We start from the raw sequence: 56,847 nt of genomic DNA on the forward strand, positions 1-56,847 counted from the left end.
GCGCAGGTCGACGGAAAGAGCTTTCGCCATACAGGCTGGCCTCCTTCTCCAGCCTCTATCTTGAATCACAACTGACGGCTGAGGGGAATCCCCTGATTCCTATGCTGGGTAATTTGCTCTAGAGTTCATGCAACTGGTTGCATAAAAGCCGGAGCGCGCCGAGGATGACCGACGACCTGCCCACTCCCACCCCACTCTCCCCTGCCCACCTCTCCCCTGCCCCGCCCTCCCCTCCCCTCTCATCCGCTTTCCCGGCCCTCACCCGGCCGCTGGATCTGGGCTTCATGACCCTGCCCAACCGGGTGCTGATGGGCTCGATGCATCTGGGCCTGGAAGAGGCGCCGCAGGGGTTCGAGCGGATGGCCGCCTTCTATGCCGAACGGGCGCGCGGCGAAGTGGGGCTGATCGTGACCGGCGGCATCGCGCCCAATGAACGGGGCCGGCCGCTGCCCGGGGGTGCGATGCTGACCACCACCGACGAGGCCCGCCGCCACCGGATCGTGACCCACGCGGTGCATGCCGAAGGCGGCCGCATCGCCATGCAGATCCTGCATTTCGGCCGCTATGCCTATCATCCGGATCTGGTGGCGCCGAGTGCGGTGCGCGCGCCGATCAACCCTGCCCGCCCCCATGCGCTGACCGGTGCCGAGGTCGAGGAGACGATCGCGGATTTCGTGCGCTGCGCCGCCCTCGCCCGCGAGGCCGGCTATGACGGCGTCGAGATCATGGGATCGGAAGGCTATCTGATCAACGAGTTCATCGCCGCGCGCACCAACCACCGCGACGACGAGTGGGGCGGGCCCTACGAGAACCGGATCCGCTTCCCGGTCGAGATCGTCAGGCGGGTGCGGGAAAAGCTCGGCCCCGACTTCATCATCATCTACCGTCTGTCGATGCTGGATCTGGTAGAGGGCGGATCGACCTTCGAGGAGGTGGCGATCCTGGCCCGCGCCATCGAGGCGGCCGGAGCCACCATCATCAACACCGGCATCGGCTGGCACGAAGCGCGGGTGCCGACCATCGCGACCCGGGTGCCGCGCGGCGCCTTCGCCTGGGTGACGCAGCGGCTGAAGGGCATGGTCGGCCTGCCCCTGGTGGCGACCAACCGAATCAACACGCCGGAGCTGGCCGAACGGCTGCTGGCAGAGGGGGCCTGCGACATGGTGTCGATGGCCCGCCCCTTCCTGGCCGATGCCGATTTCGTGCGCAAGGCCCGCACCGGCCGCGCCGATGAGATCAACACCTGCATCGGCTGCAACCAGGCCTGCCTGGACCATACTTTCGGTGGCAAGATCACCTCCTGCCTGGTCAATCCGCGGGCCTGCAACGAGACTGAGCTGGTGATTGCGCCGACCGCGGCGCCGAAGCGGCTGGCCGTGGTCGGTGCCGGCCCGGCCGGGCTCGCCTTCGCCACCACCGCCGCCGAGCGTGGCCATCAGGTGACGCTGTTCGAGGCCGACGACCAGATCGGCGGCCAGTTCAACCTGGCCAAGACCATCCCGGGCAAGGAGGAGTTCCACGAGACGCTGCGCTATTTCCGCAAGCGGATCGAGGTGACGGGGGTGGCGCTGCGGACCGGCCACCGGGTGACGGCGGAGGAGCTGGCCACCGGCGGTTTCGACGCCGTGATCCTGGCGACCGGCGTGGTGCCGCGCGAGCCCGAGATTGCCGGGCGCGACCATCCGAAGGTGCTGGGCTATCTGGATGTGCTGCGCGACCGCAAGCCGGTGGGGGATCGGGTGGCGATCATCGGCGCCGGCGGCATCGGCTTCGACGTCGCCGAGCTGCTGACCCATGGCGAAACCCACGGACCCGATAGTATTAAAGATTTTTCCCGTGACTGGGGCGTGGACACCAACCCCGCGACGCCGGGCGGGCTGGGCAAGCCGGCCCCCCGCCCCGCCGCACGCCAGGTGCAGCTGCTCCAGCGCAAGGCCGGCCGGCCGGGCGCCGGGCTCGGCAAGACCACCGGCTGGATCCACCGCGCGGCCCTGCAGGCCCGGGGCGTGACCATGACCGGCGGCGTCACCTATGAGCGGATCGACGATGACGGGCTGGTGGTGACAGCGGGCGGCGAGACCCGGGTCATCCCCGCGGACAGCGTGGTGATCTGCGCCGGGCAGGAGCCGGAGCGCAGCCTGGCCGCGGCGCTGGAGGCGGCCGGCTGCACGGTTCATCTGATCGGCGGTGCCGATCTGGCCCTGGAACTCGACGCCAAGCGCGCCATCGACCAGGGCACACGCCTCGCCGCGACATTCTGACGTCAGAACTTCCCCAACAAGACCGATACGAGGAAACGCGCCATGACCGCTCTGCACATCCCCGAAGCCGCCGCCCCCGCCGTCAAAGCCTCGCTTCAGCTCTGGCACCAGATGATGGAGGCCCATGATCTCGGCCGCCTGCGCGAGATCGCCCATCCGGAGGCGGTGTTCCGCTCCCCCATGGCCCATAACGCCTATGCCTCTGCCGATGCGCTGGTGCTGGCGCTGAGCAATGTCATCGAGGTCTTCGAGGATTTTACCTATCACCGCAGCTTCGTGTCGGATGACGGGCTGGATGTGGTGCTGGAATTTTCGGCCACGGTCGACGGCCGCAGCCTGAAGGGCATCGACATGATCCGTTTCGATGCCGACGGGCTGATCCGGGATTTCGAGGTCATGGTCCGGCCGATGAGCGGGTTGCAGGCGCTGGGCGCCCGCATGGCGGCGCGGGTGGGCGGCAGCCTGCCGGCATTCAAGGCCAAGGCCTGATCCGCGGCCCAAACCTGATTCACGGCCCAAACCTGATCCACGGCCTTCCTCGGAGCCACGCATGCCCCCCTTTCATCCTGATTCCAGCGCCTGGCCCCGCCCGTGGTCGGCGCTGGAACCCGCATCCTTGCGCGATTTCCGGCCCGATCCGTCGCCGCCGGGCCTGGATGCCCTGTCGCGCGAGGCCGCGGCGCGCTTCGGCGATACCCAAGCCTTCGCCTTTCCGACCCCTGATGGCCGGCTCCAGAACCTGAGCTTCGCCGAGGTCGATGCCCTCACCGACCGGCTCGCCATGGGGTTCATGCACGTTCTCGGCGTCGCACCCGGTACCGTGGTTGCGATCAGACTGCCCAACTGCCTGCACTATCCGCTGGCGGTGCTTGCCGCCTGGAAGGCCGGTGCCATCGTCTCGAACGTCAATCCGCTCTACACCGCCCGGGAGCTCAATCATCAGCTGGAGGATTGCGGCGCCAGGGTACTGATCACGGCCCCGATCGGCCTGGACCAGCTTGAACAGGCCCTTGCGGATCCGAACCTCAGGGTGGTGATGATCACACCGGGCGAGGCCCTGCCCTTTGCAGAGCTTCTGGCGGGTGATGCCCCACCCTCCCCTCTCCGCCTGCCGCCTCGTACCCGTGATGCCGTGGCCCTCTACCAGTATACCGGCGGCACCACGGGGCGGTCGAAAGGCGCGATCCTGACCGATCGCAATCTGCGCGCGGTGCTGGGCCAGACATGGGCGCATCTGCCGGCCGAAGACGGTGCGCCGCAGCCGGGGGAGACCATCCTGACCCTGCTGCCGATGTACCATATCTTCGCTTTCACCCTGAATTTCCTGCTGTTTTTCCAGGCCGGCGCCCGCAACCTGCTGATCGCCAATCCGCGCCCGCTGGCCACACTGGAGCCGGTGTTCAGGGACCATCGCATCGACTGGACCACCGGGGTCGACACGCTTTTCGCCGGCCTGCTGGCGGAACCGTGGTTCATTGCCAACCCGCCACGGCTGCGCTTCGCCATCTCGGGCGGCACCGCCCTCCGGCCTGGCACCCATACCGCCTGGAGCAGCCGGGTCGGGCCGGTGCTGGAAGGCTATGGGATGACGGAAACCTGCTGCATCATCGCCTGCAACCAGGCCAATCCGGCCCTGGTCCGGCCGGGCACGGTCGGCATCCCGATCCCCGGCTGCGAGGTGCGCCTGGTCGATGACGACGGTCGTCCTACGGCCCCCGGGGTACCGGGGGAGATCCTGGTGGCCGGCGCGCATGTCGTCTCAGGCTATCTCAACGCACCAGCGCAGACCGCAGAGGCCTTCATCGATGGCTGGCTGCGCACCGGCGATATCGGCGTCTGGGAGGACGGGCGGCTCAAAATCGTCGACCGCAAGAAGGACATGATCCTGGTCTCAGGCTTCAATGTCTATCCGAACGAGGTCGAAGCGGTGATCGCCGAGCACCCGGCGGTTGTCGATGTGGCGGTCATCGGCGTCCCCGACGACACCACCGGCGAAGCCCTGCGCGCCTTCGTCTCCGTCAGCCGGGAGATTGAGGCGGCAGAGCTGATCGCCCATTGCCGCAAGGCACTCACCGCCTACAAAGTGCCGAAACAGGTGGTGTTCAGAGAGGCCCTGCCTAAATCCCCGGTGGGCAAAATCCTGCGGGCGGCCCTGCGTTAGAGCCATTTTCCGACACGCCGGCGCCCGGAAACCGGCGGGACGCGCGCTGTCGGCGGGTCAGTCCGCCAACAGAATCTCCAGAGCATCGACACAGAGATCAATCCAGTTGCTCTCGTGCCGGATGCCCGCCTTCAGCACCAGATGGCGAAGGCGGGCATCCCGCGTGGCCGGCGGCGGCGTGAAGTCCCGGGCCTCGATCTCGCGATAGCGGGCCAGCATGTCGCGGTGCCGCTGCAACCGGCTCCGGAGGTCCTCCGCCAGGCTGGTGGTGCCCAGAACCGCGGCAGCGCGCAGCCGCACCATCAACTCATCCCTCAGCGGCCGGGGCTCCGACACCTCATCCACCCAGCGTGCAAGCTCGGCGCGCCCGGCCGGCAGCACCCGGTAGGCCCGCGGCCGGCCGCGGCTCGCCTCGGGTTCCAGCGCCTCGATCAATCCCCCCGCCTCCAGCCGCGAGAGTTCCCGGTAGATCTGCTGATGGCTCGCCTGCCAGAAATAGCCGATCGAGCGGTCGAACCGGCCGGCCAGTTCCGACCCGGAACAGGGCCGCTCCAGCAGCGAGGTAAGCAGGGCATGGGGCAGGGACATCAAGGGCTCGGCTTTTGATGGGCAGCAGGCGCCGCCACTCTCCGGCTCCCGGCCGTCGACGTCAAGACCCGCGACCCTTAACGACGCTCTTCGGCAGCGCTGAACTCGTAACGCCAGGCGCTGAGTTTGATACGGCAGACCGCGGCCTCGATCATTATCGGGCCCTGATGTCCTGTTTCAGGGCGCGGAGATGCCTGGGGCGCACCCCACAGCTCTGTTCGTAAACACGCTTTCAGGCCTTACAGCCCTCTTTCCAACGCTGAACTCGTAACGCCACGCCTCATCGGATGCCATCGGTCATGGTCTGCCCTCGCGGTTCCCTCAGCGCCCCATTCTGACATCAGAACACAGTGCCGCCGTATCGTCTTCAGCGAAGCCCGCGACCATGTGGAAGGGGTCGCTGAAGCTGATACGCCCGGCCCGGTCGTTTATCGGCCCCGCGTTACAAATTCAGCGTGGTCCGCCTCTGCCGCTGATCCCCAGGCAGTTTGACGCAGGAAGCCCAGCCCCGGATGGTTCTATGATGACGGAACGGCCGGGCGATGGCATCGCCCGCCCCTGCCCGGCTTTCAAGATCAGGACGGCGCTGCCGAGGACGGACATGATGACCATCGACCTGCCGGACGGCACCGGGGCCGGCCCCCGGGTGCCGTGCCACCAGCCACCAGCGCCGGCGCTCCGCCGGGCGACGCTTCACGACGCCGCAGCGATCATCGATATCACGACGGCCGCCTACGCCCCCTGGATCCCGGTGATCGGGCGAGAGCCCGGGCCGATGGGTGACGATGTCCCTGCCCTGCTCGCCGATCCCGATGTCGAGGTCTGGCTGGCAGACGCTACCGGTCCGGCGGTCGGAACCGCGTCGGCTCCTGGCGGTCTGGTGATCCTGATGCCGGACACCGACCATCTCCTCTTGCACAGCATCGCAGTGGCGCCCTCGGCCCAGGGCACCGGTCTCGGCGGCCAGCTGCTCGCCTTCACCGAAGCCCGGGCGGCCGAACTGAAGCTCCCGGAGGTCCGGCTCTACACCCATGTGCTGATGGCACGGAATGTCGCGATCTATGCGCGCCACGGCTATGTCGAGACCGGGCGCCGGATCGATAACGGGTTCTCGCGGGTCTTCATGACCAAGCGCATCGGCTGACACAAGGGAGGCATCCACGCGGCCGGTCCAGCCTGATATGAGATCCGGAAGCGCGACACCGGAACGACAAACGGCAGGGCGCGAAGGCCCTGCCGTTTCAACTTCAGCGTCGCCGTTCTGCGTCAGCTTCCGCTGAGCAGGGCCTCGATATGATGCCGGACGATTTCGAGACGCTCACGCTCGGCGGCGCTCAGGGGCGTGCCACGATGGGCGGCGGCTTCAAGCGCAAGCGCCAGACGATCGAGCTGCCGCAGCGACAGCTTGCCCGGCGCCGTGCGCGTGGCAGCCGTTTCAACTTCAGCGTCGTGCTCGGGCAGCCTCGGGGGTTTGCCACTATCCTCGGCCCGAGCGGCGCGGAGGGCGCGGACCGTCAGCTTGCCCTCGAAGGCGAGGGCGACCAGGCGGTCGCGAACGGCCGGGGTCTCGATGCGGGCCAGCTCGACCAGCACATTCTTGGGCAGGGTCAGTTCTGACGTCAGAACCGCATCAAGCAGATCATCCGGCAAGGTGAGGATCCGGAGCACGCCGCTGATCTCGCTCTTGGCCTTGCCCAGAACGCCGGCGGCCTCGGCCTGGCTCCAGCCGCGGCCTTCGATCAGGCGGGCGAGCCCGCGTGCCTCGTCCACCGGCGACAGGTCAACGCGCTGCAGGTTTTCGATCAGCGCCGCGATCTCGGGATCGGCATCGTGCTCGATGGCAAGCAGCGTGGGCCATCCGTTCAGCCGTGCAGCACGGTAGCGCCGCTCACCGGCGACGATGACGTAGTGGCGCCGGTCGGCCGGATCGCGCCGCACCAGGATCGGCTGCAGCTGGCCGTGCTCTTCCATGGTGCGGGCCAGCTCGGCGATCGCCTCGTCGTCGATATGCTTGCGCGGCTGATCCGGGTCGGGGCTGATCTTGTCGATCGCCACTTCGAACGTGTGCTTGAACCGGCTGTTCTCGGTAACCAGCGTATCGGAGGCATCGGCGATCATCTCGCGCACGGCGCCGAGAATGGGGGAGGGGGCCTTGCGTCGCGGAGCCATCAGACCTCGTCCTCATCAATGCCGGCATAGCTGACATCGACATCAGCGCGGGGCAGGGGGGTGTCGCCGATGATGCCGGCGGCCAGTCGCAGATAGACCGAAGGTGCGGCACTCGACGGCGAGGCTTCAAGGGCGATGCGGCCATTGCGGGCGGCATGGCCAAAGACGGCGCTGTTCGGCACCGGCTCCAGCACCGGCGCGATATCGCCCATCGCCTGGACCAGATGGGCCAGCACTTCGCGGTCGACCGATTTCCGCCGCCCATACTGGGTGGGCAGGATACCGGCCAGCCGGAGGGCCGGGTTCAGTCGCCGCTGCACCTTGTTGATGGTGCCGAGAATAAGGCCCACACCCATGGTGTCGTAGGGTTCGGTGCGCACCGGGATCATCACGTCGTCGGCGGCCGCCAGCGACATCCAGGTCAGCATGCCCAGATTGGGCGGGGCATCGATGACGATGAAGTCATAGCGGTCGCGCACCTGCTCCAGCGCTTCGCGCAGGGTGATGTCGAAGCCGGGTTCGCGCCGGCCATCGGTCTCGGCCAGATCGATATGGCTGGCGGCAAGATCACAGAGCGGCGCCCGGTCGGGTATGATCTCTTCGCCGGCTTTGATGATGACCTCGGCGATCGGCACATCGCCCAGGATCACCTGCGCCATGGTCCGGCGCTGGCGATAGGCTTCGACGGCACCATCAGCCAGAAGGGCAACGGTGGCGGTGGCCTGGGGGTCCATATCGACCAGCAGCACCCGGTGATCCCCCCGGCTGAGGGCATAGGCCAGGTTCAGCGCGCTGGTGGTCTTGCCCACCCCGCCCTTCTGATTGGCGAAAACAATCGTCCGCGCCTCGCGCCCCTTGCCTTCGACCAGGCGGTTCAGCGCCATCGAGACATCCGCCGGGATCGGATCGCGGCCGTTTTCCCAGCGCGAAATCTTGGGCTTGTCATAGCTGCGGCCAAGCATCTGGTTCAGGGCTTCCTTCAGGTCGGCCTGGCTGAAGCGCAGCTGCTGGCGAAGTTCGCGCATACGTTCGCCGTTCATCGGGACAGCCTCATAAGGGGAGCCTTTCCGGATCGGATGATGGCCAGCCGGCGGGCGGCTGGAGCGTGACGGGATGGAAGCCGGTCTCGAGGGGGCGCGGTCCCCGTTACCGTTCGGCTGACAGCATCGCACGCCGCCATCAACGCATCAATCACGAAGTTGATGGTTGACCTGATTCCTGATGTGGCCGCGCACATCGGTCGCAGGCCGGGCGTTACCAATTCAGCGTCGGACTCCGACAATCTGGCCGTTGCCTGAAGATCGGGCGGCGGGCGTTTCAAAATCAGCGAGAGCTGTGCCAAAAGAGCCGGAGTCCCGCAGAATTCCGTGACTCCGGACGCTGAACTCGTAACGCTTCGGCTGCCGGCAGCAGGGGAGGGGAGGGGACCGGGCGTTACCAATTCAGCGTGAAGATGACGGCGTCACGACCTGATACCGCGTATCGACTTCAGCGTCGAAATCGGCGACCGGCTGTGGACGAAACCCGGTACCCGACTGCCGGGTGATGCCTTGAAGGGGGAGGGGAGGGGTTGATGCAGGTCTCCCGTTTTGGCCGGCATCACAGACCCTTGTCCCAGGTCGTTGAGATGGGGCGGGAGGCGCCTGGACGCTGATGGCATGTACCATGCTGTGTCACCCTATCGGTAAGAAAGATCTATAGGGGACTCTCTATAGGAAGGGGTATCGAGTTCAGCGTGGATAACCGGGGCAGGTGATTCGAGTTCAGCGCGGAGCGGGGCCCGCGACGTATCGAGATCAGCGCCGATGCGTTGCGTTTTCAGCGAAAGCCGGCCAACAGACCCCCGAACGTTACGAGTTCAGCGTGGAAAACCGAGGATATCCGCCATCTGTGGGGTAGCGACTGGCCGGGAACGGCAGGTGGGGCGGCGATGCGGCAACAACGCTGAACTTGAAACGGCGGTCATCCCCGCGTCATCATCCGACGGCAGGGCGCGGCAGCATCGCTGAACTTGTAACGGATTCGTGGTGCGGCGCCGTTGCGGGGGCCTGACGGACTTCCGTCCGGCGGCCCGTCCTGTGTAAAGTCGGATCGTGACGGATCAGGCATGAACGGGTCGCCCCTTCGGCAGGGGCCGGCCGAAACCATGCGCGGGGCACGACCATGTGAGGAGCATGGCGCCCGGCGCGTGAGCCCGGAGGTCGATATGGCGGACGTGCATCAGCAGCTCATGCTTCACGGCCTTGAACAGGTCATGGCGACGGCGGATTCTGCCGCCGAGCGGCGGCGGGTGCGCTGGGCCCACGAGATGATGTCGCTCGAGAACGAGACGATCAATTATCTCCATTCGGGTTTCGCCCAGGCGGCGCTGCCGCATCGTGAGCCGAAGAATCCGCTGGAGCCCTGGGTCCGCCGCAACGGCGCCTATCAGCTGATCATCCGCCCCGGCATCCTGCCGCTCAAGGACAAGATCGTCGACATCGGGGTGCCCTATGGCACCAAGGCGCGGCTGATCATGATCTATTTCCAGACCGAGGCGGTGCGCAGCCAGAGCCAGGTGGTCGATCTGGGGCCGACCATGGCCAGCTGGCTGCGCAAGATGGGTCTGTCGACCTCGGGCGGTCCGCGCGGTTCCTATGCGCCGGTTCGCGAGCAGGCGCTGCGCATCGCCCGGTGTGAGTTCACCATGCGCTTCGAACGCGGCAGCGCCGAGGCGCGGCTGGCCGATCAGCGCATCGTCGACGGCATGGATCTGTGGCGCGACGACAGCGATGCCGAGGACCTGTTCCGCACCGGCGGTGAATGGGTGCGGCATGTGAAGCTCTCCGAAGCCTTTTTCGAGCATCTGATGGAACACTCGGTGCCGCTGTCGGAAGAGGCGATCGCCCGGCTGAAGCATTCGAGCCTCGCCCTCGATCTCTATGTCTGGCTGACCTATCGGCTGCATGCGCTGAAGCGCGAGATCACCGTGCCCTGGCATGCGCTGTCGGATCATTTCGGCAGCGAGAGCGGCCACCGGGTTCTGGCCTTCCGCCTGAAGGAAGTGCTGAAGGACGTGCTCGCCGTCTATCCGGAAGCCAATGTGGAGGCGTCCGGCCGCGGCCTGGTGCTGAAGCCTTCGAAGCCGTCGGTGGCGGTGTCGAGCGTGGCGGTCAAACTGCCGAGCCGCCTGAAGCGCGCCTGAACTGGCGCCACCGATCCACGCGGCGCCAAAGATCCCGCAGCCTGCGTCACCACGCGCCGCGACGGTTCTGACATCTGAACATCACCGCCGCCCGGCTGCTCAGGTCTCGAGGCCGGGCAGGGCAATCTGAATCCGGGTGAGCATGTCGCCGGGGCTGACGGTCATCCGGCCGCCATGCCGCTCGATCGCTTCCGCCACCAGCGGCAGATTGACCCCCGTGCTGTCCGCCTGACGGATCGAGGGATCGACGTCATGGGCATCGGCCGTCGCCATGGTGTCGGCGCGGAGCATGACCGTAAGCCGTCCATCGGTTTCCACGTCGATATGCCCGGATCCGTCCTCTCGGGTTTTCGCCCGCAGCCGGATACCGCCGCCGGCGCGGCAGGCATGCAGGGCGTCGTCGAGCAGGCGCAGCATGGCCTGTTTCAGAATTGCGCCATCGGCGCGCAGGGGCGGCATGCCGGCGGGCATATCCACCTGCAGGGACAGACCGGCCCGTTCGGCGCGCTGACGAATGATGTCGAGCGGGGCATGGAGCAGGGCGGCCAGGTCCTGCAGGGCAGGCGCGATGGGCTGGGCATGGCCTTCGACCCGGGCGAGGTCGAGCAGGTCGTCGACCAGCCGTAACATCTCGCGGCCGCTGATATGAATGTCGTCGACATAGCGAAGATAGTGATCCATCGCCTGCGGCCCCAGGGCGCGCGTCCGGATCAGCTCTGAGAAGCCGATGATCGCGTTGAGCGGCGTGCGCAATTCATGGCTCATCCGCGCCAGGAACAGACGCCTTGCCGCCGCCACCGTCTCGGCCAGACGGTCGACATCGGCATCGATATGCGCCATGGCCGCGCGCCGGACCATTTCGGCGTCATGGCGGCGATACTGGCCGACAACATCGTCCAGCGCCGGGGCGATGTCCGACCAGGCGGTCAGGGCCCGGGTGCGGCCGGCGGCATCAGGCATGCCCGACCAGCCGAGCACGACGCGCAGATCACCGGAATCAAGCACCAGAACCACGTCGACCATGGCGGCCGGCAGGCCCAGCGCCGCCGGGCGGATATTGGTGCCGATCGCCACCGGTCGGGCGCCGGCATTGGGCGCCACCCAGTCCGGCAGCTGAAAGATCGGCGCCGGGATGCCCGGGATCGGCACCGCCTTGCCCAGCCGCCGGACCGACCCATCGGCCTGCATCAGCAGAAGGACGGCCTGTTCCGCACCCGACAGGGCGGCAAGGCTTCGCAAAAGACCGTTCACGGCATGAGCCGTCGGCCTTCCCATCGGCAGGGCCGGATCCGGGCTATCGCGGTCGGTGGCTGCGTCGGTCATGGTCGTGGTCATCTGGCTGCTTCATCATTTATCTAAAATACACCCGAAACACAGTATACATTTAGGGTGTATTCAAGTAATTGCCGATTTGCGACAGAAATCGCGCATGCGTGCAAAATACGCCGAAAGTCTGCTCTTGTCTTCCTTCAAGTTGTCGACACCCTTCTCCGGCGGACCCGGCGGGTTCGCGCGCGGCTTGGCGTGGTTCCGGCCTGCCGCTATGATGTCCGCATCCGTTCCACGTCTGCTTCCGGTGCCCCGTCCGCATGACCACAGAGCCCGCCGCCCCGGCCGCCCCGGCCACCCGACCGCCGCGGCCCCGCGGAGATATCTGGATCCAGCGTCTGCTGTTGATCGAAGCGGCCTTTTGCCTGGCGCTGGCGGTGACGTCGGTGAAGCTGATCCCGTTTCGCCGGCTGGCGGCCTGGTCGTCGCGCCGGCCCGAGGGCGCCCGGCTGATGCCGCCCGACACCACCGATCTGGAGGTGCTGCGGGCGGATGCGGACTGGCGCCAGTCCTGGCGCATCGGCCGGCTGGTGGCGGTCGCGGCGCGCAAGGTGCCGTTCAAGGCGGTCTGCCTGCCTCAGGCGCTTGCCGGGCAGAGCATGCTCAGGCGTCGCGGCGTGCCGGTGGAGATCGTCTACGGTGTGAAGCGTGATACCGAAACCGGCGGCATCGCCGCCCATGCCTGGCTGGAATATCGCGGCCGGGGGTTTCTGGGCCACGAGGTGGCGCCGGATCACACGGAAATCGCCCGCTTTCCCTCAGACCGCGCCCGAGGCCCGGAATGACCACGGCCGCCTTTCGTCAGGGGCATTGACGGATGACTTGACATGCGGTTGCACCGGCGGCCATGCTGCACAGATGACGACCGCATCCTTCGCAGCCCTGCTGCCGGCCAACCTGCTTCGACTTCGCCGCCCGGCCTCCTGAGAGGTCGGGTGATCCGGCATGTCTGCCGGCCGAAGTGATCCAGCATCTGTCCGTCGTCTGAAGTCATCTCCCCCATGTGTACCGCCATATCCAGACCACCGGCCCGTGCCGGTGGCGCCTTGCGACCTCGTCTCCACTCTCTGCATGTCAATGTCCGGGACTATCTGGCCCGGTTCGATCTCGCACGTCGACTTAGCGCCGGCGGCCGGCGCAGCTGACGCCGATCGCCCGCATCCGAATGACGGCTGTCTCCGGCGGCCCAGGGCCCGCCGTACCCATATGTCGTGCAGAGACGAGAGCTTTCTTCATGTTGACCGCCCCGCAGACGAAATACCGCCCCGCCGCCACCATGCCCGACATGGCCGATCGGCAATGGCCCTCGCGCAGCATCACCCAGGCGCCGCGCTGGCTGTCCACCGACCTCCGCGACGGCAATCAGGCGCTGATGAACCCCATGGACGTCCCGGCGAAGCTGAAGCTGTTCCGGCATCTGGTCGCGATCGGCTTCAAGGAGATCGAGGTGGCGTTTCCGGCGGCCTCGGACACCGATTTCCGCTTCGTCCGGACGCTGATCGACGAGCGGCTGATCCCCGACGACGTCACCATTCAGGTGCTGACCCAGTCGCGCCCCGATCTGATCGCCCGCAGCTTCGACGCGCTGGAGGGCGTACCGCGGGCCTGCGTGCATCTCTACAACGCCATCGCGCCGGAATTCCGGCGGATGGTGTTCAATGGCGGCCGGGCCGAGGTCAAGGCGCTGGCGGTGGAAGGCACGCGGCAGATCCTGGCCGAAATGGCGCGCCGGCCGGGCACGCGGTGGACATATCAGTACTCGCCCGAAACCTTCAGTGCCACCGAGCCCGATTTCGCGATCGAGGTCTGTGCCGCGGTGATCGATCTGGTCCGGCCGACGCCCGAGGCAAAGATGATCATCAACCTGCCGGCCACGGTCGAGGTCTCGACCCCCAATATCTATGCCGACCGGATCGAGCATGTCTGCCGCACCATCCCCCGGCGGGATGCGGTGGTGATCAGCGTGCATCCGCATAACGATCGCGGCACCGGCGTCGCCGCGGCCGAACTGGCGGTGATGGCCGGCGCGGAGCGGGTGGAGGGCTGCCTGTTCGGCAATGGCGAACGCACCGGCAATGTCGATCTGGTGACGCTCGCGCTCAACCTCTACACCCAGGGCGTGGCGCCGGGGCTGGATTTCTCGGACATCGATGCCAGCGTGCGTGCGGCGACCGAGGCGACCGGCCTGCCGGTCCATCCTCGCCACCCCTATGCCGGCGACCTGGTCTTCACCGCCTTTTCGGGCTCGCATCAGGATGCCATCCGCAAGGGCTTCGCCGATTGGGAGCGGCGCAATACCGGCATCTGGGATCTGCCCTATCTGCCGATCGACCCGGCGGATCTGGGCCGGTCTTACGAGGCGGTGATCCGGGTGAACGGCCAGTCGGGCAAGGCCGGCGCCAGCTGGGTGCTGCAGCACACCCAGGGGCTGGAGCTGCCGCGCTTCGTGCAGATCGATTTCGCCCGCCGCCTGCAGCAGCTGGCCGACGAGACCGGCCGCGAACTCGCCGCCGCCGAAATCTGGGCCGCCTTCACGGATGCCTATATGGCGGGTGCCGGCCGTGCCATGCCCGACCGGCCCGATGCCGCCTGGACGGTGATGCGCGGCGAGGCCCATACCCGGCGCATCGACGGTGCGGCGGCGGGGGTCGCCGCCTATGTCGAAATCGGTGACGAGGCGGGGGCGAGGGCGATCGGGGTCGGCTTCGGCCGCGATCGCAGCGAGGCTGAAGCCCGGGCGGAATGTGCCGCGGCGGCGAAGGCCCGCATGGTCTGCTGAGCGGGTCGCCAGAGGTGCCGGACTGTGGCAGGATGCGGCACCTCTGGTTACTCGGGAGAGTGGAAATGCGCGTCATGATCATGGGGGCCGGCGGACTCGGCGGCTATCTCGCCGCCTGCCTTGCCCGGGCGGGGGCCGATGTCTCGGTTGTCGGGCGCGGCGCCCATCTCCAGGCCATGGCGCGCGACGGCCTGACCCTGGTCTCGGGCGGTGGAAAGGAAAGGGTCGCGGTGCGCGCCGCTGCCGATCCGCAGGCGGCGGGGCCGGCCGATCTGATCATCCTGGCGGTGAAGCTGTATGACGTGGAAGCGGCGGTTGCGGCCGTAGCACCCATGCTGGCCGAGGGCGGCGTGCTGGTGACGGTTCAGAACGGTGTCGACGCCCCGGCGATGGCGGCCCGGATCCTGGGGCCGGAGCGGGTGGCGGCGGCTGCCGCCTATGTCTCGGCCCGGATCGAGACGCCCGGGGTCGTGCTGCACACCGGCGCACATGCACGGCTGGATCTGGGCAGCCGGGCCGCACCGCCGGCGGTGATGGCGGCCATTGCCGATCTCGGCCGCCGCGCCGGGCTCGACGTGGTGGAGGCCCCGGATATCGAGACGGCACTCTGGGAGAAATTCACCTTCTTCTCGGCATCGAGCGGGGTGACCGCACTGACCCGCCTGCCGCTGGGGCCGCTGCGCGACGACCCGCTGACCGCCGGCCTGCTGACCCGGGCGATCGCCGAGGCGGCGGCGGTGGCGCGCGCATTGGGGGTGGCGGTGCCGGATGATCTGGAGGCCCGTACCGCCGCGGTCATGGCCGGCAAGTCACCGGCGCTGAAGCCGTCGCTGCTGGTGGATCTGGAGCGCGGCCGCCGGCTGGAAGTGGACTGGATTGCGGGCACCATCCACCGCGCCGGCCTTGCGACCGGCATCGATACCCCCGTCCAGTCCTGCATCTATGCCGCGCTTAAGCCTTTTTCTGGTGGTGGGCTGCCCGGCGAAAAAGCGCCGCCGGCGTCCAGTTGAGGCTGGTGCCCGGAAAATGGCCGTCCCCGGCCAGGCCGCTTTCGATCCGGTCCAGGGCGCCGGAAACGGCGCGATCGAGAATGGCCAGGCCGCGGCGCAGCCCGTCTTCCACGATGGTCAGTGGTGCCACAAGATGTTTTGCCGGTTCAGGCGTTGTATCCGCCGTCCACCGTCATGGCCGAGCCGGTCATGAAGCCGGCCGACGGTCCGGCCAGGAAGGTGACCGCGGCGGCGATGTCTTCCGGCCGGCCATAGCGGCCGAGCGGCGTGTGCGGGATGATCATCTGCGCCATCTCGCCATCGGCGGGGTTCATGTCGGTATCGATCGGGCCCGGCTGGACCAGATTGACGGTGATGCCCTGTGGCCCCGGCCTCAACGCCCTGTGTTGTCGGCGCTTTTCATCACATCGATAAACGCCCGAAGCGTCGCCGGCATGTGCCGGTTGCGGGGGTAGTAGAGCGCGAGACCGGGTATCGGTGGGCACCAGGGGTCGAGGACGGTCACCAGCTGCCCCGACGCCAGACGGGCCCGGGCGACGGGTTCCGGGACATAGGCAATGCCGTGTCCGGCCGCCGCGGCCTGTACCAGAAGATCGTTGTCGTCGAGGGTGAGGGTGCCCGGGACGTCGATGGTGACCTCGGCTCCGTGTCTTGAGAACTCCCACCGATAGCGCTTTCCGCTCGGCAGGCGCTGGCGGATGCAGGCATGGGCCTGAAGGTCGTCGGGGGTTTGGGGCGGTTCGCAGTTCTGGAGATAGGACGGGGCTGCAACCGCGATGAAGCGGATGTCGCCGCCGAATTTCACCGCGACCATGTCCCGCGGCACGGCTTCGAAAAGGCGCACGCCGGCATCGAACCCGTGCTCGACGATGTCGATCAGCCGGCCCTCGGAGACCAGATCAAGCTCGACCTCGGGATGCAGATCGAGGAAACGCGGGACGACCTGGTTCAGAAGGAATTCAGCGCCGCTCTTGTTGGCATTGATCCGCAGCAGGCCCCGCGGCGCCCCGCGCGCATCCGAGAGGGCATCGAGGGCCTGGTCGAGATCCTGAAGAACCGGATCGAGCCGTTCGAGGAGCTGCGCGCCGGCCGGGGTCAGCGACACGCTGCGCGTGGTGCGGTTGAGCAGGCGGATGCCCAGCTTCCGCTCCAGCCCGGTGATGGTGTGGCTGAGCGCCGAACGCGACACCCCCATGGCGTCGGCGGCCTTGCGAAAGCTGTGGTGGCCGGCCACGGCCGCGAAGGCGGCGAGGTCGTTCAGGCTGGGGCGCGTCATATGTGAAATTTCCTCACCAGGTCATCCCATCCTGGAAATCTTATCTCACCAATAAGCCCGATCTACCTTGGAGATGACCACCAGAAAGGTAATCCTCATGACGAAAACATGGGTCATCACCGGGGCATCCTCAGGGCTCGGCCTCGACATGGCGCGGCAGCTTCTTGCAAAAGGCGACAGTGTCGTCGCCACCACGCGCCGGGCGGATCCGCTGTCGGATTTGCAGCGGCAGTATGGGGACCGTCTCGACGTCGTTCGGCTCGATCTGACCGAGGTGTCGGAGATCTACGGCACCATCGACGATGCGTTCCGCCGGCATCCGCGGATCGATGTCGTCGTCAGCAATGCGGCCTATGGTCTGTTCGGCGCCGCCGAAGAGCTGACGACCGCGCAGATCGACCTGCAGATCGCCACCAACCTCGCCGGATCGATCCACCTGATCCGCGCCGCCCTGCCGCATCTCCGTCGCCAGGGCGGCGGGCGCATCCTGCGGGTCTCGTCTGAAGGCGGGCAGATCGCCTATCCCTGCTTCAGCCTCTATCACGCCACCAAATGGGGTATCGAAGGGTTCATCGAATCGGTCGCCCAGGAAGTGAAGCCCTTCGGGATCGATGTCATCATCGCGGAACCCGGCCCCACGGCGACGAATTTCGGGGCGAACCTCGTGCGCGCCGATGCACTGGATGTCTATGAGCAGACATCCGCCGGCGATGTGCGGCGCGCGATCGGCGATGGCAGTTTCGTGGTGAAGGGCGATGCGGCCCGAACCGTGGCTGCGATGATCGCTGCGGCCGAAAGTGCCGCCCCGCCGCTGCGGCTGACCCTGGGCAGCACGGCCTATGCCTCGGTCTCGGCGGCGCTTTCGGCGCGCCTGGCCGCTCTTGCCGCCCAGAAGGAGGTGGCGGAGTCGGCCGATCGTCCGGATCTCTGACGGGTGGCGGCGGCGGCCCGATCCCTCGCCGTCACCGGCTGCTCGCCTTCCTCATCTTTTCATAGCGCTTGTGCAGCCGGTCGCGGCGGAGCCTGGACAGGCGGCGGGTCCAGAAGATGCCGTCCAGCTGGTCGATTTCGTGCTGCAGGCAGATGGCGAGCAGGCCATCGGCCTCGGCCTCGTGTGCAGCACCTGTCAGGTCCTGCCAGGTGAGGCGGATGCGCGCCGGGCGTTCCACCTCTTCGCTGACGCCGGGCATGGAGATGCTGCCTTCTTCGTGGATCACGGTGTCGTCCGACGACCAGGTGATGCGCGGGTTGACATAGATGCGCACGTCTTCCGGGTGGTCGGCTGCCGGATCGCCGGCTTCCGCGTCCCCGGCTTCCGTGTCATTGGGCAATTCGATCACCACCAGGCGGTGCGGAAGGCCCAGATGCGGCGCGGTGATGCCGATGCCGGGGGCGTCGCGCATCGTGTCCAGCAGGTCGTCGGCCAGTGCGGCGAGGGCGGCATCGAAGCTGGTGACCTCGGCCGCGGGCGAGGTGAGGCGCGGGTCGGGAAACATCACGATCGGGCGGACAGGCATCGGGGGCTCCTGAGACCGGAAGGGCGGACGGCGTGGCCAGGATGTGCCACGATGGCGGCCGCATCGCAAGCCGGCATCCCCGCAGCCTGCCCCCGCTTCGGGCCCCGGTGCAACCATATGGGAGGGTCGCCGATGTTGAATGCCGTGCTCTGCCATGATCGAGGTATATCGGCAGGATCCCGGCCGACGCCGGGCGTGCTGCCATGATCGCGGGCGATCGCCCCCGCATCATCGGCTGGACGGTGGTGGCGATGATCGCCTTCGCGGCCAATTCGGTACTGTGCCGCTGGGCGCTGGACCGGACCGCGATCGATCCCGCCGCCTTCACCGGCATCCGGCTGGCCGCGGGCGCGGTGATGCTGTGGCTTTGTCTCCGAGCAGGCCGGCGGACCGGCGGGGGCGTCTGGCGCGGATCCTGGCCCGGATCCTGGTCAGGATCCTGGGCAGGGGCCGCGGCGCTGTCGGCCTATGCGGCGGCCTTCTCTTTCGCCTATGTCGGCCTGCCCGCCGCTTCAGGCGCGCTGCTGCTGTTCGGGGCGGTGCAGGTGACGATGATCGCGGCCGGGCTGATCCGCGGCGAGCGGCTGCGGCCGCTGCAATGGCTGGGGATCGCGCTGGCCGCGGGCGGGCTGGTGGCGCTGCTTGCCCCCGGGGCGCAGATATCGCAGGCGCCCGATCCGATTGCGGCGGTGCTGATGCTGGCGAGCGGCGCCGCCTGGGGCGCCTATTCGCTGATCGGCCGGCGGAGCCGCGATCCGCTGGCGACCACCGCCGGCAATTTCATGCGCAGCCTGCCGCTGGCGGTGCTGCTGCTGGTGCCGGCGCTGCTGCGGATGGAGATCGATCTGCAGGGCGTGGCGCTTGCGGTCGCCTCGGGTGCCGTTGCCTCGGGCCTCGGCTATGCCGTCTGGTATGCGGTGCTGCCGGCGCTGGGCGCCGCACAAGCGGCCTCGGTCCAGCTGTCGGTGCCGGTGATCGCGGCGCTCGGCGGCACGGTGCTGCTGGGCGAGGCGATCACCTGGCATCTGGTCGTGGTGTCGGTCGCGGTGCTGGGGGGGATCGCGCTGGTGATCAGGCCTGCTGCACGCGGCTGAGGAAGTCGCCCACCGCCCGTTGCAGCACCTCCTGTTCGTGGACCACCTCTTCGACCGAGCCGGTGACCTCGGTCGCGGCCCGGCCGGTTTCGCCGCTCGACCGGGCGACCTCGGCGATGATGTCCTGAACCTCGCCGGTGGCGGTCGCCACCTGCTGGACCGAGCCCGAGATTTCGCCGGTGGCGGCACCCTGTTCCTCCACCGCGGCGGCGATGGCGGCACTGTCCTGGTTGACCCTGCGGATCGCGGCCTGGACCTGATCCATCGACCCGGCGGCCTCGCCGGTGCGGCGCTGGATGTCGGCAACCAGCGCCGTGATTTCCTCGGTCGCCTTCGATGTCTGGTTGGCGAGGTTCTTCACCTCCGAGGCGACGACCGCGAAGCCCTTGCCGGCCTCTCCGGCACGGGCCGCCTCGATCGTGGCGTTGAGCGCCAGAAGATTGGTCTGGGCGGCGATGTCGGTGATCAGCCCGACGACGTCGCCGATCCGCCGCGCCGCTTCGACCAGCGCATCGAAGCTGCGACCGGTGGCCGCCACCTGATCCACCGCCTCTCGTGCACCGGTGGCGCTGGCCTGGACGCGGGCGCTGATTTCCGAGATCGAGGCCGCGAGTTCCTCGGTGGCCGCCGCCACGGTCTGCACGCTGGAGGCCGCCTCGGCGGTGGCCCCGGCGCCGGTGGTGGCACGTTCGCTGGCGGCATCGGCCAGCGCACGCATATGGCTGGCGGTGTTCCTGAGCGTGCGGCCGGCATGGCTGATGCCGGCGAGTGCCGCGGTCACCTCTCCCTCGAAACTGCGGCTGAGATCGCGGATGGTTTCGGCGCGGGCGATATCGCGGGCCCGGGCGGCGGCGGCTTCGGCTTCCAGCCGCTCGGCCTCGCGGGCGCTGACCCGCAGATCTTCGAGCGCGATGGCGAGCCGGCCGATTTCGTCGGGATGGCGCGGCGCGGGGACCGGGGTTTCGAAATCGCGCCCGCCCAGCCGGCCGACCGCGGTCATCAGGGTCGACATCGGCCGACGGAAGCGGCGGGCGATCACCACCAGGCCCAGAACCGACAGCGCGAGCGCGAGCGCCAGCCCGGCCAGGGTGAGGCCGAGATTACGGGTGGCGACCGACTGCCGGTCTTCCGCCAGCCGGACCGCTTCGTCGAGGGCTGCGGTGCTGATCGCCAGAATGGCGTCGAAGGGGCCGTTGCACATCGCCGTGTAGGCCCGTGCCTCCATGGCCGCCGTGCCGCTGCCGTCGAGGCCGGCGATCAGGGCATCCATGCGCGCCTGGGTGTCGGTCACCTGGCCGCGCGCGGTCCCCACCCGGGCGACGACCGCCGCGGGGGCGCCGGGGCGGGCGATCAGGGCATCGATGCCGGCAAGTGCGGCCCGCCAGCCGCCGATGCCGGCGGCCCAGGTGGTGCGGGTTTCGGGCGGGATCGGCGTGCTGGTGGCGACCAGCGGGCGGAGGAGAGAGCATTGGCCGCCGAACTGGTCACGCAGCTGCCAGGCGAAGCGGCGGATCTGGACCAGCTCGGCGATCGCCGGATCGGTCATGCGCAGCTCGTCGCCGATCAGGTCGGACAGGGCGAGCATGGCATTGACGCTGGCATAGACGCTCTCGCGCCAGGGGGAGCTGTCCGACAGCTGGCGCTGATCCCGCGGCCGGGCGGCAAGGGTATCGATGGTGGTCCGCTTCGCCTGCATCGCGGCAATGGCGGCGGTGACGGCCTCGGTGCCGCGGCGGGCCTCGTCCCCGGTCATCCGCCGGGCGAAATCGACGGCGCCGGCCGCCGCGGCATCGGCCTTGTCGCGGACCCGGGAGATCGTGGTCTGGGGGGCGTCTTCGGTGAGCAGGGCGGTCTGGACGGCGGCGATCTGTGCGCGGGTGTCGATCACGCCGGCGAACAGTGCCCGGTCGGTGCGGGCGGCATCCACCACCCGTTCGGCCGCGGCCCGATCCCACCAGGCATTGGTTGCCAGGATCAAGGCGGCCGCCAGCAGGCCGGCCAGCATGGCGAGCTGGATGGTGGTCAACAGCCCCGAAATCGATGTCTTGAACATCCCGCATCCCCCGCCCGGCGCCGCCTGGTTGTGTTTCTGCGGCCGTAGCTGAGTTTAGGAAGCAGGTGGTTACGTGGGTGTTAATGGTGTCGTGCCATGAAACCCTGACGGAAAGGCAGCCCGGGCGGCGGCGCGACGCTCTCAACACGCCGCCGTCCGGGCTGTAACACGCAGCCGGACCCGGACCGGCTGCGCGCGACCGGGGCCGGTCAGCGCGGGGGGAGGGGCTCCCGCGCCGGGACCCTGGTGTCGATACGGCCGGGCTCGTCCAGGAAGCGGATCGGCGTGCCGACATGGAGATTGCCCTCGGCATCGCGGATCAGCATCTCGCGGGCCTGAACCTGCGGTCGGGCGAAGGCCTCGGCCAGGTCGAGCAGGGGGGCGAAACACACGTCGCGGCCTTCGAACCAGGCCTCCCAATCGGCCCGGCTGCGGGTGCGGAAAACACCGCGCAGGAATGCCGTGGTCTCGGCATGGGCGGGGCCGGGCGGGCTGGAGGCGGCGGGGATCAGATCCTCGCGGCCGAGCGCCTTGAGCAGGGTTTCGACGAATTTATGCTCGCTGCCGCCCAGCACGATATGGTGACCGTCGGCGGTCTCGTAGATCTGATAGAACGAGCCGCCGCCCCATTGGCGCTGCTCCTTCACCACCGGCGGCCGACCGGTGGCGAACAGATCGCCGGTGGCATTGGGCAGCCAGGCCATGGTCGCATCCAGCATCGCGATATCGATATAGTCGCCGCGCCCGGTGGTCGTCCGCCGTAGCAGCGCCATCAGCACGCCGGCCAGGCCCAGCAGGGCCGCATTGGCATCGGCGACGGGGATATGCGGATGGGTGGGCTTGCCGTCCTGACCCAGATTGAGGCTGAGCACGCCGGCCAGCGCCTCGACCGCGATGTCATGGGCCGGGCGGTCGCGATCGGGCCCGGTCTGGCCGAAGGCCGAGATCGCGCAATAGACGATGCGCGGGTTGATCGCCCTCACCGTCTCGTAATCGATGCCGAGACGGGCGGCGACGCCGGGGCGGAAGGCCTCGACCATCACATCGGCCTCGGCCAGCATTTCGAACAGCCGCGCCTTGTCGTCGGGATGTTTGAGGTCGAGCGTGACGCAGCGCTTGCCGCGATGGGTGTTGCGGAACCAGACGCTGGTGCCGCCGGCCTTGGCGCCGATGTCGCGGGTCGGCTCCCCCGACGGCGGCTCGACCTTGATCACCTCGGCACCGTGATCGGCCATCACCATGGTGAGATACGGGCCGGGCAGGAACAGCGACAGGTCGACGACCTTAATGCCCTGAAGCTTCATGCCACGGCCCCTTCGGCACGCAGGGCGGCGATCGCGGCCGGATCGTAGCCAAGTTCGCCCAGCAGCGCATCGGTATCGGCACCGAGCCCGGGGCCGGGCTTTGCCTTCATCACCGCCCCATCCAGCCGGATGGGGTTGGAGAGCACCCGCATGCCCGGCTTTGCCGGATGGTCGACATTCTGGATGCCGCCGCGTTCGGCCAGGAACGGGTTGTCCAGCGCCTGGGCGAGGGAGAGCACCGGTGCCGCCGGCAGCCGGCCCGCGAAGGCGGCCACCCAGTCGGCCATGGTCCGGGTGGCGAAAACCGGATCCAGGATGGCGGCGAGGGCATCGCGGTTGCGGAAACGCGACGGCACGTCGGCGAAGCGCGGATCGGCGGCAAGATCGGGCAGGCCTGTGATCTCGCAGAGTGCGCGCCAGAATTTGGGCAGCATGCACATCACATAGATCGCCCCATCTGCCACCGGGAACTGCTCGCAGGGCACGACCGCGGGATGGCCGCCGCGCGGCCGCCGTTCGGTGGTGGTGCCCTCGTTCAGATACCAGATCGCCGGATAGGTCAGCTGGTGCACCGCGACATCGTAGAGGGTGACGTCGACATCGCGGCCGCGGCCGGTGCGCATGGCACCGAACAGGGCCGAGGTCAGCGCGAAGGCGGTGGTCAGCCCGGTCAGATAGTCGACCACCGACAGCCCCATCCGCGTGCCGCCGCCGTCCGGGTCGCCGGTCAGCGCAATGAAGCCGGCTTCGGCCTGCATCAGATAGTCATAGGCCGGCCAGGCCGCGCGCGGGCCGCTGCGGCCATAGCCCGACAGATGGGCGCAGACGATCGACGGCTTGACCGCCTTCAGCGCCTGATGGGTGATGCCGAGCTTGTCGGGCTGGTCGCCACGCAGATTGTTCATCACCGCATCGGCGGTTCCGACCAGCTTTTCGAACACCGCGCGGCCGGCGGGCGATTTGAGGTCGAGCGCGATGCTGCGCTTGCCCAGGTTGAAGGTCTGAAAGAACTGGCTGTCGTTCTCGCCCAGGAAATGCGGGCCGCTCTGGCGGGCGCTGTCGCCGCCCTTCTGCGTGCCTGAAGGCGTGGGCTCGATCTTGATGACCTCGGCGCCCATGTCGGAAAGATAGAGGCTGGCGAAGGGGCCGGCCCCGTACTGCTCGATCGCCAGCACCCGGATGCCGGCCAGCGGACGATCATCGTCCGCGGCCGGGCCGGTCGGGGTGGCGGCGGTGGGGATGTCGCCGCCGATGGTCATGCCGGGTTCCGCGCGATCAGCTGCTTGGCGATGATCATGCGCTGGATCTCGTTGGTGCCCTCGCCGATGCACATCAGCGGCGCGTCGCGGAAATAACGCTCGACGTCGTATTCCTTGGAATAGCCATAGCCGCCATGGATGCGCATCGCTTCCAGGCTGTTGGCGACCGCGGCCTCCGAGGCGAAATATTTGGCCATGCCGGCTTCCATGTCGCAGCGCTCGCCGCGGTCATAGGCGCGGGCGGCGTCATAGGTCAGCAGCCGTGCCGCCTGCAGACGGGTCGCCATCTCGCCCAGCTTCAGCTGGATTGCCTGATGCTCGGCGATCGGCTTGCCGAAGGTCTTGCGGATCTGGGCATAGCGCACCGAATCCTTCAGCGAGGCCGAGGCGAGGCCGCAGCCGCGGGCGGCGATGTTGATCCGGCCAAGCTCCAGCCCGCCCAGCGCCGCCTGCATGCCCTGGCCTTCCACACCGCCGATCAGCCGGTCGGCCGGGATGCGGTAGTCCTCGAAGACCAGTTCGGCCGAATCGATGCCCTTGTAGCCCAGCTTTTCCAGCTTCTTCGACACCGTGAAGCCGGGGCCCTTCTCGGCGATGAACATCGACATGCCCTTGTGGCGCGGGTTCGCCTCGGGGTCGGTCTTGACCAGCAGCGCGAAGCATGAACCTTCGATGCCGTTGGTGATCCAGGTCTTGGTACCGTTGACGATATAGTGGTCGCCATCGCGCCGCGCCCGGGTGCGGATGCCCTGAAGATCGGTGCCGGCATCGGGCTCGGTGAGCGCCAGGCCGCCGCGCAGGTCGCCGGTGGCGAATTTCGGCAGGTAATACGCCTTCTGTTCGGGCGTGCCCTGGCGGGCGACGCAGGCCGACATGATCAGATGGCTGTTGATGATGCCCGACAGCGACATCCAGGTCTCGGCGATGGTCTCGACGATCTTCGCATAGGTCGTCGCGTTCAGGCCCAGCCCGCCATATTCGACCGGAATGGTGGCGCCGAACAGGCCCAGCTCCTTCATCTGGGCGACGATTTCGTGCGGGTACTCATCGGCATGATCGAGCTTCAGCACATGGGGCCGCACATCGCGGGCGAGCCACTTGTCGATCGTGGCGAGGATCTCGCCGTCCTCGGTGTCGGCGGCAGCGGCGGTGGTCTGGTCAACCATGTCTCGGGTCTTTCGAAGGGCGCCTGAAGCGGCAGGGGGGTGGCGCCGGAGGAGGCGCCAAGGGTGCAACCTTAAATGTCCGGACAAATTATGGTCCGAAAAACGGCGCCGTCAATGCCCGACCGCAGCATGCGGTACAAAGCCCTGCCGGCGCCGCGGGAGAGGCGGTGGTCAGCCGTCCGAAACCATCAGCTTCGCGATCTGGCCGACATCGGTGACGTCTTCGATCTCGTCGACCATGCGCTCGATTTCGGCGCGGCGGGCATCCGGCACCGGCGGCACCGCCCAGCCGCAGCAGCGGGCGAATTTGGCGCGGTTCTCGGCATCGGTCAGCGGGGCCTCGGGATGGCCATAGACCTCCGGCAGGTCGATCACCCTGGCGCGGCCCGATGTCAGGCGGACGATCACCCGCTGCGGGGCCAGCGCGTTCTGATCGGGATTGCCGTCGTCGACCACGCTGATCCGCCTGGCATAGGCATGGATTTCGGGGTCGTTCAGCACGGTGTCGCCGGCGAATTCGGGCACGTCGACCCGGCCGCGCAGCAGCAGGGTGGCGGCCACGAAAGACAGGCAGAGCTTGGCGTAATTGGCCGGCGGATTGTCCAGATCGGGCCGGCCGACCAGCCGCTTCACCAGCGGCGGCGCCTGGATCTCGACCGAGGCGATGTCGGCGGCGGTGATCCCCTCGGCCATCACCTGACGCAGCCCGTCGAGCGCGCCATGGGTCAGCCGGCCGCTGGGGAAGGGCTTGTGCGACAGCCGGGCGATCTGCCAGACCCGGCCCAGTTCGTCGGGGATGACCTCGGGCGAATACTGGCCGAGTTCGAACAGGTTGTAATAGCCGTACTGGCCGGTGAGCACGTCATGCGGCCCGTCGAATCCCGCCTCGACCAGATCGGCCGAGGTGATGGCGGCACGGGCGTTGAAGCCGATCTGCAGCGGCAGCAGGCCCGAGCCTTCGGCATGGGGTTGCAGCGTGCCGGCGCATTGCCCGTACTGGATGCCATAGGCATCGGCCATCTGGGCGGCGGTAAAGCCCGCGGCACTGCCGATGGCCGAAACCGCGCCGAAGCCGCCGGCCACCGCCGGGCGGAAGAAGCGGATCGGCGCCGTGGTGGCGGACCCCAACAGGCCCGACATGTCGACGCCGACCGCAAGCGAGGTCAGCAGCTGGCGACCGTCGACCGGCCGGCCGCGACCGCCGGATCGCTCCGCCCAGGCGAAGAAGGCCGACAGAATGGTCGCCATCGGGTGGACGACGGCGCGTTCATGCACGCAGTCATATTCCAGGCAATGGATCAGATAGGCGTTCACCATCGCGGCCGAAGGGGCGGGCAGTTTCAGCCCGCTGCCCCAGACCGTCGCCTCTTCGCCCCGGCCCCAGGCCTCTGCCGCCCTGGAAATGCGGGCGAAATGGGGGCCCGAGGTGCCGGCCAGCCCGACCCCGATGGTGTCGAGCAGGAAGGTCTTGGCCTTGGCCACGGCAAGCGGCGGCAGATGTTCGTAACGGGTGCGCGCCACATGTGTCGCGAAGGCGTCGACGATACCGGTCGGCAGGGCGGGCGGGGAGGCGACGGTCATGAGGGGCTCCGCTGATTACTTGATCTGCATGTCGACGACCTTGCCGACGGTGGCGTTCCAGTCCGCCACGCAGTCGGCACCGCAGCGCGCGGCCCATTTGGGCAGCACCGCCTCGACCAGCGCCTTGCGGCGCAGGGCCTCGTCTTCAGGCCCCGGGTCGACGCGGGTCATGCCGGCCGGCTCTCCCAGCGGGCAGGGGCCGGTGGTGTTGCAGGCGATGCCCATGGCGTCTTCGTCCATGTTCAGCTGCCACATCCGCTCGTTGGCCTTGGCGAGTTCGGTTGTGATGAAGGTCTGAACGCTGTCGGGCAGCTTCTTCCAGCCGCCGATATTGGCGGCGGTGACACCGGCGCCGTAATTGATCGGCAGGGTGTAGAGATAGCGCGCGCCCTCGTTCCACTTGGCGCTGTAGCCGCCCAGCGTGCCGGTGATCGCGCAATCGATCGTGCCCTGGGCCAGCGCCTGCTGCACCTCGCCGAAGGCCATGTCGACCGGAGAGCCGCCGAAATAGCTGACGAAATCGCCCTGCGAGGCGCCCGAGGTGCGGATGCGCTTGCCCTTCAGATCCGCCAGGCCCTTGATCTCGCTCCGGCAATAGAGGATCTGGCTCTGGAAGGACTGCATGGTCAGGATTTCGATGCCGAACTTCTTGTTCAGGGCATCGTTCAGCGCCGGGCGGAAGGCTTCGGAAACCTTGCGGAAGGTCGCCATGTCGGGCGACAGGCCGGCGAGGTCGGTGCCGTCGTTGATCGGCGCGTCACCGGCATGATGGCCGAGCTGCGCGGTGGCGATCAGCGCCTGGCCGCGGCTCAGGATCCGGAAGACCTCGGGCCCCTTCAGGCCAAGCTCGTTCCAGGGCTTGAAGTTGACCGAGATCGCCCCGCCCGAGGCCTCGGGCAGTTCCTTCGTCCAGAACGGCGCCTCGATCTGGCGGCTCTGGGTGGTGATGCCCAGATTGCCGATCACGGTGATGTCGGTCTTGGGCAGATCCCGGGCGACGGCCGCCCCGGCGGCCAGCACGAGGCAGAGCCCCGCGCCGGCGGCAATGGCTTTCCCTGTCATGGTGTCGGTTTCCGTTGTTCTTGATGGGCCTGATGCTTGACGAGAGTCGACGGCCGGGCGGATGGTCACCCGCCCTTGAAGGCCGCCGGCAGCCAGAGGGCGAGATCGGGCCAGACGATCAGCAGCACGATCATCGCCATCATGACGAAGAGGAAGGGCAGGGAGCCTGCGACCACGTCGCGGAACGGCCCGCCGCCGCGCACCGCCTGGACGATGAACAGGTTCATGCCGACGGGGGGTGTGATCAGGGCCGCTTCGATCAGGATCACGAAGACGACGCCGAACCACAGCGGATCGAACCCGGCCTGAACCACGATCGGCACGATGATCGGCGTGGTCGCGATCATCATCGACAGCGTGTCCATGAAGCAGCCGAGGATCAGATAGAGCAGCACGATCGCGCCCAGGATCATCAACGGCGACAGGTCGAGATCGGCGATCAGGCCGGTGACGGCCGTGGTCAGCCCGATATTGACCATGACGAAGTTGAGGAAATAGGCCGCGAGCACGATGAACATGACCATGGCCGTGGTGCGCGCGGTGCCTTCGAAGGCGGCGAGCAGGGTGGCGCGGTCCAGCCTGCGACGGGCAGCGGCGATGGCGAAGGCACCGAGCAGGCCCAGCGCCGCGGCTTCGGTGGGGGTGGCGAGCCCGGCATAGATCGAGCCCACGACCAGGGCGAACAGCACCAGGATCGGCAGCAGCCCCAGCAGCCCCTTGAGCGTGGGGCGGTTGCCGGTCGACCGGCCGGCGAGGGCGGGGTTGATCAGGCAGGAGACGGCGATGATGCCGGAAAACAGCGCCGCCATCAGCAGCCCCGGCAGCATGCCCGCGGCATAAAGATCGCCCACCGAGACATCGGCCAGCACGCCGTAGAGGATCATGTTGATCGAGGGCGGGATCAGGATGCCCAGCGTGCCGCCGGCCGCGAGCGAGCCCAGGAACAGCGGCGGGTTGTAGCCCAGCCGGTTCATGTTGGGCACAGCCAGCGTGCTGATCGTCGCCGCGGTCGCGACCGACGAGCCGGAGGTGGCGGCGAACAGCGCGCAGGAGGCGATGTTGGTGTGCATGATGCCGCCGGGCACGCGGCTGACATAGGGGTCGATGCCGTCATAGGTTTCGGCCGCCACGCCCGAGCGCAGCAGCAGTTCACCCATCAGGATGAACATCGGCACCGAGGTCAGCAGAAAATCGGTCGAGGCCCCCCACATGATGTCGCCGAGCGCCGGCAGCGGCGACAGGAAGCCGTAGAGATCGCCCAGGATCACCGCCAGGATGCCGAGCGCCACGCCGACCGGCAGGCCCAGCGCCAGAAGGATCAGAAGGGAACCGCCTGCGACGCCGATCATCCTGCGGCCTCCATCTGAAGTTTGCCGGATCCGGCGCCCGCGTCATGGGCAAGGTCGGCGACCTCGGTGCCTTCGCCGCCGAAATCCGGCAGGCCCACGATGCGGCCGACCTCGGCATCGCGGCCGCGGACCAGGGCGACAAGGGCCAGCACCGCAAGCGCCAGGGCGATGAGCGCGAACCAGGTCATGCCGACCGCCCAGATCGCCTGCGGGATCCATTGTTGCAGCCCGAGGGGGGAATTGGAGATGGCGCCCAGCTCAGCACTCTGAACGGTCAGGTCCCAGGCATACCAGGCGATGGCACCGGCCACCGGTACGGTGGCGAGGATGGCGAAGACGTCCATCAGCGACCGCAGCCGCCCGCGGGTCAGCTTGACCAGCGGGTCGATACGGATATGGGCACGTTCGACCAGCGCGAAAGAGAGCCCGAAGGCGACCGTGGCGCCGAACAGATAGCGCGAGATTTCAAAGCTGTAGAAGGGGCTGGTCGACCAGATGTTGCGGGCGATCACGTCGCCGGCGATCAGCAGACCGGCCGCCAGGACCAGGATGCCGGCGATCCAGGCGGACCAGCGCGACAGTCGGATGATGAGGGTCATGAGGGCCGGCCTCCTTCGGCTTGGCCGCGCATGCGGCCGATGGCTGCGGGGGCGAAGCGGGTGACCGTGGCGGCCGGCCTCAGACCGGCGGCGGAACCTCGGCGGCGAAGTGGCGGGCCATGTCGAGCCGGCTGGTCACCCAGACATCGGGGCGGCTCGCCACATGGGCCATGAAGCGGTCGAGCGCCCATATCCGGCCCGGGCGGCCGATGATGCGCAGATGCAGGCCCAGCGACATCATCCGCGGTGCGTCCGCACCTTCCTCGTACAGCTGCTCGAAAGTGGCGATCGCATAGTCCAGCCACTGCTGCGGGGTATAGCCCGGCGCCAGCCAGAACTTCATGTCGTTGGTGTCCAGCGCATAGGGCATGATCACGATCGGCTTGGGGCCCCGGGCGGTTTCCACCACATCCCAGCGCGGCACGTCGTCGCTGTAATCGTCCATGTGATAGACGAAGCCTTCCTCGGCCAGCGTCTTGCGCAGGAAGGGCGTGTGCATGTAGCGCGACAGCCAGCCATGGGGGCGGGTGCCGGTGGTGGCCTCGATGCTGGCGATCGCCTTTTTCACGAAGTCCCGCTCGCGCTCTTCGCCATAGCTGAACTGGTGGATCCAGCGCCAGCCATGCGAACAGGCCTCGTGGCCACCCTTTGCGATCGCCTTCGCCAGTTCCGGTGCCTGTTCCAGCGCGGTGGCGGCGGCCGTGAAGGTCACCTTGAAGCCGTAGCGGTCCAGCAGCTTCAGCACCCGCGGGGCACCGGCGCGGATGCCGTAGTCGTAATTGCTTTCGTTGCCGTAATTCCGGATCGGAATCTTCAGCGATACGCCCAGCTCGTCGACCGGCTCGGGGCCCTTGTCGCCGCGCGCGATCGACATCTCCGCACCCTCTTCGACGTTCACGACGATCGACATCGCGAGCCGCGCGCCGTTCGGCCAACGGAAGCTCATCCCAGATCCCCTGCATGTGTTATTTGTCCGGACAACTCTCAGGCCGTGACGGCATGATGTCAACCGATTGTTTGCACGCCGCAGCACGCCCCGCCACAATCGGCGGCCGGAAACCGCTGCACCTCGCGCGGGGGTGAAGCCAGCCCGCGCAACCACACGCAACGGGCGGTGACCGGGAACCGCAAAGACCAGGAGGCGCGCCGATGTATATTCTGTTGTTGACCTATACGGCCCCGCTCGAGGCGGTGGATGCCGAGCTGGAGGCGCATAAGGCCTGGGTGGGCGAGCATTTCGCCACCGGCGCCTTCGTGCTGGCCGGCCGGCGGGTGCCGCGCAGCGGCGGCTTCATCCTGGCGACCGGCATCGGGCGGGAAGAGCTGGACCGGATCATCGCCGCCGATCCATTCGTGACCGCGGGCGTTGCGGTCTACGACGTTTACGAGGTGGCGCCGACCAGGGCGGCCGATGCGCTGAAGGGCCTGCTGCCGGCCGGTTGATCCGACCATCTTGCCGCGGCGGGGCAATTGTCTATGCTTATTCCGATCCCGCGGCGCCGGCCGCGGGCCACCGGTTTCGGGATGCCCCGCCGTGCCAGACGCGCCCGCCGCCTCGCTCCATCAGCGCATCTATGGCGACATAGAGGGCGGCATTCTGGGCGGCCGGCTGAAGCCGGGGGATCGCATCCCCTCTGAACACGAGCTGATGGAGGTCTATGGCTGCTCGCGCATGACCGTGAGCAAGGCCCTGACCGCACTGGCGGCGGCCGGGCTGATCGAGCGGCGACGCCGCGCCGGATCCTTCGTCACCCGCCCGCGGATCGAGCGCACGGTGATGGAGATCCAGGATTTCGCGGTGGAGGCGGCGCGCGCCGGCCGCAGCTACGCCTATGAACAGCTGTCGCGCGAGGTGCTGCGCCTGCCCGAAGCCCAGGGCAGTGCCTTCCCGGTGCCGGCCGGCACCGAGGTGTTGCGGATGGAAGGGCTGCACCGGATCGACGGGGTGGCGGTGGCGCTGGAACGGCGGCTGGTGATGCTGGATGCCGTGCCGGCGGCGCGGGGCATGGATTTCTCCGCCACGGCCCCCGGCCGCTGGCTGTTGCAGCAGGTGCCGTGGTCGGATGCCGTGCATGTGATCGGCGCGGGCCTTGCCGACGCGCCGACCGCACGGCTGCTCAACCTGGATCGCGGCGATGCGCTGCTGATCCTGGATCGCGAAACCCGGCAGGGGGCGCGGACCATCACCCAGGTCCGCCTGTTCCACCCCGCCGGGCTTTACCGGTTCGTCGGCCGGTTCAGCCCGGGCACCGCCGGCGGCTGATCGGCCGCCATCGCCCTGAGCTCGGTTTTCAGCACCTTGCCGTAATTGTTCTTGGGCAGGGCATCGACGAAGACATAGCGCTTCGGCCGCTTGAAGGCGGCGATCTGCTGCCGGCACCAGAGGTCGAGCGTGGCGGCATCTGCGGCGTCGGTGCCGGCGGTCACCACGAAGGCCACCACCCGCTCGCCCCAGTCGTCGTCATGCTCGCCGATCACCGCCACCTCGAACACGGCGGGGTGCAGCAGCAGGGCCTCTTCCACCTCGCGCGGGTAGATATTGGTGCCGCCCGAGATGATGACGTCCTTGGACCGGTCGGTGAGGTGCAGGAAGCCCTCGGCATCCAGATGGCCCAGATCGCCGGTGTGCAGCCAGCCATCCTTCAGGGTTTCGGCCGTCGCCTCGGGGCGGTTCCAGTAGCCGCGCATGACCGTGGGGCCCTCGACGCAGATCTCGCCGGTCTCTCCCGGCGCCAGCTCCCGGCCATCGGCATCGCGGATGCTGACCGCGACGGCGCCATGGGCGAAGCCGACCGAGGCGCGCCTGGCCTGCCAGTTCGGATGGCTGCGGTCGGCGACCAGCGCCCGGGGCAGGACCGAGATGGTCATCGGCGATTCGCCCTGGCCGTAGATCTGCACGAAGCGCGGCCCGAAGGCCGCCACCGCCTCGTCGATATCGGCCGCATACATCGGGCCGCCGCCATAGATGATCGTGCGGATGCCGCTGCCGTCATAGCCGGCGGCGCGGGCGGCGGTGACCAGCCGCTTGACCATGGTGGGGGCGGCGAAGAACACCAGATCGCCATGGCTGCGGGCCAGCGCCATGATCTCGGCCGGATCGAAGCCATGCGAGGCCGGCACCAGATGTGCGCCACCCGCACGGATCTGCGCAAACATATAGAGCCCCGCGCCGTGCGACATGGGTGCCGCATAAAGCATGTGGTCGCCGGCCCGTGGCTGATCGACGTCGAGCGCATAGCACAGCGTCATCTGGCGGAGATTGTCGTGGGTGAGCATCACCCCCTTGGGCCGACCGGTGGTGCCCGAGGTGTAGAACAGCCAGGCCAGATCGTTCCGGTCGCAGGCGACCGGTGCCGTGCGTGGGCCGCCCGTCGGCACCGGTGCGCCGAGGGCGAGTTCGGTGAGGCCCGGGCAGGCGCCCAGCACCTCGCCCGTGTCGGTGAAGGCGAGTTTCGCGCCGGAATCCCGGACGATCCAGGCGGCCTCGGCCGGGTGGAGCTTGCCGTTGATCGGCACCGCGACGGCGCCGATCCACCAGCAGGCATGCAGGGTTTCAAGATAGGCGGCCGCATTCTTGGCGAAGATCGCCACGCGGTCGCCCTTGACGATGCCGTGCACCCGGGCCAGGTGGCGGGCGCGGTCCGATACCGCGCCCGCCAGGCCGTCATAGCTCTGGTGCAGGCGATCGCCTTCGAACACCGCCGGCCGGTCGGGCCAGCAGAGGGCGGTCTGGTGGAGCCAGCTTGCGATGTTCATGCGGCTGCACTCAGGCCCGGTCGGCCTGCAGGATGGTGGCGTAATTGGCGACCGCCGCCCCGCCCATGTTGAAGGTGAGGCCCCATTCGGCGCCGGCCCGCTGCATCTCGCCGGCCTGGCCGGTGAGCTGACGGAAGCCCAGCGCCAGCATCGAGACACCGGTGGCGCCCACCGGATGGCCCTTGGCCTTGAGCCCGCCCGAAAGGTTGACCGGCAGCCTGCCGTCGGCGAAGACGGTGCCGTCTTCCAGCGCCCGCGCACCCTGGCCCTGGGGTGCCAGGCCCATGGCTTCATAGATCAGCAGTTCGGCGATGGTGAAGCAGTCATGGACCTCGGCGAAGTCCAGCTGCTCCAGGCCGATGCCGGCGGCGGCATAGGCGGCGCGGATCGCACGGGCCGGGCCCTCGAAGGCGATCAGGTCGCGCCCGGCCATCGGCAGGGTGTCCGAGACCTGCTCGGCGGCGGCGATGCGCACCCGCCGGGCGGCCGAGGCGGCATTGCCCTGCTCGCTGCTGAGCACGATCGCAGCCGCACCGTCGGTGACCAGAGAGCAGTCGCTGAGCCGGAGCGGCGGGGCGATCAGCTGGTTGCGCTCGCTCACCTCGCGGCAGAATTCGTAAGGCAGCGGCTTGTGCATCTGGGCCAGCGGGTTGGCCATGGCATTGGCATGGTTCTTCGCCGCGATCCGGGCCATGGCGTCCAGCGGGTCGCCATGGCGATCGGCATAGGCGCGGGCGGCGATGCCGAAGACCTGCGGGAAGCTGAGGGCGGCCTCTTCCGGGTCGTTCTGATAGCCGGCACCGGCGAGAGCCCGGGTGACGTCTTCAGTGGTGCGGTGGGTCATCTTTTCGGCGCCGACCACCAGCACGTTGCGGGCCTTGCCGGCGGCGATGCGCATCATGCCGGCCTGAAAGGCCGCCGCACCCGAGGCGCAGGCATTCTCGCAGCGCGAGGCGGGGGTGAAGCGCAGGGCAGGATCGGCACCCTTGACCAGCGACGAGGCGAAGCCGTCGGACACCAGGCCCGAATTGAAATGGCCCAGATAGATCGCATCGATCTCGGCCGGATCGATACCGGCCTCGTCGATCGCCTCACGCGCGGCTTCGACGATCAGCTCTTCCAGGGTCTGGGACAGGCGGCCGAAACGGGTATGGCCGCTGCCGGTGATGTAGATCTGCGGGTCCATGGGCGCTCTCCGCGTTCATTGTCTGACGGCTGCCATTATATGACAGACATCATTATTATTCGACAGCCGTGATGGGCCTGCCTCGCCCAACAGGTAAAGCTTTGCAGCGCGCCCGACAATCAGGGGATATACGTAGAAGGCTACGTAAGCGGGAGGATGGCGATGCAGCCGGAGGATCTGTCGACCGAAGGGCTGGAACTGGCCGGCTTCATGAACGCGCCGGTCGGCATCATGGTGCTGTCGCACCGCCGGATCCTGCGGGTGAACGCCGAGATCGAGGCGATCTTCGGCTGGCGCCGCACCGAGCTGGAGGGCCGGTCGGTGCGCATGCTCTACCCGTCGAGCGTCGATTACGAAAAGACCGGCGCCCGCTGGCATCGCTGGCTGGAGAACAGCCCCCGCTACGAGGACGAGCGGTTCATGCAGTGCAAAAGCGGCGAAATCATCTGGACCCGCGCCCGTGGCCGCACGCTCACCCCCGACGACCCGTTCCGCCTGATCGTCTGGACCTTCGACCGGCTTGAAGACCGGGCGCCGGGCTCGGCCGCGCTCACCCCGCGCGAACGCGAGGTGACCCGCTATGTGGTCAACGGCCTGACCAGCAAACAGATCGCCCAGGCGCTGGCCATCTCGCCACGCACGGTGGAGGTGCATCGCAGCGCGATCATGCGCAAGCTGGGCGTCGCCAACACTGCCGAGCTGATCGCCAAGGTCATCGTCGAGCGCTGACCGCCGCCAGCCCCGCCAGCTGCCGCCGCCAGAAGCTGCCATGGCGGTGCAGAAATATGCCGTCGGGGAAATGGTGACGGGCAGCATGGCTGATCGGGATCGCATCCCAGCCCAGATGTTCCACCGTCACCCTTGTGCCGTCCTCGACCGGGTCGAAGGCGACAGACACGCGGGTTTCCTGGTCGGCGGCGAAACTCGCCTGGCGCCAGGTCAGGGCCAGGCGGCCGGCTGTGCCCGGTGCGGGCGGGGCTTCCCAGGTCAGGATGCGACCGATCTCGAACCGGCCGCCATCGGGTTTTTCTTCGATCAACCGCCCCTCCGGCCCCTTCGGATCGAAGGTGAGCCGGCCGGGCGGGCCGGGGGTGAAGGCGAACAGCCCGTCCGCCTGCCACCAGAGGCCGATCTCGTCGGTGAAGGCGCGGAAGAACCGCGGCGTGGGTGCCGCGATGCGCAGCGCGACCAGGATTTTCGAGCCGGTCATTCTTCCGTCGCCTCCGCCTCCAGATGCGCCTTCAGGGCCAGCAGCTGGTGCGACCACATCCGCTCGGTCTCGTCGACCCAGGATTTGAGCGCCGAGAAGGGTTCGGGACGCAGCCGGTAGATCCGCACCCGGGCATCGAAATCGGGATGGCTTTCCTCGATCAGCCCCGCCCGACGCAGCGCCTTCAGGTGGCGGCTGGCCGCGGGCGGGCTGAGGCCGATGGCCTCGGCCAGCTCTCCCGCCCGCTGCGGGCGGGCGCGCAACAGCTCCACCACCTGCCGGCGATGCGGGTCGGCGAGGGCCGCAAGAACGGTGTCGAGAGAGGCGACGGCCGTCATTCGGGACCGGTCTCGAACCAGCCGTCGATCTTCAGCCCGCTCGCCGCCTCGGCCTCGGTGCGGCCGACGACGGCCACGGTCTGGCCGAAGCTCCAGACATGCCCCTCGGGGTCGCGGGCGCAATAGGTGAGATCGCCATAGAACTGCCGCTCCAGCGGCCGGGTGATCACCGCACCCGCCTTGACCGCCCGGTCGTGATGCGCCTCGATCCCGTCTTTCAGCTGAACATGCACGGTCTGGGTATTGCGCCCGCCGGTCTGGCGGGGGCTGGCGACGCCATCGGTCCAGATGGGGCCGATCATGACGTAGCCGTCGCCGAAGCTCATCTCGGAATGGGCGAGATTGCCGTCGGTATCGGTGACGACCAGGCTGCGCTCGAAGCCGAAGGCGGCCTCCAGCCAGTCGAGGGCGGCGAAGGGGTCTTCATAGAACACGGCGGACCCGAAGGTCGGCCGGCGGAAGGGGTCGTCCATGGCGGTCACTCCCTATCAGTTTCTGGTAATATTTAACGATAGGGTGAATTATATCGTCAAGGGGATTTTGAGGAGTCATCTGACGTTCACGGGTGTGGAGGATGATCTGCTGGCGCCGCTTGCGATGAAGGCTAGTGAAGGATGTCCAGACCACCATCGACTTCGCGGGAAGCCCCCTTTTACGCCGCAGGCGTCACGCTCCTCATCCGGCGGATCGCCAGTGCAGGGTGAGTTTCGATTCGGGCTCTCAACAACCGATGAGACTCGCCATGCATCAGAGTTAGCGCAAAGCGCATCGAATTTCTATGGATCTGCAACGATGATGTTCCGTGGCGCACTAAATCCTCTTGAATTGCAACATTCTGCGTGATATACGCATCGAACATAAGTTTTTCGCAACGAACCTCCGGGATGACGCAAGTGGATCACTTCTCAATTATCCAGGCCTTGTGCCGATCTGCGATGGCAGACCCATCCCCTGCGGTTCGCAAGCAGGTTGAACGGTTGCGCGTCGCTCTTGAGAAGGAAGGGAACGAGAAACAGGCAGCCTCGATCGCGGGCATCCTGGCAACGGCACAACGAGCTAAGGAAGTGGCCCCGAGCCGTATCGAACGGTCACGCGCTCAATTGACCGGCGAAACGCTCGGCCCTAACACGCCGGTGCCCGTTGATCGCGAAACCGCAGCCTCCCTGGCCCAGATTATGTTCCCAAACGATATTGCGTCGCGCCCACCCCTGTTCAATCCGACCGTGACCCAGGCAGTTGGAACGATCATCGAAGAGTGGGCAAACTTCGATGCCTTCGCCGACATCGGCATCGCGCCGTCCAAGACCTGCCTGATCTATGGCGCGCCGGGGACCGGTAAGACACGGCTTGCGCTTTGGATCGCGCGCGAGCTGAGCCTGCCCGTCGTGCTGGTTAAGCTCGATGGCTTGGTGTCATCCTTCCTCGGGACGACGGCACGCAACATCGGGAACCTGTTCGCTTTCGCCAACCGCTATCGCTGCGTGCTGCTGCTTGACGAGTTCGATGCGATCGCGAAGGTTCGCGACGACCCGCAGGAGGTCGGCGAGATCAAGCGCGTCGTGAACGCCCTGCTCCAGAACCTCGACTCGCGCCGCGACGTCGGATTCACGATCGGCATCACCAACCATCCGAAGCTGCTTGACCCCGCCGTCTGGCGGCGGTTCGAGGTGCAACTCGAGATCCCGAAGCCAGACTTTGAGATGCGCAAGGCGATCGCCTCGCATTTCATGCCTCCTATCATCGCACCTGATAGTCATCTGCGTCTGATCGCTTGGTTCACCGAAGGATCCACGGGTGCGGAGATCGAATCGCTCGTCCGCACCTATAAGAAGGCGATGGCCGTGCGCGAATCAGAGCGCCTCGACCTGCTCGGCACCCTCCGACAGTTCGCAACGCTCAACGCCGCGCGCGTGCAGAGCGAGCGCCGCGCCTTGCTATTCGAAGAGCCGACCACCCTGTTCCGTGCAATGCGCGATGATCCTATGCTCGGCTTCTCGATGACTGACATTGGAGAGATCGCTGGCAAGGACAAATCCACTGTCAGTCGCCAGCTCGGCAAGGCACTCAAGCACGACGAGGAGCGCTAAGCGATGGCAAGTCCGGTTCAAATCGTGCTCAATCCCGAGAACTACGAGGAAGCCCGGGAGGCTGGCGGTGGGGGTGGGCGCAAAGATTTCTTCGCTCACAAAGATCGAGAATTTGTCGCGCATCGGGCCGCCCTCATCAGCGAAATCGACTCCATCTCCGGTATTCTTTCCGCTCAAGCGCAGGGACCTGTTGGCTTTGCCAAGGTAATTCTCCGTCGTGAAGCTTGGGCAAAAAGCCATCGACCGGTGGCGACGCTGTTCCGCCCAGATCGCGTGCCAGTCGTTGGAGGCGGCGATCTCGGCGTCATGATCGTCGAAGTGCAGCCCAACACGCTTCAGCAGGTCGCGGCCGAAATGCAGAAGGCCGAAACTCACACTGAGATGCGTTTTGATCCCAAACGGGAGAAGGAAATCCCCTATCCCTCAAGCCGAAAGAGCGAGACAGGCGCGATCGAGCGCATCGAACTTTACGGCGCTGCCGACCGCCGCCGCTTCTCGGTCGAAGAGGCAGTCGCGTGGCTGTCCAATCCGATGACCGGTAGCGGCTATGAGGTCGAACTGTTCTATGCGGTTCCGCCTCGCGGCGATTGGGACCGGCTCGACACAGCCCATCGGAGGCTCGTCGAGTCTTTCCTTACCGGCTTCCGCGAACTCGGCTTTGGCGTATCGGTCGAACGCCTGTCGTATCTGCGTCGGCACCAGCCATTGCTTTCAGTGCGGGTCGACGAAGGCGCAGATGGCGCAGTCTTCTTGCTTCTCGATGGACCAGCAGGCGAACGCCGCAAGGTCCTTGCACCGTTTAGCGCTGATATCGACCGGCACATTCGGCTGCTGGCCTTCCTTGACAAACATCCCCTTGTTCGACGCATCGGACTGCCCGGCATCGTTGTCCGTTCGATGCCGCAGGCAGGTGAGGCTAGAGCCCGCCCCGCAGGCGTGACAATGCCGCTGCGCGACACACGGCGCAGCCATCCGCGCCTGGGCGTTATTGATGGCGGCATCAGCGAGGTGCTATCGGACTGGGTGATCGACCGGTGGGACATCCTCGCCAACGAGGACATGAACTATGACCACGGCACTTTCATCGGTGGGCTCGCGGTCGCCGGCGCTAGCCTGAATGGCTCGGAAAACTGCCCGGAAGCCGACGGCGCCGAATTGGTGGATATCGCGATATTCCCAAACGAAGCCAGTGGCTCTTTCGCAACCTACTATTCCGGCGGCCTTCCGCAGTTCTTTGACGAAATGGAGTCGGCTGTGACCGACGCGCGTGCACGCCACGACGTCCGCGTCTTCAACATGAGCCTCAACATCCTTCAGCCCGCTGCTCCTGACGCCTATAGCGCCCACGCCGTGCGGCTAGACCGGATCGCGGAGGACAATAATGCAGTGATCATCATGTCGGCCGGCAACACCCGGCCACAGGACTTGCGGTCGGAATGGTCGACCGATCCTGCAACCTCGCTCTCTGGGCTCGCTTTGGCCCGCAACGATGGACTTCTGACGCCCGCGGAAAGCGCTCGGAACGTCGCGGTCGCAGCAGTGAACCCTATCGGACATGACGGCTGCGTGGCGCGCGCGCCGGCTCGTTACAGTCGACGTGGTCCAGGGCTGCGCTCGGGCGTGAAGCCCGATCTTGCCCATATCGGCGGTTCGGGCACGCGGCACCCCGTTCTTGGCCACGGTCTGTTCTCGGTGTTGCCCGATGGCACAATCGTCGATGGTTGTGGCACCAGCTATGCAGCGCCGCTGGTCGCCAAGACCGCCGCGGCACTCGATCATGCCATCGAAGGCGAAGTTTCGCGTGAGACGTTGATTGGACTCCTCGTTCACAGCGCAAGATTGCCAGAGCCGCTTGCGCACAAGTTGTTGGCGCCTGTCGCTCGTGATCTCGTCGGGTTCGGTATACCGCCGTCGGCGGATCGCATTATGGAGACTGGCGATCACGCGATTACCCTGGTGTTCGCTTCGCGGATTCAACAGGGCCAGCAGATCAACTTCCGTTTCCCATGGCCGGCATCGCTCGTGAGCCCGGGCGGCAAATGCCGTGGCCATGCGCGATTGACCCTGGTCGCTACGCCGCCGCTCGATCCGCGTTTCGGTGCCGAGTTCGTCCGTGTGAACGTTAACGCCGCCCTACAGCAGGAACAGGACGGTGGCCGCTGGAAGGGCCGGCTCGATCCTCTCTACCTTCCCTCGAAACGGGAGTCGCCCGCCGTCGAGGCCGAACTGATTGAGCATGATCTGAAGTGGAGCCCGGTGAAGGTCTATGAGAAGACCTTCCCGCAGGGCGTGGGCCCGTCCTCAAACTGGCGCCTGTTCATCGACTATCTGACCCGCACCGGCGAAGTGATGCCCGAGGGCGGTGTGCCGTTCACGGCGATCATCACCATTAGCGACCCCGACGGCGAGAAGCCCGTCTTCAACGACATGCGCCAGAATCTCCAGTCACTTGGCACCACCATCGCGGATATCCGAACGGCTGCCCGCGTCACCTCGCGCGTTTAGAGATAAAACATCATAGGCGATATCGATTGGGACAATCTGCCGCCCCTCCACAGGGCCGACAAGCCTACAAGTGTGTGTACAAGGCGTTGCCAACGACGATGTGGCGTCGCGCTCGGCACGGTGCTCGGATGACCTTTGGTTCTCTGGGGACCACTAGCCGGCATGATACGACCGGTGTCGACCATGATGTCGCGTTGGCAGCATCGACCAGAGCCTCGGAAACTTGCACCCACTCCATCGCATCTACGCCGAGGATTGTGTCACGCCCGTGGCTTAGCTCGAGCGTGTCGCTCCAAGAACGTCTACATCCGGTCATCAATCGGCCAATTCCCTCCGACGCCCTCGGCCAGAAGCCTACTTCAACATGTCCTAATGATATATTCATATAGCATTATGCCATCACCCGCGCTAAGCTCCCTCCATGAGCGACACCGGGGGTGGGATCCGGGATATGGATGAAGGCGGAGCGGTCGGGGAAGGCGGGCGGGCGGCGCTGGGGCGCGAGGGGCCGACGCCGCTCTATCACCGGCTCTATGTCATCTTTCGCGAGAAGATTCTGGGTGGGGAGCTGCGCGACGGCGATGTGCTGCCGGCGGAGCTGGATATCGCGCGCGATTACGGCGTGTCGCGGATCACCGCCAAGCGGGCGCTGGACGATCTGGCGGCGGAAGGGCTGGTGTCGCGCCAGCGCGGCCGCGGCACCATGGTGACGCATCACTACCGGCCGGCGCCGATCCGGGCGCCGCTGGACGGGCTGATCGCGACCATTCAGAACATCGGCGCGCGGTCGGGCGTGCGGCTGGTGTCGCTGGCGCGCGTTGCGGCGCCGGCGGCGATCGCCGAGGAACTGACGATCGATCCGGGCACTGAACTGGTCGCGGCCGAGCGGGTGCGGTCGGCCGACGGGCGGCCCTTCGCGCTGCTTGCAACCCATACCCTGCCGGCCGCGGCCGCCGCCTTCACCGAGCGGAGCCTGGCGCATCGTCCGCGCCTGGGCCTGTTCGAGGAGGCGGGCTTCGCGGTTGCGGCCGCGCGTCAGAAGCTGTCGGCGCAGCTGGCCGACGACCGGCTGGCGGTGCTTCTGGAGGTCGAGCCCGGGGCGGCGCTGCTCCGGCTGACCCGAACCATGTACGACCAGGCCATGCGGCCCTTCGACCATCTGGTCTCGCTCTACGTGCCCGGCCGGTTCGAATACCGCATGGACCTGACCCGCAGCGACGACGAGGACGGCGGCTGGAAGCCCGCGCGCCTGTCGGTCGGCGAATGACGGATCAGACCGCATAAGAGATCAGAACGCGTCGGCGGCCATCGATACCGCCGGCCGGATGCATGCCTCTGGGAGACCACGTGACGTGAGTGCCATCGATCCCGTGACGCTGGCGGTGCTCGCCGGCCGCATGGAACAGATCGCCGACGAAATGGACGCGACCCTGTTCCGCAGCGCCTTCAACCCGATCATCGCCGAGGCGCATGACGCCTCCCACGGCCTTTACGATCCTTTGAGCGGCGCGACGCTGGTTCAGGGCAAGTCGGGACTGCCGATCTTCGTGGGCGTGATGGCCTTCGCGGTCAAATCGGTGATCGACAAGGCCGCCCACGACGGCGACCTGGAAGACGGCGACGTCTACATCTTCAACGAGGCCTATGCCGGCGGCACCCATTTCTCGGATATGCGGCTGGTCCGGCCCTATTTCCGTGACGGCCGGGTCTTCTGCTATCTGGCGTCGGTCGGCCATTGGCATGATGTCGGCGGCAATGTGCCGGGCAATTACAACCCGGTCGCGACCGAAGCCTTTCAGGAAGCGGTGGTCATCCCGCCGGTCAAGGTGATGCGGGCGGGGAAGCTCAACCGCGACATCGTCGACATCCTGCTGATGAATTCCCGCCAGCCCAATTCGGCCTTCGGCGACCTGAACGGCCAGCTGAACGCGCTGGATCTGGGCGTGAAGCGGCTGGATGCGCTGCTCGACGAATATGGCCCCGATCTGGTCAAGGCGGCGCTCGATGCGCTGGGCGACCGGGCCGAGACGCTGATGCGCGCCGCCATTTCGGGCCTGCCCGACGGCAGCTGGCAGGCCGAGGATTTCCTGGACAATGACGGCATTTCCGACGAGCCGCTGCCGATCCGGCTGACGCTGACCATCAGGGGCGACCGGCTGACGCTCGATTTCACCGGCTCGGCCGGGCCGGCGCAGGGGCCGATCAACATCAGCCGCTCCACCTCCATCGCCTGCTGCTATGTGGCGATCAAGCACATCTTCCCGGACCTGCCGGCGAATGCGGGCGTGATGCGGCCGATCGACTTCGTGATCCCGGACAAGTCCCTGCTCTCGGCCGAATTCCCCAAGCCGGTCGGCGGCTATACCGAGACGATTTTGCGCATGATCGACGTGATCTTCGCAGCCTTCGCAAATGCCGCCCCCGACCGGGTGAACGGCAATGCCTATGGCACGATCAACGCCCTGTCGCTGGCCGGCCACCGGGCCGATGGCCGGCGCTGGGTGATGTTCTCTTTCTATGGCGGCGGGCTGGGCGGCAGCCCGGCGGGCGACGGGCTGAACCACGGCAATGCGCCGATCTCCACCGCCACCATCCCGCCGGTCGAGATTCTGGAAGCGGCCTATCCGGTGATGTTCACCGAATGGGCGCTGCGCCCCGACAGCGCCGGCCCCGGCCAGGCGCGCGGCGGCGTGGGTGCGGTCTACGAGATCGAGCTGCTGGAACAGGACGCCCAGGTCTTCCTGTTCGGCGAGCGCGGCAAGTTCGCGCCCAAGGGCGTGGTCGGCGGCGGCGAGGCGGCGCTCAACCGCTTTCACTATCAGCAGGATGACGGCTGGCACGAGCCGGAGAAGGTCTCCAAGACCATCGGCGTGAAGCTGGTCCGCGGCCAGCGGGTGCGGCTGGAAACCCCGGGCGGCGGCGGTTACGGTGACCCGGCGAAGCGCGACCCCCAGGCGATCGCCCGCGACATCCGGCTCGGCTACCTGACGCCCGAGGCGGCCGCCCGCGATTACGGCTACACGCCCGAATAACCCACGCCAGACACGGATATTGCGACCCATGAGCAAGGATTTCGTCATCGGCGTGGACGTCGGCGGCACCTTCACCGACGTCTTCTTCCTGAACGAGGCCGAGGGCACCGCCCAGGTTTCCAAGGTGCCGACCTCGCGCCCCGACCAGTCGGCGGGCTTTCTGGACGGCATCTCGACCCGGGTGCCCGACAAGGCGCGGATCGCCACCGTCGTTCACGGCACCACCGCCGGCACCAATGCGCTGCTGGAGCGCAAGGGCGCGCGGATCGGCGTGATCACCACGCGCGGCTTCCGCGACGTGCTGGAAATGCGCCGCCGCGACCGGCCCAAAACCTGGGGGCTTTGGGGCGCGTTCGAGCCGGTGGTGCCGCGCGATCTGCGCCGCGAGGTGCCCGAGCGCGTGCTGGCCGACGGCACGCTGCGCGAGGCGGTGGACCTGGCCGCGGTGGAGGCCGAGGCCCGTGCGCTGATCGAGGCGGGCTGTGCCGCCATCGCCATCCTGTTCGTCAACGCCTATGCCAACCCGGCCAATGAACGCGCAGCGGTGGCGGCGGTGCGCGCGCTCTGGCCCAACGACCATGTCACCTGCTCGACCGAGATCCTGCCCGAGATCCGCGAATTCGAGCGCTTTTCGACCACCGCGCTCAACGCCTATCTCCAGCCCGAGGTCGGCGGCTATCTGAAGCGGCTGGAAGATGCGCTGACCGCCGACGGTTTCGGCGGCGAATTCCTGATCGTGCAGTCCAATGGCGGCGTGATGTCGGTGGATACCGCCCGCCGCCTGCCGGTGCGGACCGCGCTGTCGGGCCCGGCGGCGGGCGTGATCGCGGCCGGCTATATCGCCGATCAGGCCGGCTTCCCCAACGTCATCACCGGCGATATCGGCGGCACCAGCTTCGACGTCTCGCTGATCGCCGACGGCCGCACCGTGCTGTCGCCCCAGACCTCGATCGATTACGGCATGGTCGTGCGCACGCCGATGATCGAGATCACCACCATCGGTGCCGGCGGCGGGTCGATCGCCTGGGTCGACAAGGGCGGGATGCTGAATATCGGCCCGGAAAGCGCCGGGTCGACCCCGGGCCCGGTCTGCTATGGCAATGGCGGCGACCGGCCGACGGTGACCGATGCCAATGTCGTGCTGGGCCGGATCAATGCCGACCGGCCGATCGGCGGCAAGCTTGCCCGGCTGGACCGCGAGGCGGCGCTGGCGGCGATCGAGGCACAGGTGGCCAGGCCGCTGGGGCTGGAGCCGATGGCGGCGGCCGAGGCCATCATCCGGGTGGCGAATTCGCGCATGGCCGGCGCCATCCGCCTGGTGTCGATCGAACGCGGCTACGACCCGAAGCGCTTTGCGCTGATGCCCTTCGGCGGCGGCGGCTCGCTGCATGTGGGCGCGCTGATGAAGGATGTCGGGCTGGGCCGGGCCCTGGTGCCGCGCTATCCGGGCGTCACCTCGGCGCTGGGTTGCGTGATCGCCGATATGCGTCACGACTATGTCCAGACGATCAATGCGGTGCTGGATGCGGTCGACCCCGCCATGCTGGCCGGGGCAATGCGCGAGCATGCGGCCGGCGGGCTGAAGCTGCTGGCGGCGGCGGGCGTGACCCTGGACGCCAAGACCGTGCGCTTCGAATTCGACATGGCCTATCTGGGCCAGACCCACACGGTGCCGGTGCCGTTCGAGATCGCGGTCGATGCGGCCGGCGATCCGGCGCCGTTCAGCATCGCCGACATCGCGGCCGCCTTCGAGGAGGCCTATCGCGGCGTTTATGGCCGGCTGCTGGAGGGCGGCACCATGCGGGTGCTGAACCTGCGCACCGCCGTGATCGGCACCCGGCCCAAATTCGATCTGGGCGTGCTGGCCCCCACCACCACAGGCGGCGCCGATCTGGCCCGCACCGGCACCCGGCCGGTCTATGTCGACGGCGCCTGGCACGATGCCGGCATCTATGCCCGGCTGGAGCTGCCGGTCGACAGCGTGGTGGAGGGGCCGGCGATCCTGGAACAGCCCGACACCACCATCTTCGTCGAACCCGACCTTTATGCCACGGTCGACCGGTTCGGCAACCTGGTCATCGCCCGCAAGAGCGACCGTGAGGGAGCCTGACCCATGGCCGATTTCTTCGCCGACTTCCAGCCCGCCCGCACCGCCCTGCTGATCGTCGACCTGCAGAACGACTTTCTGCACCCGGACGGCGCCTATGCCCGCGGCGGCGCCGGTGCGCCCGAAATCGCCGCCCTGCCGGCGCGGGTGAAGCCGGTGGCCGATGCCCTGCGCGCGGCCGGCGGCTTCGTCATCTCCACCCAGTTCACCCTGGTGCCCGGGCGGGGCGGCGAGCCGATGATCGCCGATCATCTGCGCCAGATCCGCCCCTTCCTGCGCCGGGGCGATTTTCTGCCCGGCGGCTGGGGCCATGCCCTGGTCGACGAGCTGCAGCCGGCCGATTTCACCGTCGAGAAGGTCGCCTACAGCGCCTTCTATCAGTCGCGGCTGGATTTCGTGCTGGCGCGTGCCGGCATCGACCGGCTGATCGCCTGCGGCATCGTCACCAATGGCGGCGTGGCGAGCACGGTGCGCGAGGCCCATGTCCGTGGCCTGCCCACACTGGTACTCTCCGACGGCTGTGCGGCGATGAAGCCGGATCTGCACGACGCCACCATCACCGTGCTCTCGTCCATCGGGCCGGTGATGAGCTGCGCCGAGGCCGAAACCCGCATCCGCGCCGCAATCTGAGCCCCCCGACCTGACCCGAGGACAACACCCCATGGCCCGTGAAACCCGCCCCGCCTTCCAGTGGGAAGATCCGCTGAACCTTGCCGGCGAGCTGTCGGAAGAGGAGCGGATGATCCGCGACACCGCGCATGACTACGCGCAGGAGAAGCTCCAGACCCGGGTGCTGGAGGCCAATCGTCACGAGATCTTCCATCGCGAGATCATGACCGAAATGGGCGCGCTGGGCCTGCTGGGCTGCACCCTGCCCGAGGAGTATGGCTGCGCGGGCCTGTCTTATGTGGCCTATGGCCTGGTGGCGCGCGAGGTGGAGCGGGTCGACAGCGGCTATCGCTCGGCGATGAGCGTGCAGTCCTCGCTGGTGATGTATCCGATCTATGCCTTCGGCACCGAAGAGCAGCGCCGCAAATACCTGCCGCGCCTGGCGACCGGCGAACTGGTCGGCTGCTTCGGCCTGACCGAGCCCGATGCCGGCTCGGACCCCTCGTCGATGCGCACCCGCGCCCGCAAGGTCGATGGCGGCTACGAGATTTCGGGCACCAAGACCTGGATCACCAATGCGCCGATCGCCGATGTCTTCGTGGTCTGGGCCAAGGATGATCACGGCTCGATCCGCGGCTTCGTGCTGGAAAAGGGCATGACGGGGCTGAGCGCGCCCAAGATCGAGGGCAAGTTCTCGCTGCGCGCCTCGATCACCGGCCAGATCGCCATGGATCAGGTCTTCGTGCCCGAAGAGAACGCCTTCCCCGAGGTCCGCGGCCTGACCGGCCCGTTCTCGTGTCTGAACAATGCCCGCTACGGCATCGCCTGGGGGGCGATGGGTGCTGCGGAATTCTGCTGGCATGCCGCGCGTCAGTACACCATGGACCGGATCATGTTCGGCCGGCCGCTGGCGGCCACCCAGCTGATCCAGAAGAAGCTGGCCGATATGCAGACGGAAATCGCGCTCGGCCTGACCGCGGCGCTGCAGCTGGGCCGGCTGAAGGATCGCGGCACCGCGGCGCCCGAGGCGATCAGCCTGCTGAAGCGCAACAATTGCGGCAAGGCGCTGGAGATTGCCCGGGTCGCCCGCGACATGCATGGCGGCAACGGCATCGCCGACGAGTATCATGTGATCCGTCACATGTGCAATCTGGAGGCCGTGAATACCTATGAAGGCACGCACGACGTCCATGCGCTGATCCTGGGCCGCGCCCAGACCGGCATCGCCGCCTTCGGCTGATCCGGCCTGCCGGCGACGCCTCCCGCCACTGGCCCCCCGCCACTGAACGCCCGACACTGAACCACGGAGCCCGACCCTATGGCGACCCCCCGAGCCGAAGGTGCCCTCTCTCACATCCGCGTGCTCGATCTCAGCCGCGTCCTTGCCGGCCCCTGGGCCAGCCAGATCCTTGGCGATCTGGGGGCGGAGGTGCTGAAGATCGAACGGCCGGGTGCGGGCGACGACACCCGCGGCTGGGGGCCGCCCTATGCCGAGGCGGCCGACGGTTCGGCGCGGGAGGCGGCCTATTTCCTGACCACCAACCGCAACAAATCCTCGGTCGCGATCGATATGGGCACCGCGGAGGGGGCGGCGCTGATCCGGCGTCTGGCCGCCGAATCGGATGTGGTGATCGAGAATTTCAAGGTCGGCGGTCTGAAGAAATACGGGCTCGACCAGGAGAGCCTCAGGGCGCTCAATCCGCGGCTGATCTATTGCTCGATCACCGGTTTCGGCCAGACGGGGCCCTACGCGCCGCGCGCCGGTTATGACTTCATGATCCAGGCCATGGGCGGGCTGATGTCGGTGACCGGAGAGCCCGACGAGGTGCCGGGTGGCGGGCCGGTCAAGGTGGGGGTCGCCCTGGTCGACGTGATGACCGGGCTTTATGCGACCATCGGCGTGCTGGCGGCGCTGGCCCATCGCGAGCGGACGGGGGCGGGGCAGCATATCGATCTGGCCCTGCTCGACGTCTCGGTCGCAACGCTCGCCAATCAGGCGATGAACTATCTGGTATCGGGCAAGGCGCCGGGGCGGATGGGCAATGCCCATCCCAATATCGTGCCCTATCAGGCCTTCGCGACCCAGGACGGCCATCTGGTGCTGGCGATCGGCAATGACGAGCAGTTCCGCCGCTTTGCCGCCGAGGCCGGCCATCCGGAGTGGGCAGCCGATCCGCGCTTTGCGACCAACGCCCAGCGCGTCGCCAACCGTGCCGCCCTGGTGCCGCTGGTGGCGGGGGCGGTCGCTACCCGCACCACCGACGACTGGATCGCGGCGCTGGAAAGCAAGGCCGTGCCCTGCGGGCCGATCAACACGCTCGACCGGGTGTTTGCCGATCCGCAGGTGCAGGCCCGCGGCCTGGCGCGGCAGATCGCCCATCCGGCGCTGGGATCGGTGCCGACGGTGGCCAATCCGCTCAATCTGTCGGCGACGCCGGTCGATTACGCCCGCGCAGCGCCCCGTCTCGGTGCCGATACCGACGAGACGCTGGGCCGGCTGCTGGGGCTGGATGCCGACGCCCTGGCCGACCTCCGCAAAAAAGGTGTCATCGGATGACCCTGCCCGCGACCGTTTCGGGGGCGCCGCGCACGGTGTTCGACCGGATCTGGGATGCGCATGTCGTGCAGGCCCATCCGGCCGGCCAGCGCCTGCTGTGGATCGACCGCCATTTCACCCATGAAGGCAGTTTCCATGCCTATGGCAAGCTGGCCGGGATGGGCCGGCGGGTGGCGCGGCCGGATCTGACCTTCGGGGTTGCCGATCATTACGTGCCGACCCGCAACCGCGATGCCGAGCCGGCGGACCCCGATGTCGGCCGGGTGATCCGGCTGCTGCGCGACAACACGGCGGCCAATGCGGTGCGGCTGTTCGATCTGGGCGACGAGGAACAGGGCATCGTCCATGTGGTCGGGCCCGAACAGGGGCTGACCCTGCCGGGGCTGACTATCGTCTGCGGCGACAGCCATACTTCCACCCATGGCGCCTTCGGTGCGTTGGCCTTCGGCATCGGTGCCTCGGAGGTCGCCCATGTGCTGGCGACCCAGACGCTGTGGCAGCGCCGGCCGAAGACCTTCCGGGTGCGGGTGGATGGCCGGCTGGGGACCGGCGTTTCGGCCAAGGATCTGATCCTGCACCTGATTTCGGTGATCGGTACCGATGGTGCCACCGGCCATGTGATCGAATATGCCGGGCCGGCGATCCGGGCGCTGGGCATGGAAGCGCGGATGACGGTGTGCAACATGTCGATCGAGGCCGGTGCCCGCGCCGGCATGATCGCCCCCGACGAGACCACCTTCGCCTGGCTGAAGGGCCGGCCTGCCGCCCCGGTGGGGGCGCTGTTCGATCGGGCGGTGGCGCATTGGTCGGCACTGCGCAGCGATGACGAGGCCGTCTTCGACCGCGAGATCGTGATCGACGGCAGCGCCGTTGCACCGGTCGTCACCTGGGGGACGGCGCCCGAAGAGGCGGTGGCGATCGACGGCCATGTGCCCGGCGATGCCGATCCGGCGACGCTCGATTATATGGGGCTGGTGCCGGGGCAGAAGCTGGAAGGCCTGCCGGTCGACCGGGTGTTCATCGGATCCTGCACCAATGGCCGGATCGAGGATCTGCGTGCGGCGGCGGCCCTGCTGAAAGGGCGGCGGCTGACGGTGCCGATGCTGGTCTCCCCCGGATCGGCCAGAGTGAAGCGCCAGGCCGAGGCGGAAGGCCTGGCCCGGATCTTCGTCGAGGCCGGGGCCGATTGGGTGGAGAGCGGCTGTTCGATGTGTGTGGGCATGAACGGGGATCTGGCGGCGCCGGGCGAGCGGGTGGCATCGACCACCAATCGCAATTTCCGCGGCCGCCAGGGGCCGGGGGCGCGCACCCATCTGATGAGCCCGGCCATGGCCGCAGCGGCGGGTGTGACCGGCCGGCTGGCCGATATCCGCCGGCTGGCGGAGGGCTGATCCCATGGCCCAGGCGACGCTCCGCCCGCTCACCCGGCTGACCGCGATTGCAGCACCACTGCCGCTTGCGAATGTCGATACCGACCAGCTGCTGCCGGCCCGCTTCATGCGCCGGCCGCGCGGCGATGGCTATCACCCCTATCTGCTGCACGATCTGGCCCATGATGCCGAGGGCCGGCCCGACCCGGATTTCGTGCTCAACCGCCCGGACTATGCCGGCGCCGGCATCCTGGTGGCGCGGCGCAATTTCGGCGGCGGCTCGTCGCGCGAGGGCGCCGTCTATGCCCTGGTCGATGCGGGTTTCCGGGTAGTGATCGCGCCCGGTTTCGGCGACATCTTCCGCGCCAATGCGCTGAAGAACGGCATGCTGCCGGTGGCGCTGGACGAGGCGGTGGTCGACCGGCTGCTGGCCGCCCTGGCCGCAAGCCCCGGTGCCACCATCTCGGTCGATCTGCCCGAACAGACCGTCACCCTGCCGATGGGGGCGGGCAGGGTCGAGGTCTTCGGCTTCGAGGTCGACCCCTTCCGCAAGGACCTGCTGGTCCGCGGCCTGGACGAGATCGGGCTGACCCTGTCGCTGGCGGAGGAGATTGCCCGATATGCCGCCGATCGTGCGGCAGCCGAACCCTGGGTGCTGCCCGGCGCCGGCTGAACGCCACCGCTTCGCACCATGCCCGGCCCGACCCGGCCCGGCCAGCACTGCGCTGGCCGGGCCGTTTCATTGCCGGCTGCAACACATCCGCACGTAATAGTGCTTCAATGAAGACGTGTGTTTCCGTTATGGTGCACACGCAGCGGCGGCGTCACGCCGCGGCATGTCCTCTTCCGATCCCCCCAGCTGATATCCGGGGCCGGCTCTCGATCGATCTTTGCGAGATGCCGCCCCTGGCCTGTCCTCATGTTCAGATTACGGAACAAGAAGCGAACATCGCGCCGCCGCAAATCCTCGCCGCGCCGCCGGGCGCCCGTCAGACGGGCGCCGCGGCGTCGGCTGTCGTTGACCGACTGGATGTTCCGGAAATTCAGGAAGTACCTGAAGATGGGCTGGCGTCTGCTGGTGCTGTACTACATGTCGCATATGGGGGACTGACCGTCCTGCGAACGGAAGGTCGCGTATAGTCGTTCGTATTACGAACCAACCGCCAGTTCGGCGCAGCCGTTGCGCAGAAGGTCGATGACATGGGGCGCGAACGAGCGCCAGATGTCGAGGCGGAACCGGTCGGGCGCGTCGCGGCGGAGCAGGACGGTCACGCCGTCCATGACCGTCCTGCCGCCGCGGCCGGGGGCGATGCGGTCGATGTCGCGCGGGCAGCCGAGGGTGAGCAGCTCGGATGCCGCCGGCCCCTCGATCAGAACCGAAACCTCGCGGTCCGAGATGTCGGTCAGGCTGTGGGGTGCTGCGTCATAGATGGCGGCACAGGCACTGGCCAGACCCGCGGCATCGGTTTCGGCGGCCAGAATGTGCCATTCATCCGGGCCGAGGCACAGCACCCCGGTGGTGCCCGCCCGGGCCCGATCGCCGATCGTCTGCGGCAGATCCAGGCCCAGCGCCTGGCCCAGCGCCGGCAGGTCGGCGGCACGCGCCCTGAGCGAGAAACGCGCGACGGGGGCGAGGAGGGCGACACGGACCGCGCTGCTCCGGGCGATCGGGCCGGGTTCGAAGATCGGATCGGAGGTCGTCATGGCAGCCTCTCCCTGTCAGAGCTTCAGCCGGTCGCCGGCGGGGTCGTAGAAGACGGTGCCGGTCACCTCGGCCTCGATCACCCGGTCGGGCATGGGGATCCAGACCGTCTCACCCATCCGGTCATGGCCGCCCTCCAGCAGGGCCAGCGCGATCGGCCGGCCGAGCGCGACGCTCTGATAGGCCGAGGTGACGTGACCGACCATCTTCATCGGGATCGGCTGGGCCGGGTCGAGCACGATCTGCGCGCCTTCCTCCAGCCGGGTCCGTCCATCGCGGGTCAGCAGCCCGACCAGTTGCCGGCGGCCGGGGGCTGTCAGATCCGGGCGCTGCAGGCCGCGCTTGCCGACGAAATCCGGCTTCTTCTGCCCCACCGCCCAGCCGAGGCCGGCATCGAAGGGGGTGACGGTGCCGTCGGTGTCCTGGCCGACGATGATGTAACCCTTTTCGGCCCGCAGCACATGCATGGTCTCTGTCCCATAGGCACAGATGTCGTAGCGCTGGCCGGCCGCCCACAGCATGTCCCACAACGCCCGGCCGTGGCGGGCCGGAACGTTGACTTCGAAGCCGAGTTCGCCGGTGAAGCTCACCCGGAACAGACGGGCCGGGAAGCCGCCGACGCGGCATTCGGCGACCGACATATGCGGGAAGGCGGCATCCGAAATGTCCAGCCCCTCGACGAAGGGGCTGAGCAGATTGCGGGCATTGGGGCCGTTGAGGGCGATGGTCGCCCACTGCTCGGTGGTGGAGGTCAGCCAGACCCTGAGGTCCGGCCATTCCGTCTGGAGATAGTCCTCCATCATGTTGAGCACGCGGGCGGCACCGCCGGTGGTGGTGGTGACGTGGAAGCGGTCGGTGGTCAGCCGTCCGATAACGCCGTCGTCGCGGATGAAGCCGTCATCGCCCAGCAGCAGGCCATAGCGCGTGCGGCCCGGGGCGAGTTTGCTCCAGGGGTTGGTATACATGCGGTTCATGAACTCGACCGCATCGGGGCCCACCACCTCGATCTTGCCGAGCGTGGAGGCATCGAAGATGCCGAGGCTCGCCCGGGTGGCACGGCATTCGCGGGCGACCGCCGCCTCCATGTCCTCGCCCGGTTTCGGGAAATAGCGCGCCCGGCGCCAGAGCCCGACCGGTTCGAAGACGGCGCCATGATCGACGGCCCAACCGTCGATCGGCGTCTTGCGGGTGACGTCGAAATGCGCGCCGCGATGATAGCCGGCCAGCGCGCCGAAGGTGGTGGGGGTATAGGGCGGGCGGAAGGTGGTGAGCCCCACCTCGGGCTGGCTGCGGCCCAGCGCATCGGCGGCGATGTTGAGGCCGTTGATGTTCGACAGCTTGCCCTGATCGGTGGCCATGCCGTTGGTGGTGTAGCGCTTGACATGCTCGATCGAGCGCATGCCCTCGCGCACCGCCAGCCGCAGATCCTTGGCGGTGACGTCGTTCTGATAGTCGACGAAGGCGCGCACCCGGGCGGGTTCGCGATCGGTCGGAAGCTCGGTCACGCTCTCCCCCGTCCCCGGCCGGTCGCCGGTGACGGTGTGGCGGCCGGCGGCGGCGGGGTCCCGGCCCAGCTCGCGGATGGCGGCCGCCCCCATCGCGGCGCCGTCATCCAGCGCCGCGGCGATGCCCCAGAGCCCGCGGGCGGCCCCGGCGATCTGGCAGGCCTCGGTGCGGGTGCCGGGCAGGAAGGTCTCTGCGGCCGCATCCCAGACAAGGCTGCCCTTGGTGTGCGAGAAAAGATGCAGCGACGGCGTCCAGCCGCCCGAGATCAGCAGGCAGTCGCAATCCAGCCGGATCGCAGCCCCCACACGGCCATCGGTCACCGGGTTGACCTGCACCGCGCGGATCCTGAGCCGGCCCCGGGTATCGGTGACGGTGTGGCCCGCAAGGATGGGGATGCCGCGCGCTTCGGCCGCGGCCGTCAGCGCGGCCGCCACCTCGGGGCGGGTGTCGACGATCGCCGCGATCGCCGTGCCGGCATCGGCCAGGTCGAAGGCGGTGTACCAGGCGCTGTCATGGCTGGTGACGATCACGGCGCGCCGGCCGACCCGCACGCCATAGCGGTTCAGATAGGTCTGGGCCGCGCCGGCCAGCATCACCCCCGGCCGGTCGTTGCCGTTGAAGACCAGCGGCTTTTCGATGGCGCCCTGGGCCAGCACCACCTGGCCCGCCCGCACCCGCCACAGCCGTTCGCGCGGCTGGCCGGCGGCTGGGGCGTCCAGGTGATCGGTCAGCCGCTGGCAGAGCCCGACCATGTTCTGATGGTAATAGCCGATCGCGGTGGTGCGGGTCAGGATCCGCACGCCCAGGCCGGAAAGCTCCGCCAGGGTCGCCGCCAGCCAGTCCCAGGCCGGGCGGCCGTCGATCACCGCCTGCGGCTCGCTGAGCAGGCTGCCGCCGGCCTCGGCGGTCTCGTCGACCAGGGTGACCCGCAGCCCGGCCCGGGCCGCGGCCAGTGCCGCCGCCAGGCCGGCGGGACCGGCGCCCACCACCAGTAGGTCGGTGTGCAGATAGCGCGAGGCATAGCCGTCCGGATCGGGTTCGGTGGGCGAGACGCCCAGCCCCGCCGCCGCGCGGATGAAGGGCTCGTAGAACCGGTCCCAGAAGCTCTTCGGCCACATGAAGGTCTTGTAGTAGAAGCCGGCCGGCAGCAGCATGTGCAGGCTGTCGTTGATCGCGCCCAGATCCAGCTTCAGGTTCGGATAGCGGTTCTGGCTGGTGACCTCCAGCCCGGCGCGGAGTTCCTGAACCGTGGCGCGGGTATTGGGCTCGGCGCGGCCGGGGCCGCGGCGGGTGCCGACCAGGGCGTTCGGCTCTTCCGATCCGGCGGTCAGCACGCCGCGCGGGCGGTGATATTTGAACGACCGGCCCATCAGATGCACGCCATTGGCCAGCAGGGCCGAGGCGACGGTGTCGCCGGCAAGGCCCTGATAGCGCCTGCCGTCGAAGGTGAAGGTGACCGGCCGGCCGTGATCGACCCGGCCGCGGCCCGGAACGCGAAAACCGGCGGGGCTCATTCTGCGCGCTCCTTCAGGGCGGCGAGATCGGGGCGGGGATCGCTGACCCGATAGGTCGTCAGGAAGCGGTCGCTCACCGTGTCGCGCACGGCATTGAAGAACCGGCCGCAGCCATGGACGTGACGCCAGCGTTCGAAATGGGCGCCGCGGATGTTGTTGCGGATGAACAGAAAGTCGCGCCAGTCCTCGTCGGTCGCCGTGGCGGGGTCGGGCCGGGCGATATGGGCCTCGCCCGCATAGACGAATTCCAGCTCGGGCAGGGTTTCCCCGCAATAGGGGCAGTGGATCAGAAGCATGGGGCGATCCTCAATGCGCGACGGCGGCGGCCGCGGCTTCGTCGATCAGACGGCCGGTGGTGAACCGCTCCAGCGTGAAGGGGGCGTTGATCGGGTGCGGCTCGTCTTTCGCCACCGTCCAGGCCAGCGTATGGGCGGCGCCGGGCGTCGCCTTGAAGCCGCCGGTGCCCCAGCCGCAATTCACATAAAGCCCCGGCACCGGCGTCTTGCCCAGGATCGCCGAGCGGTCGGGCGTCACGTCGACGATGCCGCCCCATTTGCGCAGCATGCGCATGCGATTGAAGATCGGGAAGATCTCGCAGATCGCCGCCACGGTGTGTTCGATCAGCGGCAGGCCGCCGCGCTGGGAATAGCTGGTATACTGGTCGGTGCCCGATCCGATCACGAGCTCGCCCTTGTCGGACTGGCTGATATAGGCATGCACCGTGTTCGACATCACCACGCAGGGGAAGATCGGCTTCACCGGCTCCGACACCAGCGCCTGCAACGGGTAGCTTTCCAGCGGCAGCCGGACACCGGCGCTCTGCATCACCACGCTGGTGTTGCCGGCAGCCGAGACCGCCACCTTTTTCGCGCGGATGAAGCCCTTCGCGGTCTCGACCCCGGTCACCCGGCCATCGGCGCCGCGGCGGATTTCGGTCACCGGGCAGTTCTGGATGATGTCGACGCCGCGCGCGGCGGCGGCGCGGGCATAGCCCCAGGCGACCGCATCATGGCGGGCGGTGCCGGCGCGTTCCTGCAGGGCGGCGCCCACCACCGGATATCGGGCGCGGGGGGAGATGTCGAGCGGCGGGCAATAAGCCTTGGCCTCTTCGGGCGTCAGCCAGCGGTTGTCGACGCCGTTCAGGCGGTTGGCGTGGATGTGGCGCTTGAAACTCTGGATGTCGTGCACGGTATGCGCCAGCATCAGCACGCCGCGCTTGGAATACATGACGTTATAGTTCAGATCCTGCGACAGCCCGTCCCAGAGATCGACGGCGTGATCGTAAAGCCGGGCGCTTTCGTCATAAAGATAGTTCGACCGGATGATCGTGGTGTTGCGGCCGGTATTGCCGCCGCCCAGCCAGCCCTTGTCGATGACCGCGACATTGGTGATGCCGTGCTCTTTCGCCAGGTAATAGGCGGCCCCCAGCCCATGGCCGCCGGCGCCGACGATCACCACGTCGTATTCCGGTTTGGGGTCGCATTCGGGCCATTGTGCCGTCCAGCCCTTGTGGCCGGTCAGGGCATTCTTCAACAGCGACATGGCGGAAAAACGGGTCATGGCGGCCAGCCCTCAACGCTCCAGCTTTGCGGGTATTCTAGGCGCGGGACCCTGCCTCAGGACTGGA

General features: G+C 67.7%; 48 protein-coding genes and 1 pseudogene. 24 read left to right on the forward strand and 25 right to left on the reverse strand.

Features of this window, described 5'->3' with window-relative positions:
- Positions 1 to 164 precede the first annotated feature (164 nt).
- The 3 genes from WI697_RS24570 (at position 165) to WI697_RS24580 (ending at position 4,422) form a co-directional block, all read left to right on the forward strand.
- The gene (locus WI697_RS24570) at positions 165 to 2,261 is read left to right on the forward strand and encodes an NADPH-dependent 2,4-dienoyl-CoA reductase (protein ID WP_345960283.1); all 2,097 of its coding nucleotides are present in this window, start codon (positions 165 to 167) and stop codon (positions 2,259 to 2,261) included.
- 42 nt (positions 2,262 to 2,303) lie between these two features.
- Positions 2,304 to 2,750, forward strand: coding sequence for a nuclear transport factor 2 family protein (locus WI697_RS24575; protein WP_345960284.1), 447 nt, complete (start codon positions 2,304 to 2,306; stop codon positions 2,748 to 2,750).
- 127 nt (positions 2,751 to 2,877) lie between these two features.
- The gene (locus tag WI697_RS24580) at positions 2,878 to 4,422 is read left to right on the forward strand and encodes an AMP-binding protein (protein ID WP_345960285.1); all 1,545 of its coding nucleotides are present in this window, start codon (positions 2,878 to 2,880) and stop codon (positions 4,420 to 4,422) included.
- 57 nt (positions 4,423 to 4,479) lie between these two features.
- Here WI697_RS24580 and WI697_RS24585 read toward each other — a convergent pair whose 3' ends face one another.
- Entirely contained in the window at positions 4,480 to 5,010 is a 531-nt protein-coding gene (locus tag WI697_RS24585) for a PadR family transcriptional regulator (protein ID WP_345960286.1), read from the reverse strand.
- Between the two features lie 601 nt (positions 5,011 to 5,611).
- Between WI697_RS24585 and WI697_RS24590 the strand changes: the two genes are divergently transcribed.
- A complete protein-coding gene (locus WI697_RS24590) occupies positions 5,612 to 6,154 on the forward strand; it encodes a GNAT family N-acetyltransferase (protein WP_345960287.1) in 543 nt (180 codons plus the stop codon).
- Positions 6,155 to 6,276: 122 nt separating this feature from the next.
- Here the strand turns inward: WI697_RS24590 and WI697_RS24595 are convergent, their stop codons facing one another.
- Both WI697_RS24595 and WI697_RS24600 read right to left on the reverse strand, forming a co-directional pair.
- Positions 6,277 to 7,179 carry a ParB/RepB/Spo0J family partition protein gene (locus tag WI697_RS24595; protein ID WP_345960288.1) on the reverse strand — a complete coding sequence of 301 codons (903 nt, stop codon included), beginning with the start codon at positions 7,177 to 7,179 and terminating at the stop codon, positions 6,277 to 6,279.
- The gene (locus WI697_RS24600; RefSeq protein WP_156503299.1) at positions 7,179 to 8,219 is read right to left on the reverse strand and encodes an AAA family ATPase; all 1,041 of its coding nucleotides are present in this window, start codon (positions 8,217 to 8,219) and stop codon (positions 7,179 to 7,181) included. The genes WI697_RS24595 and WI697_RS24600 overlap by 1 nt, the downstream gene beginning before the upstream one ends.
- Before the next feature lie 1,166 nt (positions 8,220 to 9,385).
- Here WI697_RS24600 and WI697_RS24605 point away from each other — a divergent pair.
- Positions 9,386 to 10,363 (forward strand): replication protein RepA, encoded by a 978-nt coding sequence (locus WI697_RS24605; RefSeq protein ID WP_014753345.1) that lies wholly within the window; start codon positions 9,386 to 9,388, stop codon positions 10,361 to 10,363.
- A gap of 99 nt (positions 10,364 to 10,462) precedes the next feature.
- Here the strand turns inward: WI697_RS24605 and WI697_RS24610 are convergent, their stop codons facing one another.
- A complete protein-coding gene (locus tag WI697_RS24610) occupies positions 10,463 to 11,698 on the reverse strand; it encodes a sensor histidine kinase (RefSeq protein ID WP_345960289.1) in 1,236 nt (411 codons plus the stop codon).
- 254 nt (positions 11,699 to 11,952) lie between these two features.
- Here WI697_RS24610 and WI697_RS24615 point away from each other — a divergent pair, with 254 nt between their 5' ends.
- From WI697_RS24615 to WI697_RS24625, 3 genes are all read left to right on the forward strand, one after another.
- Positions 11,953 to 12,477: a lasso peptide biosynthesis B2 protein gene (locus tag WI697_RS24615; protein ID WP_345960290.1), complete on the forward strand. Its 525-nt coding sequence runs from the start codon at positions 11,953 to 11,955 to the stop codon at positions 12,475 to 12,477.
- A gap of 449 nt (positions 12,478 to 12,926) precedes the next feature.
- Positions 12,927 to 14,471, forward strand: coding sequence for a 2-isopropylmalate synthase (locus tag WI697_RS24620; protein WP_345960291.1), 1,545 nt, complete (start codon positions 12,927 to 12,929; stop codon positions 14,469 to 14,471).
- A gap of 65 nt (positions 14,472 to 14,536) precedes the next feature.
- Complete coding sequence (locus WI697_RS24625) at positions 14,537 to 15,481, forward strand: ketopantoate reductase family protein (RefSeq protein ID WP_345960292.1); 945 nt, start codon at positions 14,537 to 14,539, stop codon at positions 15,479 to 15,481.
- Positions 15,482 to 15,627: 146 nt separating this feature from the next.
- Here the strand turns inward: WI697_RS24625 and WI697_RS24630 are convergent.
- A pseudogene (locus WI697_RS24630) lies at positions 15,628 to 15,849 on the reverse strand (SDR family oxidoreductase); the annotation flags it as partial.
- A 5-nt stretch (positions 15,850 to 15,854) separates the two neighbouring features.
- Positions 15,855 to 16,757: a LysR family transcriptional regulator gene (locus WI697_RS24635; RefSeq protein ID WP_345960293.1), complete on the reverse strand. Its 903-nt coding sequence runs from the start codon at positions 16,755 to 16,757 to the stop codon at positions 15,855 to 15,857.
- Between the two features lie 97 nt (positions 16,758 to 16,854).
- Between WI697_RS24635 and WI697_RS24640 the strand changes: the two genes are divergently transcribed.
- Positions 16,855 to 17,688, forward strand: a complete 834-nt coding sequence (locus tag WI697_RS24640; RefSeq protein ID WP_345960294.1) for an SDR family oxidoreductase — start codon at positions 16,855 to 16,857, stop codon at positions 17,686 to 17,688.
- Positions 17,689 to 17,719: 31 nt separating this feature from the next.
- Here WI697_RS24640 and WI697_RS24645 read toward each other — a convergent pair whose 3' ends face one another.
- Positions 17,720 to 18,274, reverse strand: a complete 555-nt coding sequence (locus WI697_RS24645) for a peptide deformylase (protein ID WP_345960295.1) — start codon at positions 18,272 to 18,274, stop codon at positions 17,720 to 17,722.
- A gap of 203 nt (positions 18,275 to 18,477) precedes the next feature.
- Here WI697_RS24645 and WI697_RS24650 point away from each other — a divergent pair, with 203 nt between their 5' ends.
- The gene (locus WI697_RS24650; RefSeq protein ID WP_345960296.1) at positions 18,478 to 19,368 is read left to right on the forward strand and encodes a DMT family transporter; all 891 of its coding nucleotides are present in this window, start codon (positions 18,478 to 18,480) and stop codon (positions 19,366 to 19,368) included.
- Here WI697_RS24650 and WI697_RS24655 read toward each other — a convergent pair.
- The 9 genes from WI697_RS24655 to WI697_RS24695 form a co-directional block, all read right to left on the reverse strand.
- A complete protein-coding gene (locus tag WI697_RS24655; RefSeq protein WP_345960297.1) occupies positions 19,346 to 21,421 on the reverse strand; it encodes a methyl-accepting chemotaxis protein in 2,076 nt (691 codons plus the stop codon). The genes WI697_RS24650 and WI697_RS24655 overlap by 23 nt on opposite strands.
- 209 nt (positions 21,422 to 21,630) lie before the next feature.
- A complete protein-coding gene (locus WI697_RS24660) occupies positions 21,631 to 22,725 on the reverse strand; it encodes a CaiB/BaiF CoA transferase family protein (protein WP_345960298.1) in 1,095 nt (364 codons plus the stop codon).
- Positions 22,722 to 23,984: a CaiB/BaiF CoA transferase family protein gene (locus WI697_RS24665; protein ID WP_345960299.1), complete on the reverse strand. Its 1,263-nt coding sequence runs from the start codon at positions 23,982 to 23,984 to the stop codon at positions 22,722 to 22,724. The genes WI697_RS24660 and WI697_RS24665 overlap by 4 nt, the downstream gene beginning before the upstream one ends.
- Positions 23,981 to 25,150 (reverse strand): acyl-CoA dehydrogenase family protein, encoded by a 1,170-nt coding sequence (locus tag WI697_RS24670; RefSeq protein WP_062766371.1) that lies wholly within the window; start codon positions 25,148 to 25,150, stop codon positions 23,981 to 23,983. The genes WI697_RS24665 and WI697_RS24670 overlap by 4 nt, the downstream gene beginning before the upstream one ends.
- A 171-nt stretch (positions 25,151 to 25,321) precedes the next feature.
- Complete coding sequence (locus tag WI697_RS24675) at positions 25,322 to 26,731, reverse strand: MmgE/PrpD family protein (protein WP_345960300.1); 1,410 nt, start codon at positions 26,729 to 26,731, stop codon at positions 25,322 to 25,324.
- Positions 26,732 to 26,746: 15 nt separating this feature from the next.
- Positions 26,747 to 27,793 carry a TRAP transporter substrate-binding protein gene (locus WI697_RS24680; RefSeq protein ID WP_345960301.1) on the reverse strand — a complete coding sequence of 349 codons (1,047 nt, stop codon included), beginning with the start codon at positions 27,791 to 27,793 and terminating at the stop codon, positions 26,747 to 26,749.
- Between the two features lie 65 nt (positions 27,794 to 27,858).
- Positions 27,859 to 29,142: a TRAP transporter large permease gene (locus tag WI697_RS24685; protein WP_345960302.1), complete on the reverse strand. Its 1,284-nt coding sequence runs from the start codon at positions 29,140 to 29,142 to the stop codon at positions 27,859 to 27,861.
- Positions 29,139 to 29,741, reverse strand: a complete 603-nt coding sequence (locus WI697_RS24690) for a TRAP transporter small permease subunit (protein ID WP_345960303.1) — start codon at positions 29,739 to 29,741, stop codon at positions 29,139 to 29,141. The genes WI697_RS24685 and WI697_RS24690 overlap by 4 nt, the downstream gene beginning before the upstream one ends.
- Before the next feature lie 79 nt (positions 29,742 to 29,820).
- Positions 29,821 to 30,687: a polysaccharide deacetylase family protein gene (locus WI697_RS24695; RefSeq protein WP_345960304.1), complete on the reverse strand. Its 867-nt coding sequence runs from the start codon at positions 30,685 to 30,687 to the stop codon at positions 29,821 to 29,823.
- 203 nt (positions 30,688 to 30,890) lie between these two features.
- Between WI697_RS24695 and WI697_RS24700 the strand changes: the two genes are divergently transcribed.
- On the forward strand, positions 30,891 to 31,184 hold the full coding sequence (locus WI697_RS24700) for a YciI family protein (protein ID WP_345960305.1): 294 nt from the start codon (positions 30,891 to 30,893) through the stop codon (positions 31,182 to 31,184).
- Positions 31,185 to 31,275: 91 nt separating this feature from the next.
- Positions 31,276 to 32,004, forward strand: a complete 729-nt coding sequence (locus WI697_RS24705) for a UTRA domain-containing protein (RefSeq protein ID WP_062766350.1) — start codon at positions 31,276 to 31,278, stop codon at positions 32,002 to 32,004.
- On the opposite strand, the gene WI697_RS24710 is transcribed toward WI697_RS24705, so the two are convergent.
- Positions 31,959 to 33,497, reverse strand: coding sequence for a class I adenylate-forming enzyme family protein (locus WI697_RS24710; RefSeq protein WP_345960306.1), 1,539 nt, complete (start codon positions 33,495 to 33,497; stop codon positions 31,959 to 31,961). The genes WI697_RS24705 and WI697_RS24710 overlap by 46 nt on opposite strands.
- A gap of 10 nt (positions 33,498 to 33,507) precedes the next feature.
- Positions 33,508 to 34,683, reverse strand: coding sequence for a thiolase domain-containing protein (locus WI697_RS24715; RefSeq protein WP_345960307.1), 1,176 nt, complete (start codon positions 34,681 to 34,683; stop codon positions 33,508 to 33,510).
- Positions 34,684 to 34,845: 162 nt separating this feature from the next.
- Here WI697_RS24715 and WI697_RS24720 point away from each other — a divergent pair, with 162 nt between their 5' ends.
- Positions 34,846 to 35,412 carry a LuxR C-terminal-related transcriptional regulator gene (locus tag WI697_RS24720; RefSeq protein ID WP_062766381.1) on the forward strand — a complete coding sequence of 189 codons (567 nt, stop codon included), beginning with the start codon at positions 34,846 to 34,848 and terminating at the stop codon, positions 35,410 to 35,412.
- Here WI697_RS24720 and WI697_RS24725 read toward each other — a convergent pair.
- Genes WI697_RS24725 through WI697_RS24735 form a run of 3 tightly spaced genes read right to left on the reverse strand, consistent with a single transcriptional unit; the run spans position 35,396 to position 36,704 of the window.
- A complete protein-coding gene (locus tag WI697_RS24725; protein ID WP_345960308.1) occupies positions 35,396 to 35,893 on the reverse strand; it encodes an SRPBCC domain-containing protein in 498 nt (165 codons plus the stop codon). The two genes, WI697_RS24720 and WI697_RS24725, sit on opposite strands and share 17 nt — an antisense overlap.
- Complete coding sequence (locus WI697_RS24730) at positions 35,890 to 36,231, reverse strand: ArsR/SmtB family transcription factor (protein ID WP_345960309.1); 342 nt, start codon at positions 36,229 to 36,231, stop codon at positions 35,890 to 35,892. Before WI697_RS24730 ends, WI697_RS24725 begins: the two co-directional genes overlap by 4 nt.
- Positions 36,228 to 36,704 (reverse strand): VOC family protein, encoded by a 477-nt coding sequence (locus tag WI697_RS24735; RefSeq protein WP_062766335.1) that lies wholly within the window; start codon positions 36,702 to 36,704, stop codon positions 36,228 to 36,230. The genes WI697_RS24730 and WI697_RS24735 overlap by 4 nt, the downstream gene beginning before the upstream one ends.
- Here WI697_RS24735 and WI697_RS24740 point away from each other — a divergent pair.
- The 11 genes from WI697_RS24740 (at position 36,703) to leuD (ending at position 51,171) form a co-directional block, all read left to right on the forward strand.
- Positions 36,703 to 37,074: a hypothetical protein gene (locus WI697_RS24740; RefSeq protein ID WP_345960310.1), complete on the forward strand. Its 372-nt coding sequence runs from the start codon at positions 36,703 to 36,705 to the stop codon at positions 37,072 to 37,074. The genes WI697_RS24735 and WI697_RS24740 overlap by 2 nt on opposite strands.
- Before the next feature lie 50 nt (positions 37,075 to 37,124).
- Positions 37,125 to 38,318: an AAA family ATPase gene (locus WI697_RS24745; RefSeq protein WP_345960323.1), complete on the forward strand. Its 1,194-nt coding sequence runs from the start codon at positions 37,125 to 37,127 to the stop codon at positions 38,316 to 38,318.
- A 3-nt stretch (positions 38,319 to 38,321) separates the two neighbouring features.
- Positions 38,322 to 40,823 carry a S8 family peptidase gene (locus tag WI697_RS24750; RefSeq protein ID WP_345960311.1) on the forward strand — a complete coding sequence of 834 codons (2,502 nt, stop codon included), beginning with the start codon at positions 38,322 to 38,324 and terminating at the stop codon, positions 40,821 to 40,823.
- A gap of 451 nt (positions 40,824 to 41,274) precedes the next feature.
- Positions 41,275 to 42,090, forward strand: a complete 816-nt coding sequence (locus WI697_RS24755; RefSeq protein ID WP_062766332.1) for a GntR family transcriptional regulator — start codon at positions 41,275 to 41,277, stop codon at positions 42,088 to 42,090.
- Between the two features lie 58 nt (positions 42,091 to 42,148).
- Positions 42,149 to 43,855, forward strand: a complete 1,707-nt coding sequence (locus WI697_RS24760; RefSeq protein WP_345960312.1) for a hydantoinase B/oxoprolinase family protein — start codon at positions 42,149 to 42,151, stop codon at positions 43,853 to 43,855.
- Between the two features lie 28 nt (positions 43,856 to 43,883).
- Positions 43,884 to 45,965, forward strand: coding sequence for a hydantoinase/oxoprolinase family protein (locus WI697_RS24765; RefSeq protein WP_345960313.1), 2,082 nt, complete (start codon positions 43,884 to 43,886; stop codon positions 45,963 to 45,965).
- Positions 45,966 to 45,968: 3 nt separating this feature from the next.
- Complete coding sequence (locus WI697_RS24770; protein ID WP_062766323.1) at positions 45,969 to 46,592, forward strand: cysteine hydrolase family protein; 624 nt, start codon at positions 45,969 to 45,971, stop codon at positions 46,590 to 46,592.
- A 31-nt stretch (positions 46,593 to 46,623) separates the two neighbouring features.
- The gene (locus WI697_RS24775; RefSeq protein WP_345960314.1) at positions 46,624 to 47,811 is read left to right on the forward strand and encodes an acyl-CoA dehydrogenase; all 1,188 of its coding nucleotides are present in this window, start codon (positions 46,624 to 46,626) and stop codon (positions 47,809 to 47,811) included.
- Positions 47,812 to 47,889: 78 nt separating this feature from the next.
- Positions 47,890 to 49,128: a CaiB/BaiF CoA transferase family protein gene (locus tag WI697_RS24780; protein WP_345960315.1), complete on the forward strand. Its 1,239-nt coding sequence runs from the start codon at positions 47,890 to 47,892 to the stop codon at positions 49,126 to 49,128.
- Positions 49,125 to 50,519: a 3-isopropylmalate dehydratase large subunit gene (gene leuC / locus WI697_RS24785; RefSeq protein ID WP_345960316.1), complete on the forward strand. Its 1,395-nt coding sequence runs from the start codon at positions 49,125 to 49,127 to the stop codon at positions 50,517 to 50,519. The genes WI697_RS24780 and leuC overlap by 4 nt, the downstream gene beginning before the upstream one ends.
- A 4-nt stretch (positions 50,520 to 50,523) precedes the next feature.
- Positions 50,524 to 51,171, forward strand: coding sequence for a 3-isopropylmalate dehydratase small subunit (leuD, locus tag WI697_RS24790; RefSeq protein WP_345960317.1), 648 nt, complete (start codon positions 50,524 to 50,526; stop codon positions 51,169 to 51,171).
- A 476-nt stretch (positions 51,172 to 51,647) separates the two neighbouring features.
- Here the strand turns inward: leuD and WI697_RS24795 are convergent, their stop codons facing one another.
- Genes WI697_RS24795 through WI697_RS24810 form a run of 4 tightly spaced genes read right to left on the reverse strand, consistent with a single transcriptional unit; the run spans position 51,648 to position 56,780 of the window.
- The gene (locus WI697_RS24795) at positions 51,648 to 52,202 is read right to left on the reverse strand and encodes a sarcosine oxidase subunit gamma (RefSeq protein ID WP_345960318.1); all 555 of its coding nucleotides are present in this window, start codon (positions 52,200 to 52,202) and stop codon (positions 51,648 to 51,650) included.
- 15 nt (positions 52,203 to 52,217) lie between these two features.
- On the reverse strand, positions 52,218 to 55,220 hold the full coding sequence (locus tag WI697_RS24800; RefSeq protein WP_345960319.1) for a sarcosine oxidase subunit alpha: 3,003 nt from the start codon (positions 55,218 to 55,220) through the stop codon (positions 52,218 to 52,220).
- Positions 55,217 to 55,516: a sarcosine oxidase subunit delta gene (locus WI697_RS24805; protein ID WP_345960320.1), complete on the reverse strand. Its 300-nt coding sequence runs from the start codon at positions 55,514 to 55,516 to the stop codon at positions 55,217 to 55,219. Before WI697_RS24805 ends, WI697_RS24800 begins: the two co-directional genes overlap by 4 nt.
- 10 nt (positions 55,517 to 55,526) lie before the next feature.
- Complete coding sequence (locus WI697_RS24810; RefSeq protein WP_345960321.1) at positions 55,527 to 56,780, reverse strand: sarcosine oxidase subunit beta family protein; 1,254 nt, start codon at positions 56,778 to 56,780, stop codon at positions 55,527 to 55,529.
- Positions 56,781 to 56,847 lie beyond the last annotated feature (67 nt).

It is taken from the genome of Tistrella mobilis, assembly GCF_039634785.1.
GTDB lineage: Bacteria > Pseudomonadota > Alphaproteobacteria > Tistrellales > Tistrellaceae > Tistrella > Tistrella mobilis.

Bases quoted from the DNA above. Each gene is read 5' to 3' on its own strand.
- WI697_RS24595 (WP_345960288.1), bottom strand. From the start codon at position 7,179: ATGGCTCCGCGACGCAAGGCCCCCTCCCCCATTCTCGGCGCCGTGCGC.
- WI697_RS24635 (WP_345960293.1), bottom strand. From the start codon at position 16,757: ATGACGCGCCCCAGCCTGAACGACCTCGCCGCCTTCGCGGCCGTGGCC.
- WI697_RS24600 (WP_156503299.1), bottom strand. From the start codon at position 8,219: ATGAACGGCGAACGTATGCGCGAACTTCGCCAGCAGCTGCGCTTCAGC.
- WI697_RS24620 (WP_345960291.1), top strand. From the start codon at position 12,927: ATGTTGACCGCCCCGCAGACGAAATACCGCCCCGCCGCCACCATGCCC.
- WI697_RS24800 (WP_345960319.1), bottom strand. From the start codon at position 55,220: ATGAGCCCCGCCGGTTTTCGCGTTCCGGGCCGCGGCCGGGTCGATCAC.
- WI697_RS24750 (WP_345960311.1), top strand. From the start codon at position 38,322: ATGGCAAGTCCGGTTCAAATCGTGCTCAATCCCGAGAACTACGAGGAA.
- WI697_RS24585 (WP_345960286.1), bottom strand. From the start codon at position 5,010: ATGTCCCTGCCCCATGCCCTGCTTACCTCGCTGCTGGAGCGGCCCTGT.
- WI697_RS24650 (WP_345960296.1), top strand. From the start codon at position 18,478: ATGATCGCGGGCGATCGCCCCCGCATCATCGGCTGGACGGTGGTGGCG.
- WI697_RS24685 (WP_345960302.1), bottom strand. From the start codon at position 29,142: ATGATCGGCGTCGCAGGCGGTTCCCTTCTGATCCTTCTGGCGCTGGGC.
- WI697_RS24675 (WP_345960300.1), bottom strand. From the start codon at position 26,731: ATGACCGTCGCCTCCCCGCCCGCCCTGCCGACCGGTATCGTCGACGCC.
- WI697_RS24810 (WP_345960321.1), bottom strand. From the start codon at position 56,780: ATGACCCGTTTTTCCGCCATGTCGCTGTTGAAGAATGCCCTGACCGGC.
- WI697_RS24760 (WP_345960312.1), top strand. From the start codon at position 42,149: ATGCATGCCTCTGGGAGACCACGTGACGTGAGTGCCATCGATCCCGTG.
- WI697_RS24725 (WP_345960308.1), bottom strand. From the start codon at position 35,893: ATGACCGGCTCGAAAATCCTGGTCGCGCTGCGCATCGCGGCACCCACG.
- WI697_RS24640 (WP_345960294.1), top strand. From the start codon at position 16,855: ATGACGAAAACATGGGTCATCACCGGGGCATCCTCAGGGCTCGGCCTC.
- WI697_RS24615 (WP_345960290.1), top strand. From the start codon at position 11,953: ATGACCACAGAGCCCGCCGCCCCGGCCGCCCCGGCCACCCGACCGCCG.
- WI697_RS24740 (WP_345960310.1), top strand. From the start codon at position 36,703: ATGGCGGTCACTCCCTATCAGTTTCTGGTAATATTTAACGATAGGGTG.
- WI697_RS24795 (WP_345960318.1), bottom strand. From the start codon at position 52,202: ATGACGACCTCCGATCCGATCTTCGAACCCGGCCCGATCGCCCGGAGC.
- WI697_RS24775 (WP_345960314.1), top strand. From the start codon at position 46,624: ATGGCCCGTGAAACCCGCCCCGCCTTCCAGTGGGAAGATCCGCTGAAC.
- WI697_RS24695 (WP_345960304.1), bottom strand. From the start codon at position 30,687: ATGAGCTTCCGTTGGCCGAACGGCGCGCGGCTCGCGATGTCGATCGTC.
- WI697_RS24665 (WP_345960299.1), bottom strand. From the start codon at position 23,984: ATGACCATCGGCGGCGACATCCCCACCGCCGCCACCCCGACCGGCCCG.
- WI697_RS24755 (WP_062766332.1), top strand. From the start codon at position 41,275: ATGGATGAAGGCGGAGCGGTCGGGGAAGGCGGGCGGGCGGCGCTGGGG.
- WI697_RS24710 (WP_345960306.1), bottom strand. From the start codon at position 33,497: ATGAACATCGCAAGCTGGCTCCACCAGACCGCCCTCTGCTGGCCCGAC.
- WI697_RS24700 (WP_345960305.1), top strand. From the start codon at position 30,891: ATGTATATTCTGTTGTTGACCTATACGGCCCCGCTCGAGGCGGTGGAT.
- WI697_RS24680 (WP_345960301.1), bottom strand. From the start codon at position 27,793: ATGACAGGGAAAGCCATTGCCGCCGGCGCGGGGCTCTGCCTCGTGCTG.
- WI697_RS24655 (WP_345960297.1), bottom strand. From the start codon at position 21,421: ATGTTCAAGACATCGATTTCGGGGCTGTTGACCACCATCCAGCTCGCC.
- leuD (WP_345960317.1), top strand. From the start codon at position 50,524: ATGGCCCAGGCGACGCTCCGCCCGCTCACCCGGCTGACCGCGATTGCA.
- WI697_RS24770 (WP_062766323.1), top strand. From the start codon at position 45,969: ATGGCCGATTTCTTCGCCGACTTCCAGCCCGCCCGCACCGCCCTGCTG.
- WI697_RS24765 (WP_345960313.1), top strand. From the start codon at position 43,884: ATGAGCAAGGATTTCGTCATCGGCGTGGACGTCGGCGGCACCTTCACC.
- WI697_RS24590 (WP_345960287.1), top strand. From the start codon at position 5,612: ATGATGACCATCGACCTGCCGGACGGCACCGGGGCCGGCCCCCGGGTG.
- WI697_RS24610 (WP_345960289.1), bottom strand. From the start codon at position 11,698: ATGACCACGACCATGACCGACGCAGCCACCGACCGCGATAGCCCGGAT.
- WI697_RS24735 (WP_062766335.1), bottom strand. From the start codon at position 36,704: ATGGACGACCCCTTCCGCCGGCCGACCTTCGGGTCCGCCGTGTTCTAT.
- WI697_RS24670 (WP_062766371.1), bottom strand. From the start codon at position 25,150: ATGGTTGACCAGACCACCGCCGCTGCCGCCGACACCGAGGACGGCGAG.
- WI697_RS24625 (WP_345960292.1), top strand. From the start codon at position 14,537: ATGCGCGTCATGATCATGGGGGCCGGCGGACTCGGCGGCTATCTCGCC.
- WI697_RS24805 (WP_345960320.1), bottom strand. From the start codon at position 55,516: ATGCTTCTGATCCACTGCCCCTATTGCGGGGAAACCCTGCCCGAGCTG.
- WI697_RS24715 (WP_345960307.1), bottom strand. From the start codon at position 34,683: ATGGACCCGCAGATCTACATCACCGGCAGCGGCCATACCCGTTTCGGC.
- WI697_RS24730 (WP_345960309.1), bottom strand. From the start codon at position 36,231: ATGACGGCCGTCGCCTCTCTCGACACCGTTCTTGCGGCCCTCGCCGAC.
- WI697_RS24780 (WP_345960315.1), top strand. From the start codon at position 47,890: ATGGCGACCCCCCGAGCCGAAGGTGCCCTCTCTCACATCCGCGTGCTC.
- WI697_RS24690 (WP_345960303.1), bottom strand. From the start codon at position 29,741: ATGACCCTCATCATCCGACTGTCGCGCTGGTCCGCCTGGATCGCCGGC.
- WI697_RS24605 (WP_014753345.1), top strand. From the start codon at position 9,386: ATGGCGGACGTGCATCAGCAGCTCATGCTTCACGGCCTTGAACAGGTC.
- WI697_RS24660 (WP_345960298.1), bottom strand. From the start codon at position 22,725: ATGAAGCTTCAGGGCATTAAGGTCGTCGACCTGTCGCTGTTCCTGCCC.
- WI697_RS24720 (WP_062766381.1), top strand. From the start codon at position 34,846: ATGCAGCCGGAGGATCTGTCGACCGAAGGGCTGGAACTGGCCGGCTTC.
- WI697_RS24575 (WP_345960284.1), top strand. From the start codon at position 2,304: ATGACCGCTCTGCACATCCCCGAAGCCGCCGCCCCCGCCGTCAAAGCC.
- leuC (WP_345960316.1), top strand. From the start codon at position 49,125: ATGACCCTGCCCGCGACCGTTTCGGGGGCGCCGCGCACGGTGTTCGAC.
- WI697_RS24645 (WP_345960295.1), bottom strand. From the start codon at position 18,274: ATGCCTGTCCGCCCGATCGTGATGTTTCCCGACCCGCGCCTCACCTCG.
- WI697_RS24570 (WP_345960283.1), top strand. From the start codon at position 165: ATGACCGACGACCTGCCCACTCCCACCCCACTCTCCCCTGCCCACCTC.